Annotated in this window: 44 protein-coding genes, 1 tRNA gene, 5 pseudogenes and 1 riboswitch (1 of these 51 running past the window's edge); of the genes and pseudogenes, 27 read left to right on the forward strand and 23 right to left on the reverse strand. The window is 59.7% G+C overall.

Annotated features, from left to right (window positions below):
• The 7 genes and pseudogenes from RYB09_RS13745 to RYB09_RS13775 all read right to left on the reverse strand — a co-directional run.
• Nucleotides 1-413: pseudogene (locus tag RYB09_RS13745) on the reverse strand (filamentous hemagglutinin); the annotation flags it as partial.
• 39 nt (nt 414-452) lie between these two features.
• Nucleotides 453-2,162 (reverse strand): ShlB/FhaC/HecB family hemolysin secretion/activation protein, encoded by a 1,710-nt coding sequence (locus tag RYB09_RS13750; RefSeq protein WP_316888932.1) that lies wholly within the window; start codon nt 2,160-2,162, stop codon nt 453-455.
• A 698-nt stretch (nt 2,163-2,860) separates the two neighbouring features.
• On the reverse strand, nt 2,861-4,102 hold the full coding sequence (locus tag RYB09_RS13755; protein WP_058401868.1) for a M20/M25/M40 family metallo-hydrolase: 1,242 nt from the start codon (nt 4,100-4,102) through the stop codon (nt 2,861-2,863).
• A gap of 73 nt (nt 4,103-4,175) precedes the next feature.
• Nucleotides 4,176-7,229, reverse strand: a complete 3,054-nt coding sequence (locus RYB09_RS13760; RefSeq protein WP_316888935.1) for an efflux RND transporter permease subunit — start codon at nt 7,227-7,229, stop codon at nt 4,176-4,178.
• Nucleotides 7,226-8,293, reverse strand: coding sequence for an efflux RND transporter periplasmic adaptor subunit (locus tag RYB09_RS13765; protein WP_316888937.1), 1,068 nt, complete (start codon nt 8,291-8,293; stop codon nt 7,226-7,228). The genes RYB09_RS13760 and RYB09_RS13765 overlap by 4 nt, the downstream gene beginning before the upstream one ends.
• Before the next feature lie 82 nt (nt 8,294-8,375).
• Entirely contained in the window at nt 8,376-9,227 is an 852-nt protein-coding gene (locus RYB09_RS13770) for a MipA/OmpV family protein (protein ID WP_054098728.1), read from the reverse strand.
• Between the two features lie 19 nt (nt 9,228-9,246).
• Nucleotides 9,247-10,719 carry an efflux transporter outer membrane subunit gene (locus tag RYB09_RS13775; RefSeq protein ID WP_316888940.1) on the reverse strand — a complete coding sequence of 491 codons (1,473 nt, stop codon included), beginning with the start codon at nt 10,717-10,719 and terminating at the stop codon, nt 9,247-9,249.
• 98 nt (nt 10,720-10,817) lie between these two features.
• On the opposite strand from RYB09_RS13775, the gene RYB09_RS13780 reads away from it, so the two are divergent.
• Together RYB09_RS13780 and RYB09_RS13785 are read left to right on the forward strand one after the other, a co-directional pair.
• The gene (locus RYB09_RS13780; protein ID WP_004665612.1) at nt 10,818-11,507 is read left to right on the forward strand and encodes a response regulator; all 690 of its coding nucleotides are present in this window, start codon (nt 10,818-10,820) and stop codon (nt 11,505-11,507) included.
• A gap of 5 nt (nt 11,508-11,512) precedes the next feature.
• Entirely contained in the window at nt 11,513-12,688 is a 1,176-nt protein-coding gene (locus tag RYB09_RS13785; protein WP_316888942.1) for a sensor histidine kinase, read from the forward strand.
• 23 nt (nt 12,689-12,711) lie between these two features.
• Here RYB09_RS13785 and RYB09_RS13790 read toward each other — a convergent pair whose 3' ends face one another.
• Entirely contained in the window at nt 12,712-14,199 is a 1,488-nt protein-coding gene (locus tag RYB09_RS13790) for a SulP family inorganic anion transporter (protein WP_316888944.1), read from the reverse strand.
• Between the two features lie 390 nt (nt 14,200-14,589).
• On the opposite strand from RYB09_RS13790, the gene mapR reads away from it, so the two are divergent.
• From mapR to RYB09_RS13815, 6 genes and pseudogenes are all read left to right on the forward strand, one after another.
• Complete coding sequence (gene mapR / locus RYB09_RS13795; protein WP_316888946.1) at nt 14,590-15,999, forward strand: GntR family transcriptional regulator MpaR; 1,410 nt, start codon at nt 14,590-14,592, stop codon at nt 15,997-15,999.
• Between the two features lie 68 nt (nt 16,000-16,067).
• Nucleotides 16,068-16,253, forward strand: coding sequence for a hypothetical protein (locus RYB09_RS27220; protein WP_371217819.1), 186 nt, complete (start codon nt 16,068-16,070; stop codon nt 16,251-16,253).
• A 346-nt stretch (nt 16,254-16,599) separates the two neighbouring features.
• Nucleotides 16,600-17,535, forward strand: coding sequence for an aldo/keto reductase (locus RYB09_RS13800; protein ID WP_058401861.1), 936 nt, complete (start codon nt 16,600-16,602; stop codon nt 17,533-17,535).
• Between the two features lie 65 nt (nt 17,536-17,600).
• Nucleotides 17,601-18,080 (forward strand): cupin domain-containing protein, encoded by a 480-nt coding sequence (locus tag RYB09_RS13805; protein ID WP_058401860.1) that lies wholly within the window; start codon nt 17,601-17,603, stop codon nt 18,078-18,080.
• 125 nt (nt 18,081-18,205) lie between these two features.
• Nucleotides 18,206-18,868 carry a carboxymuconolactone decarboxylase family protein gene (locus tag RYB09_RS13810; RefSeq protein WP_122258102.1) on the forward strand — a complete coding sequence of 221 codons (663 nt, stop codon included), beginning with the start codon at nt 18,206-18,208 and terminating at the stop codon, nt 18,866-18,868.
• 2 nt (nt 18,869-18,870) lie between these two features.
• Nucleotides 18,871-19,557: pseudogene (locus RYB09_RS13815) on the forward strand (alpha/beta hydrolase); the annotation flags it as partial.
• A 137-nt stretch (nt 19,558-19,694) separates the two neighbouring features.
• On the opposite strand, the gene RYB09_RS13820 reads toward RYB09_RS13815, so the two are convergent.
• From RYB09_RS13820 to RYB09_RS13830, 3 genes are read right to left on the reverse strand one after another with little or no spacing between them, the layout of a single operon-like run.
• Nucleotides 19,695-20,012: a YciI family protein gene (locus RYB09_RS13820; RefSeq protein WP_003435885.1), complete on the reverse strand. Its 318-nt coding sequence runs from the start codon at nt 20,010-20,012 to the stop codon at nt 19,695-19,697.
• Nucleotides 20,013-20,038: 26 nt separating this feature from the next.
• A complete protein-coding gene (locus tag RYB09_RS13825) occupies nt 20,039-20,671 on the reverse strand; it encodes an FMN-dependent NADH-azoreductase (protein WP_003371994.1) in 633 nt (210 codons plus the stop codon).
• Nucleotides 20,672-20,726: 55 nt separating this feature from the next.
• Nucleotides 20,727-21,563, reverse strand: coding sequence for an alpha/beta hydrolase (locus tag RYB09_RS13830; protein WP_219169329.1), 837 nt, complete (start codon nt 21,561-21,563; stop codon nt 20,727-20,729).
• 122 nt (nt 21,564-21,685) lie between these two features.
• On the opposite strand from RYB09_RS13830, the gene RYB09_RS13835 reads away from it, so the two are divergent.
• Nucleotides 21,686-22,726, forward strand: a complete 1,041-nt coding sequence (locus tag RYB09_RS13835) for a GlxA family transcriptional regulator (RefSeq protein WP_003435886.1) — start codon at nt 21,686-21,688, stop codon at nt 22,724-22,726.
• Between the two features lie 167 nt (nt 22,727-22,893).
• Here RYB09_RS13835 and RYB09_RS13840 read toward each other — a convergent pair.
• A tRNA-Asn gene (locus RYB09_RS13840) sits at nt 22,894-22,969 on the reverse strand.
• Between the two features lie 512 nt (nt 22,970-23,481).
• Here RYB09_RS13840 and RYB09_RS27225 point away from each other — a divergent pair.
• Both RYB09_RS27225 and RYB09_RS27230 read left to right on the forward strand, forming a co-directional pair.
• Nucleotides 23,482-24,351, forward strand: a pseudogene (locus RYB09_RS27225) (cache and HAMP domain-containing protein); the annotation flags it as partial.
• A gap of 285 nt (nt 24,352-24,636) precedes the next feature.
• Nucleotides 24,637-25,212 (forward strand): annotated as a pseudogene (locus tag RYB09_RS27230) (methyl-accepting chemotaxis protein); the annotation flags it as partial.
• A gap of 41 nt (nt 25,213-25,253) precedes the next feature.
• On the opposite strand, the gene RYB09_RS13850 reads toward RYB09_RS27230, so the two are convergent.
• From RYB09_RS13850 to RYB09_RS13870, 5 genes are read right to left on the reverse strand one after another with little or no spacing between them, the layout of a single operon-like run.
• Nucleotides 25,254-26,102 (reverse strand): energy transducer TonB, encoded by an 849-nt coding sequence (locus RYB09_RS13850; protein ID WP_122258105.1) that lies wholly within the window; start codon nt 26,100-26,102, stop codon nt 25,254-25,256.
• Nucleotides 26,099-26,545, reverse strand: coding sequence for a protein TolR (gene tolR / locus RYB09_RS13855; RefSeq protein WP_057407804.1), 447 nt, complete (start codon nt 26,543-26,545; stop codon nt 26,099-26,101). Before tolR ends, RYB09_RS13850 begins: the two co-directional genes overlap by 4 nt.
• A gap of 9 nt (nt 26,546-26,554) precedes the next feature.
• Nucleotides 26,555-27,265: a protein TolQ gene (gene tolQ / locus RYB09_RS13860; protein ID WP_122258106.1), complete on the reverse strand. Its 711-nt coding sequence runs from the start codon at nt 27,263-27,265 to the stop codon at nt 26,555-26,557.
• 55 nt (nt 27,266-27,320) lie between these two features.
• Nucleotides 27,321-29,249, reverse strand: a complete 1,929-nt coding sequence (locus RYB09_RS13865; RefSeq protein ID WP_122258107.1) for a phytase — start codon at nt 29,247-29,249, stop codon at nt 27,321-27,323.
• A 37-nt stretch (nt 29,250-29,286) separates the two neighbouring features.
• Nucleotides 29,287-31,803, reverse strand: a complete 2,517-nt coding sequence (locus RYB09_RS13870; protein WP_316888953.1) for a TonB-dependent receptor — start codon at nt 31,801-31,803, stop codon at nt 29,287-29,289.
• A gap of 775 nt (nt 31,804-32,578) precedes the next feature.
• Here RYB09_RS13870 and RYB09_RS13875 point away from each other — a divergent pair.
• Nucleotides 32,579-33,493 carry a GGDEF domain-containing protein gene (locus RYB09_RS13875; protein WP_054072615.1) on the forward strand — a complete coding sequence of 305 codons (915 nt, stop codon included), beginning with the start codon at nt 32,579-32,581 and terminating at the stop codon, nt 33,491-33,493.
• Between the two features lie 9 nt (nt 33,494-33,502).
• Nucleotides 33,503-34,540, forward strand: coding sequence for an AraC family transcriptional regulator (locus tag RYB09_RS13880; RefSeq protein WP_316888956.1), 1,038 nt, complete (start codon nt 33,503-33,505; stop codon nt 34,538-34,540).
• Nucleotides 34,541-34,547: 7 nt separating this feature from the next.
• On the opposite strand, the gene RYB09_RS13885 is transcribed toward RYB09_RS13880, so the two are convergent.
• The 3 genes from RYB09_RS13885 to RYB09_RS13895 are packed head-to-tail and all read right to left on the reverse strand — an operon-like array spanning nt 34,548 to nt 36,806.
• Nucleotides 34,548-35,222: a response regulator transcription factor gene (locus RYB09_RS13885; protein ID WP_004665622.1), complete on the reverse strand. Its 675-nt coding sequence runs from the start codon at nt 35,220-35,222 to the stop codon at nt 34,548-34,550.
• 19 nt (nt 35,223-35,241) lie between these two features.
• Nucleotides 35,242-36,111 (reverse strand): phosphatase PAP2 family protein, encoded by an 870-nt coding sequence (locus tag RYB09_RS13890; RefSeq protein WP_316888958.1) that lies wholly within the window; start codon nt 36,109-36,111, stop codon nt 35,242-35,244.
• Nucleotides 36,111-36,806, reverse strand: coding sequence for a histidine phosphatase family protein (locus tag RYB09_RS13895; protein ID WP_058409258.1), 696 nt, complete (start codon nt 36,804-36,806; stop codon nt 36,111-36,113). Before RYB09_RS13895 ends, RYB09_RS13890 begins: the two co-directional genes overlap by 1 nt.
• Nucleotides 36,807-37,325: 519 nt before the next feature.
• Here RYB09_RS13895 and RYB09_RS13900 point away from each other — a divergent pair.
• From RYB09_RS13900 to RYB09_RS13930, 7 genes and pseudogenes are all read left to right on the forward strand, one after another.
• Complete coding sequence (locus RYB09_RS13900) at nt 37,326-38,480, forward strand: mandelate racemase family protein (RefSeq protein WP_316888960.1); 1,155 nt, start codon at nt 37,326-37,328, stop codon at nt 38,478-38,480.
• An 86-nt stretch (nt 38,481-38,566) separates the two neighbouring features.
• A pseudogene (locus tag RYB09_RS13905) lies at nt 38,567-40,188 on the forward strand (ABC transporter substrate-binding protein).
• Between the two features lie 40 nt (nt 40,189-40,228).
• Entirely contained in the window at nt 40,229-41,266 is a 1,038-nt protein-coding gene (locus RYB09_RS13910; RefSeq protein ID WP_316888962.1) for an ABC transporter permease, read from the forward strand.
• On the forward strand, nt 41,266-42,171 hold the full coding sequence (locus tag RYB09_RS13915; RefSeq protein WP_016981374.1) for an ABC transporter permease: 906 nt from the start codon (nt 41,266-41,268) through the stop codon (nt 42,169-42,171). Before RYB09_RS13910 ends, RYB09_RS13915 begins: the two co-directional genes overlap by 1 nt.
• Before the next feature lie 49 nt (nt 42,172-42,220).
• The gene (locus RYB09_RS13920; protein ID WP_029240939.1) at nt 42,221-43,060 is read left to right on the forward strand and encodes an ABC transporter ATP-binding protein; all 840 of its coding nucleotides are present in this window, start codon (nt 42,221-42,223) and stop codon (nt 43,058-43,060) included.
• Nucleotides 43,061-43,070: 10 nt separating this feature from the next.
• A complete protein-coding gene (locus tag RYB09_RS13925) occupies nt 43,071-43,835 on the forward strand; it encodes an ABC transporter ATP-binding protein (RefSeq protein ID WP_005731967.1) in 765 nt (254 codons plus the stop codon).
• A 135-nt stretch (nt 43,836-43,970) separates the two neighbouring features.
• The gene (locus RYB09_RS13930) at nt 43,971-44,693 is read left to right on the forward strand and encodes an oligogalacturonate-specific porin KdgM family protein (protein ID WP_057411655.1); all 723 of its coding nucleotides are present in this window, start codon (nt 43,971-43,973) and stop codon (nt 44,691-44,693) included.
• Nucleotides 44,694-45,867: 1,174 nt separating this feature from the next.
• Here RYB09_RS13930 and RYB09_RS13935 read toward each other — a convergent pair.
• Nucleotides 45,868-46,602: a FadR/GntR family transcriptional regulator gene (locus RYB09_RS13935; protein ID WP_005755744.1), complete on the reverse strand. Its 735-nt coding sequence runs from the start codon at nt 46,600-46,602 to the stop codon at nt 45,868-45,870.
• A 108-nt stretch (nt 46,603-46,710) separates the two neighbouring features.
• Here RYB09_RS13935 and RYB09_RS13940 point away from each other — a divergent pair, with 108 nt between their 5' ends.
• From RYB09_RS13940 to RYB09_RS13960, 5 genes are all read left to right on the forward strand, one after another.
• Nucleotides 46,711-47,427, forward strand: a complete 717-nt coding sequence (locus RYB09_RS13940; protein WP_005731963.1) for a FadR/GntR family transcriptional regulator — start codon at nt 46,711-46,713, stop codon at nt 47,425-47,427.
• A gap of 18 nt (nt 47,428-47,445) precedes the next feature.
• Nucleotides 47,446-47,646, forward strand: a riboswitch (cobalamin riboswitch).
• A 129-nt stretch (nt 47,647-47,775) separates the two neighbouring features.
• On the forward strand, nt 47,776-48,789 hold the full coding sequence (locus RYB09_RS13945; protein WP_005731962.1) for an ABC transporter substrate-binding protein: 1,014 nt from the start codon (nt 47,776-47,778) through the stop codon (nt 48,787-48,789).
• Nucleotides 48,786-49,808, forward strand: coding sequence for a FecCD family ABC transporter permease (locus RYB09_RS13950; RefSeq protein WP_016981376.1), 1,023 nt, complete (start codon nt 48,786-48,788; stop codon nt 49,806-49,808). The genes RYB09_RS13945 and RYB09_RS13950 overlap by 4 nt, the downstream gene beginning before the upstream one ends.
• The gene (locus RYB09_RS13955) at nt 49,805-50,596 is read left to right on the forward strand and encodes an ABC transporter ATP-binding protein (protein WP_122258117.1); all 792 of its coding nucleotides are present in this window, start codon (nt 49,805-49,807) and stop codon (nt 50,594-50,596) included. Before RYB09_RS13950 ends, RYB09_RS13955 begins: the two co-directional genes overlap by 4 nt.
• A gap of 106 nt (nt 50,597-50,702) precedes the next feature.
• On the forward strand, nt 50,703-52,709 hold the full coding sequence (locus RYB09_RS13960; RefSeq protein WP_316888966.1) for a U32 family peptidase: 2,007 nt from the start codon (nt 50,703-50,705) through the stop codon (nt 52,707-52,709).
• A 57-nt stretch (nt 52,710-52,766) separates the two neighbouring features.
• Here RYB09_RS13960 and RYB09_RS13965 read toward each other — a convergent pair whose 3' ends face one another.
• Nucleotides 52,767-53,261, reverse strand: a complete 495-nt coding sequence (locus RYB09_RS13965; RefSeq protein WP_316888967.1) for a GNAT family N-acetyltransferase — start codon at nt 53,259-53,261, stop codon at nt 52,767-52,769.
• A gap of 597 nt (nt 53,262-53,858) precedes the next feature.
• Here RYB09_RS13965 and nirB point away from each other — a divergent pair.
• Both nirB and nirD read left to right on the forward strand, forming a co-directional pair.
• A complete protein-coding gene (gene nirB / locus RYB09_RS13970) occupies nt 53,859-56,420 on the forward strand; it encodes a nitrite reductase large subunit NirB (protein ID WP_122258980.1) in 2,562 nt (853 codons plus the stop codon).
• A complete protein-coding gene (nirD, locus tag RYB09_RS13975; protein WP_002553915.1) occupies nt 56,420-56,806 on the forward strand; it encodes a nitrite reductase small subunit NirD in 387 nt (128 codons plus the stop codon). Before nirB ends, nirD begins: the two co-directional genes overlap by 1 nt.
• A gap of 68 nt (nt 56,807-56,874) precedes the next feature.
• On the opposite strand, the gene RYB09_RS13980 is transcribed toward nirD, so the two are convergent.
• Nucleotides 56,875-57,671, reverse strand: the 3' portion of a protein-coding gene (locus RYB09_RS13980) for an alpha/beta fold hydrolase (RefSeq protein WP_122281980.1). The gene runs 202 nt beyond the window's last position; only the last 797 of its 999 coding nucleotides appear in the window; the start codon falls outside the window, past its right edge; its stop codon occupies nt 56,875-56,877.

A 57,671-nucleotide genomic window follows, 5' to 3' on the forward strand; every position in this document is an offset into this window, starting at 1 on the left:
TGGCTGGCGTTGGCCCCGACTACTTCGTTAAGAATGGTGGTAGCGGCCGTGCCGCGCAGGTTGGAGTTGCCAACGATGATGCCGCCCAGTTGGGTGCTCTGGGTCTGGTTCGTGGAGTTGTTGAGGATGACGCCCTGACTGTCGACGTTGTACTGCTGGAACTGGTTGTGCGACAGGCCGCTGGCATTGGGCGTGGCAATGTTGACGATGGGCACGCCATTACCGGCTTGGCTCAGGCTGGTATTAGGCCCGCTGACCACGATGCCTTCGGCCTGAACCAGCAATGGCTGCCAGAACAGGGCATTGGCCAGAATCAGCGCGAGGCCGCGTTTGGGCATTCCCCAAAAGGACTGGCGCTCAATCAGCACAGCAGAAGGCTGACGAGCAAGCAGAGCCAGTTGGTGAACGTCCATGTAAATGACCTCGGAACAAGTAGGTTGAATACGGTGTGGTTAGAGGAAAAAGTCCATACGGAAATAGATCGGCGCTTCGCGCTCGATCACATCGGGACGTTCCAGGGAATGAGCGAACGTCACTGAGGCAGCAACGTGCTGACCTCGGGTAAACAGCTCGAACGAGTTGCTCGACAAGCGACCATGCTGGTCGCCGTTGTAACGGTCGTTGCGGATCACGCCCTGGTCGTAACCGGCAGCAGCGCCATATTCGGCGAACACCGGGCGCAGCCAGTCCAGCGTGACCGGGCGGGTCAGGCGTACTTCATTGCGCCAGTAGCCACCGCTGTCGCCAGACAGAAACTCATCCTTGTAACCGCGCACCGACGACGACCCGCCCAGGCTGGTACGTTGCGAGCTGAACAACACATCTTCGCTGCGCTGCCCGGTGGCCAGGCTGGTGAAGCTCAGGTTCTCGCCCCACAGCTGAAAAGGGTGCAGGTAGCTAAGGGTGCCGGTGTATTTGCGATAACGCGCATCGGCCTGGCCCGGGCCAGGATCATGGCTACCCTGCGCATCCAGCGCGCCGATGCCCTGCTGCATGCCCAGGTCGATGTTGATGAACGCCGAACCGACCCGTCGACCGTGGTTGATGCCGAACTGCGCCTCGGTGATGCGGTTGCTGCTGAGCGCCAGTTTGCTGTCTTCTACATAATTGTTGGTGCGCAGGTAGGACAAACCGGCATTGAGCGAGGTCTTGCTCAGCGCGTCGCGGTACACGACCCGCTCGGCCTTGAACTGGTGGTTCTGGCTGTCGCCGTCCTGCTTGAAGTTGATGTTCGAGGCCTGGGCCACCGAGCGGTATTCGCTGGTGTTGTACAGATAGCTGAATGTCCACCAGCCCAAGGGCAAACTGTAGGCAAGCGAGGCATTGCGCGAGGCTTTCTGCCGGTCGCTGATCGCGTCGTGGCCGCCGCGCAGGCTGAACTGATCGGCCAGCCCCAGCGGATTGTCCCATTCAAGCCCGGCGTTCCATTGTTGCTCACCGGTGCTGCGTTGCCCCTCGTTGGTACGCGACAGGTTGGCTCGCCACGGTTTTTGCGGAGTGTTCTTGACCACCACATCGCTGCCGCCGACGACCTGGCCGGGGGTCAGTTCCATCTGCGCCTGGTTGGACGGCAGACGGTTGAGCTGATCGACCATCTGCTCGATTTCGCGCAGGTTGACCATCTCGCCCTCCTTGCCGGGAAAGGTCATGGCCAGCTCACGCGCCGACAGACCGCTGGCAGCATCGCCACGCAGATGCTCCAGCTTGCCTTCAATGACCAGCACTTGCAGGTCGCCTGTAGACAGGTCCTGTTGCGGCAGATAGGCGCGAGTCGTCACCAGGCCTTTTTCAAGGTAATGATCGGTGATGACTTTCAGCAACTCGTTGAGCTGGGCGACGCCAAGGCAATTGCCTTGATACGGCGCGATCAGCTCATCACGCTCGGCGGGCGACAGTGAATCAGCGCCCTTGAGCTCTATACGCTGAATGGTGAAGCAGCGGGTGTCAGCAGGCGCGCCTGGTACCGCGGGTGCAGCTTGTTTGCCCGGCAGGTCCTTGAGGTCTTCAAGACGACGGCGTTGCTCTTCGAGCAAGCGGTCCTGACGATCACGAATGAGGTCTTGTTCGCCTGGCAAACTGGCGGGAGGGCTGGCTGCAAGCAAGGGGAACGGCGCAATGGCGAGCATGAGCAGCAGGGCCACTCTGGGAGCATGAGGGTACACGGTGCGTCCTTGCAGTAGCATATTGATATCAAAAGGTGGGCAATATTAGAACGCCATCATCATGACGTCAAATATTTGTATCGACCCTGTATCCGATTTGTTGAACTTTTTTTGAAATTGATTTTGACAGTACCGACCTCTAGCCCGCATCAAAGGATCGTGTGCTTAGTTTTGATAGGCGACAGCGTATCTTTTCGGCATAGCATTAAGGTCATAATTAAATATATGCAGAAATGCTAATCGGCTAGCACACGAAAACCGCCTCGCGCCAAGGCAGCGGACGCACTGATAAAATGGCCATGGTTTAAAGCAAATAGGTGAAAGCACGCTGATCCTCCAAGGCTCTGGAGCCGCAACGACGGTCTTTCTGTATCGCTAAGGTGTAAATAAAGAGGCTGCAGGTTATCGGTCAAACCCTGCAATGTGGCGCATGAGTAAACACGGGATGGGTCATAACAACTAGTTGTCGGCAAATACCCGACAATGAACCGCTATTCCAGCCGCCTCCCGTTGTATGCACTATCGGGGGCGCTGCAGTCTTGTATCTGTTTAAAAGCGCGTTATGGACTCTAAAGCCTCCCGTGCCTTGCGCTCCTCGTTATACACAATCTAACTGCTTATTGTTCCAATGCGGAGCGCGAGGAACGAGAAGCGTGCGGAAAACACTTCTCATTACCCTGCGCGAGAGGCTTTTCGAGTCACTGTTGCCCGGACAACTTCATGATCATCCGCGACAGCAGGTAGATCCGTGGCGCCACACTGCCCACCTCGGCGTACTCTTCAGGCGTATGGATGTTGCCACCGACGATGCCAAAACCATCCAGTGTTGGCGTTCCTACGCTGGCAGACAAACTTGAATCAGCCGCCCCGCCGCTGCTCTCGATGGTCAGGGTGCGCCCCAGCTCACCGTAGATGCCCTGTGCCATCGCGACCAAAGCATCGGACTGCGGCGTCTGCGGCATTGGCGGCAAGCCACGGACCAGACTGGTCTTGACCTCGGTGTCAGGCACCAGTTTGTTGGCCGACACCCTGGCCAGGTCCTGCTCGACGCGGTCGAACTCTTCCGGCACGGCGGCACGCACATCGGCCTTGGCGCTGGCCTGATCAGGAATCACGTTGGTGCGGTCACCCGCCTTGAGCACGGTAAAGTTGACGGTGGTCTTCTTCTCCTCATCGCCCAGTTTGCCGAGTTGCAGGATCTGATGCGCAACCTCGGTGGCAGCGTTACGCCCCAGTTCCGGCGCAACGCCCGCGTGCGAGGCTTTGCCCTTGACTTCGACCAGTGCCGTCGCAGACCCCTTGCGCCACACCACCAGACCATCGGCAGGACGACCCGGCTCCAGGTTGAGCGTCACGTCATGCTCCTTCGCGGTTTTCTTGATCAGCTCGGTAGCGACACCTGAACCGGTTTCTTCGCTGGCGTCGAGCAACACCGTGATCTGCGCGTAGTCAGTGAATTTCAGGTTGTGCAGAACCTTCAATGCGTAGATGGCCGCCACAATGCCGCCCTTGTCATCCATCACACCAGGGCCATAGGCACGACCATCCTTGATATGAAACGGACGCTCGGCCGCAGAGCCTTCCTTGAACACGGTGTCCATGTGTGCCATCAGCAGAATCTTCGCCTTGCCGGTGCCTTTCAGGGTAGCGACTACATGATTGCTGGCCTCGGGCGTATTCGGAACGAGCTCGATAGTGGCACCGAGCTTTTTCAGTTCCTCAATCGCGATATCACTGACTTTGGTCAGGCCCGGTACATACCCGGAGCCTGAATCGATGTTCACCAGACGCTCCAGCAGCTGCAAGGCTTCGTCCTTGTATTGCTCGGCATCGGCCTGAATCGCCTTGTGCGGTTCGGCCATGGCCGCTGGTGCCAGAGCTGTCAACGCAAGTGCCAGGGCGAGATGAGCGGCCAGTGGCGAGCGGGAGAATGAGCGCATGTTGTTCCGTCCTTGTGTTCATTTCGTCGAGGTTTTCAGGACCATACCTTACACAAGCACCGGCCGTCATGAGTCAACTCGCGGTACGCCAGCGTTCGAACGTGTCAAACAGCAGCCCATACAGAATCGGGATCAAGCCCAGCGTCACCAGTGTGCCCAACGCCAGCCCGCCCATGATAGTGATTGCCATACCCTCCCAGAGCGGGCCGGCAAAAAGCATCAGTGGGACCAAGCCGATGATGCAGGTCAGTTTGGTCATCACGATCGGCCGCAAACGCTTGATCGCTGCGTTGACCACCGCCTCACGAACAGACAGCCCGTGCCCGCGCTCAACCTCGATGCGTTCGAGCAATAGCACCGCGTTGTTGACAATAATCCCGGCCAGCGACAGCAGCCCGAACGTCGCCATGAAGCCGAACGGGTATCCGGTGAGCACCAGCGCCAACGACACGCCGATGAGCACAAAGGGCACACTGGAGATGACGATCAGCAGCTTGCGAAACGAATTGAACTGCCACACGAACAACAACAGCATCGCCACCAGCGCGTGCGGCATGTACTGCAGAAGCGCCTGGTTGGCTTCGGCCGAATCCTCTATTTCGCCACCCAGTTCGATGCGATACCCCGCTGGCATGTTTAGCGTCGCAATCTGTGGCGCCAGATGCTCAATGATCGAGGTGGCGGTCAACGACGGGTTGTGTCCGACCACAGTGATCGCACGCTCCAGATTGCGGCGCTGAATGGTCGATGCCTCGGCCTGGGGCTCGACCGTCGCGATGGCGGACAACATCAGCGGTGCCGCCCCGGAAGCCGGGTAAATCAACGTACTGTCCAGATCATTGGCAGGCGTAATCGGTGTGCCCTGCTCACGAGCCACAATCGCCACAGCCGTTTCACCATCCTGCAGCGATGACACAGACAGCCCGGTGTTCCTCAGTTGCAGGGCCTGAGCGATGTCCTGAGTGGAAACACCGGCATGCAGCGCCTTGTACTGATCGACGACTACGTCATAACGCAGCAGCCGGGTACGCCAGTCATCATGTACGTCCAGGGTTCCGGGCAACGCCGACAAGGCTTGCTCGATTTTGCGGGCAATATTTCGCAGCACTTTTTCGTCAGGGCCAATGACCCGGTAGACCGCAATCCCGGCTTCGGTGGTGCCCATGGAAAACCGCTTGGGCTGCGCTTCAACTTCAGGGTGCTGGGTCAGGATGAAGTGCCGGGTTCGCTCAATGACTGCATCGAGGTTGGCACCGTCGCGCACGCTGACCGTGAAGTAGGCAATATTCGGTGCGGGCAAAGGCGGATTGAGCCCCAGAACAATTCTCGGCCCGCCATTGGCGACATAGCCGATGCTGTGTTTGACGTCCTGATCGCTGCTCAGCCACTGACTGATATCGCGCACGGCCTGAGACGTGGCACGCGAGCTGCTGCCGGGCTCCAGCACCAGCGGAATCTGGAACTGCATGCGGTCGGACTTGGGCAGAAAGTCGTAGGGCACCTGGGTCAGCACAACGACCGCAACCGTCAGCAATCCCAGCATGCTGGTGATGAAGATCAAGGAGTGATTCAGCAGACTCTCGATGACTTTTCGATAGCCTCGATAGAACACCGATGCATACTCATCGGCGTTGTCAGTCGCACCTGAGACTGCCGGTGCCTTGGCGAAGTAAAAGCATAACAGGGGCGTCACGGTGATGCTGAGCAGCCACGAGCTGATCAGCGTGGTGGCGAGCACAATCGCCAGCGAACGCAGGTATTCGTTAGTGCTGGTCTGCCCCAGAAAGAACGGCGAAAACGCCAGCACAATGACCAGTGACGAAGTCAGCAAGGGGATCATCAACGTACGCCCGGCTTCCTCACAGGCCCGCCGTCGGTCCTCCCCGGCGTGCAGACGCCGCTCGATGTCCTCGGCGATGACAATGCCATTGTCCACCAGCAGCCCGAGGGCCAGGATGATCGCGGCAATCGACACCGTCTGCAGTTCTATCCCCAGCGAGCGCATGACCAGCAATGTACTCAGGATGGTCAGGGGCACAATCACCCCGACCACCAGGCCGGTACGCCAGCCCAGAAACAGCATGACCACACACATCACGATAACGACCGTTTCGGCCATGACGTGATACATCTTGTTCATTTCGTGCTGAACCACGCTGGACTGAAACGTCACGATGTGCAGGGTAAAACCCGCTGGAAGTTGTTGTTCCAGCTCACCGAGCTTTTTGCGCAGAGCGGCACCGAACGTCTGGACATTGAGCCCGGGCTGCATCGAAACGGCCAGCACCACAGCATCCTGCCCTTGATAGATCGCTTCGGTTTCCGGCGGGTCGACAGGGCTCACCGATATTCGGGTCAGGTCATGCAACGCTACCATCTGCCCGCCGGGCAACTGCACGGGAAACTGACGAAGCTGATCCAGCGACAGCACCTCGCCGCTGACCGAGAGCGTGGTGCTCTGTTGCCCGATGACCGGGTTGCCTCCCGGCGCGATCAGGTTGCGGTTTTGCAATTGCTGGAGCAACTGCTGCGGCGAAAGCCCGGCTGCCGCCAGTGTCTGGTGATCGAAGTCGAGGTAGATTCGCTCGTCCTGCAGGCCACACAGCTCGACCTGATCGACACCCTTGAGCTCATAAAGCTGATTGCGCAGGCGTTTTATCGGCGCACGCATCTCGCTCATGGTAAAACCCGGCGCCGTCAACGCAACGGAAGCCACTGCCACGCGACCGAAATCATCGTCCACAAAGGGCCCTTGGGTGCCGGCCGGGAAAACACCGTTCGTTTCGCTGACCTTCGCCCGGAGTCGTTGCCACAGCAGCCCCAGGTCCTTGATGGAGTCATACGCCGTGACTTGCACAATCACCCGGCCTGGCTGGACCGTGGTGACAATGTTCTTGATCTCGGCCAGTTCACGGATCCGCTCTTCGAGTGGCCTGGCAAGCAGCTCTTCCGTCCGCTCGGTGGAGAGTCCTGGCAGGGATACGCTGACCAGTGCGTCGCGAACCGTCACCGAAGGTTCTTCCTGCGACGGAAACCCCAAAAAGGTCGCGACACCGGCGAGCAAAATCAGGAAGGCCGCAAACAGGGTCAGGCGGCTCGCGCTCATTGCGCGGTAGGTAAGACTCATTGCGTGCCCCCGGTCAAACGTGTTCCAGGCTGAAACAGAGTGACGGTCTCGCCGTCCTGCAGGAAAGCAGCGCCGGCAGTGACCACTCGCTCCCCGACAGCCAGGCCGCTGGCGATCAACGCCCGGCCATCTTTAACCGTACCCAGCGAAACCGAGCGGATGGCGACTGTTCCGCCTGGCTGGTAAACAAAGACCTCGGCGGCGTTGCTGCCGGTGCCCATCCACAACGCCTGGACCGGGACCGACAAAGGCTGTGTGCCGGTATCGGGATGCATCTGCACCAGCAGCGTGACGCCGCTGGGCAATCTACTGGCAGGTCGCAGCACACGAAACACAGCCGTTCTGACCAGCCCGTCATCGGCACGGGGTGAGATGCCTTCAAGTGCCAGATCAAACCCTGAAGTGCCGTCTGCCGTGCTTGAGGCTCTGGCCAGGTCACCAGGTTTGAGCGTTTCGGCAAGCGCCAGCGGAACAGCAGCCACCACCTCCTGCCCGGCAGCGGATTCGATGTCCAGCACCACTTGCCCGACGGGCAACACGATGCGCGGCTGTGCATGCCGTGCGACTACTCGCCCGGCAAAGGGTGCGATCAAACGGGTGCGGTCCAGCTCGCGATGGGCCAGAGCCTGTTCGGCCTGGGCCCGGACCTGCTCGGCCTTGGCCTGTTCACTGGATGCCAGGGCTGACTCAACCACACTCTGGGCGACACTGCCTGCCGCGAGCAGACGCTTCTGACGCTGATAATTAAGCTCACGTTCAACCGCCTGCGCTCTGGCCAGGCGCAAGCTGGCCTGCGCCTCTTGCAGACGCAACTGCGCAGGCTGTCGGTCAATGCTGGCGAGCACCTGATCCTTTTCAACGGCATCGCCAATGTCGACCCGCAGTTCTGTCAGGGTGCCTGCCGATTCAAACGCCAGACTGGCGCGCTCCTGCTGCCGAACGGTGCCGATAAAGCGCACCGTGGTTCCCTCTCCTGCCCGTGCAGCTTCAACCTTGACGGCACGGATGGCCGAGACGCCGGCCGTATGCTTATCGCTGCACCCACTGACCATCAGGGCGATCATTACGATACTGCAAGCGTGTAAAACACATCGCTGTAGATCAGGAAACCCATCGGGATGTAATCGCATGGCAGGCTTCACCCCTTTAGAAGGCGTAGTTCAAGGCAATCAAACCGCTGCCTTCGGCATCGGTCTCGACCAGCGGGCTGCCGCGGGTCTGATCGGTGTAGTGAGTCACCCCGACGCTTGCAACGGTTGACCAGTGGGCATCAAAGGTGTGCTGCCAGGCGAGCGCAGCCGAGTACGCGTAAATCCCGCTGTCTGCCGTGAATCTGGAAAAGCCGGTGCGCTGGCTCTGGATCGGGCTTACACCGAAGTAGGTCTGGTTGTAACGGCCGTCACCGGCATGCGCATCGATATCCAGCGTCACCGTATCGGTCTGGCTGTGGTAGGCGATGCCCTCAAAACCCAAGCGGTAACGATTGCCACGCTTTTCACCGGCCACACGCAGTTCGGCCTCGGCACTGGCCGACAACCACGGTGTGAGCTGTTGAGAGATCATGAAGTCGCCAACCGTTGCACCCTTGACGGTGCCCATCCCTATGAGCTCATTGGAACCAGGGCGGTTTGTACTGTTTTTCTCGGTACGGCCGAAATCGTAGTTGAGCGCTGCGCTGGCCCCGAACCCGGAATCCGACTGCCATTGCAGCCCCACTCCCCGCGCGGTATCCGCAAAAAAGATGCCGCGCTGGACGGTGAGCATCGGCAACACCTGACTGCGGTATTCATCGGCCCCCATGTAGCGCGGCAGCACGGCCATACCGAGGCCGAAATTGACGTTGAACCTGTCGCCGAGAATGGACTGGCTTTGCGTGGACGCGCTGTCCTGAGCAAAGGCCTGACCGACCAGTGTCATGGCCACTGAGGCGATCAACACGCCTAGCGCAGGCTTGAGCAGTGCAGGACGAACATGAGGACGAACGATTTCAGGACTCATGGTAATACTCCGGTTTCATTCAGGATTGAGGTGGGGTTGTCGGTTCTGCGCCGCGAAGCACTCGAAACAGGTCGATTCGGTTTTGCTGCAGCTCATCGAGTGACTTGCGACCGGCTGCATCGGCTTCGGCGATACGGATGGTGGAGCCCAGCAATGCCGTGCGTTCGGCAGCACCGGCATTGAGCTCGAAAGACAGGCGGCGCACTTTTTCCTGCACCAGCGCGACGCGCTCGATCTCGTTGCGAACATGGCCCAGGGCCTGCTGACGACGGGTCAGCACACCGGCCATTTCACGGAAGGCGTTCTGAACGGCTTTTTCATACTCGGCGACCGCGATCTGCTGGCGCACATGCGCCAGATCCAGGTTGGCCTGATTACGCCCGCCGTCGAACAACGGCAGGTTCAGTTGCGGTGAGAACAGCCAGGTACCGCTGCCATTGCTGAACAGCGTGCGCAGACTGTCGCTTTGCAGGCCTACGCTGGTACTGAGTTTTATGGACGGAAAGAATGCAGCACGGGCGGCTCCGATATTGGCGTTGCTGGCCTTGAGTGCTTCTTCGCGCTGACGAATATCAAAACGCTCAAGCAGACGCTGAGACGGCAGATTCGACAGCCAGGCCGGTGTCTCGACCAGCGCGGCGGTCAGCGCTGGCGTTTCCGGCGTGGTGGCTGGCAATACTGCCGAGTAGCCGGTGAGCAGCAGCAAAGCCTGGGAAGCGTTCGCGTGATCGCTTAGCGCATCCTGTACCTGCTGCTGTGCAGTCAAGGTTTCAAGGCGCTGCGCCATCAGATCGTCGAGTGAAATGGCACCCTGGCGCTGCTGCTCTTCGGCCGCCTTTACCAGCATCAGCCGGGCGTCATGAACGGTCTGCGCATCCTGCTGCACGGCGGCGGCAAGACGCTCGGCCAGCCAGGCGCGAGCCACTTCGGCAACCAGCGCACTGCGCGCCGCCTGCTGGCCATACGTGCTGGCCAGATAATCATGCCGCGCGGCCTCGGACAGGCTGCGCACGCGCCCAAAAAAATCCAGCTCAAAGTCCGAGACGCCCACCGATGCTATGGAAATGTCCTGACCATAACGCTCATCGGCAGCCGCATTATCGAAGTGCTGGCGGTTACGCTGGACACCTGCGGCAATCGTCGGGAAACGATCGGCACGGGTTATGCCGCGCATCGCCCTGGCTTCATCCACTCTCAGCACCGCCACGCGGAAATCGCGGTTGAACGTCAGGGCTGATTGCAGCAGAACCCGCAGTTCACCCTTTGGCGACAGCTCGGCAGCCAGCGCCTCTTCGTCAGCGGTCAGCGCGATGGCAATGGACGCATCACCGGCCGGGACGACAGCAGACAACTGGTCTGCAGGAACCGGCAAGGCCGGGCGCTGATACTCGGGAATCAACGAGCAACCCGAAAAAATCAGGCTCAGCAGCATAGCCAGGCAACAGCATCCGAGGTTGCGGATACGCTTGGACAGCGGTGTACTCATCAGCATAGGATCTGTCCGCGACAGTGGGCTCTGGACGCAATCCTGAACGTCGACTTTCAATAAACCGTTCGTGAATTATCAAGATTTGATCAAGAGGCATTCTTGTGTCAGGAAAACGCATTCTGATCGTCGAAGACGATGCCGACAGCGCCAGCATTCTCGAGGCTTATCTACGTCGTGACGGGTTCAGCGTAGGGCTGGCCGAAAACGGGCAGCGCGGTATCGATATGCATCGCCAGTGGAAACCCGACCTGATTCTGCTGGACGTCATGCTGCCGCTGGTCAGTGGTACGGACGTGCTGTCGGCGGTACGCCGTTGCAGCGACACACCGGTAATCATGGTCACGGCCATGGGCGACGAACCGGAAAAGCTCGGCGCATTGCGCTACGGGGCTGACGATTACGTGGTCAAGCCCTACAACCCCAAGGAAGTGGTGGCCCGTGTGCACGCGGTGCTGCGCCGCTCCCAGCAGAACGCCAGTAATGACCGCCATTTGCGTTACCAGAACCTGCTGGTGGACCTGAATGCAGTCACCGCCATCATTGAAGGACACGACGGCACAGACACACTGCTCGACCTGACACCCACCGAGTTCAAGATCCTTTCGACCTTGCTGAAAACACCCTCCAAAGCCTTCACCCGCGAAGAATTGCTGGAAATCTGCCTGCCCGACAGCGAGGCGCTGGCCAGGGTTGTCGATGCGCACGTGCACAATCTGCGTCGCAAACTCGAAATTCACGGCGTGGATAATGTGCTGGTGACAGTCCGCTCTGTCGGCTATCGATTCAGGTGAGCCTCATGCGACGTTTTTTCAGACACCGGCAGAAACCTTTATGGCACTGGGTCGGCATGCGCATGAGCATGCTGGCAGTCGGTGCGGTCATCGTGATCGCGTTCTGCATGTGGCTGCACGTCACGGTGTCTGACTGGCTCACATTGCAGGCAATGCCAGCCGATGTGCGCACGGAGTTCGTGAGGTTGCAGGCCGAACCTGCCATGGGCATGGTCAAGCTTCGCGAGTTGTTCTTCGAGTATTACCCGATTGAAAACCTGCTGCCGGGCATCGCCAACAAGGAGTGGTGGGTATTGGCAGCGCTGGTGATGATGGCCATCCCGATCATCATCTTTTTCGGCTTTCTGTTCTCCCGCCCGCTTTCCAGCCAGTTCTCTTCGATTGCCAAGGGCGCGCGTCAGGTCGCCCAGGGTGACTTCAAGACGCGCCTGCCCATGAGCGACAAAGACCCGGACGAGCTACAGGCGCTGGTCAGCGACTTCAACACCATGACCACCCAGCTAGGCCGTTACGAACTGGAGGTCAGCGAGTCCAGCGCGATGATCGCCCATGAACTGCGCACGCCACTGAACGCGGCCATGGGGCGCATTCAGGGCATGATCGATGAAGTGTTCCCGCGCGATCTGGCACAACTGGAAATGGTCCACCGCCAGCTCAACCAGTTGAACAAACTGGTGAGCGATCTGCACCTTCTCTCACTGGCCAGCGCTGGCCAGCTGACCCTGGACAAGACGGTATTTTCCCTTGAGAAACTGGTGGCCGAACGCCTGAGCTGGTTTGCCGCACAGCTCGATGAAGCGGGCGTTGTCGTGACCATCGACATCCCCCAACGACTGACCGTCACCGCCGACCGTGACCGGATCGGCCAGGTGGTCAATATTCTCGTCGATAATGCGCTGCGCTATTCGGCGATGGGCGGAGAACTGCTGATTGTCGGCAGGGCCCGCGCACGGAGCATGGAACTGACCGTCTCCGACCGCGGGCCCGGCTTCGGCTCGGAAAACCTCGAGCAGGTGTTCGACCGTTTCTGGCGCGCCGAACGTTCGCGGGCACGCTATTCGGGAGGCAGCGGCCTTGGCCTGTCCATCGCCCGGGCTATTTGCCTCGAGCATGACGGCACTATCGGGGTGCGCAACAGGCCTGGCGGCGGGTCGGTGATCCGCCTGGAAATCCCGGCCTGACCCTGCTGACCCGAACCTGCGGATCAATGCCCCATCAACGAATCGATAGCGTCCGGTTTGTCGTGCACGCCAAAGCGGTCCACCAGCGTGGCCGTCGCCCGGTTCATACCGATAACGTCGACGCTGATGCCCGCCTTTCTCAGTTTCAAAACCACCTTGTCCAATGCGGCCACAGCGGTGATGTCCCAAAAATGCGCCTCGCGCAGATCGATGACCAGTGTCTCGAGGCTTTCGCGCAGGTCGAATGAGGCCATGAAACGGTCAGCGGAGGCGAAGAATACCTGGCCGGTCACGTAGTAGGTGCGATGGCTGTGGAAGGGATCACGATGCGACGTGACATCGAGGAAGTGAGCGATCTTGCTGGCAAAGAACATCGAGGCAAGCAGAGAACCGACCAGCACACCATAGGCAAGGTTATGGGTCGCCACGACCACCACCACGGTGACCACCATCACGATGTTGGTCGAGAGCGGGTATTCCTTGAGGTTGCGGATCGATCCCCAACTGAAGGTACTGATCGATACCATGATCATCACCGCCACCAGCGCCACCATCGGAATACGCGCCAGCCATTCGCCCAGAAACAGCATCATGATCAACAGCAGTAAACCTGCGCTGAGGGTTGAAAGACGTGTTCTGCCGCCAGACTTCACGTTGATCATCGACTGGCCGATCATGGCGCAGCCAGCCATGCCGCCGATCAGACCCGTGGCGATATTGGCAATGCCCTGCCCTTTGCACTCACGGTTTCGGTCACTGGTGGTATCAGTCAGGTCATCGACGATGGTCGCGGTCATCATCGACTCCAGCAGGCCCACCACGGCCAGCGCGGCGGAATACGGCAGAATGATCAGCAGTGTGTCGAGATTGAGCGCGACGTCCGGCCACATGAAGGTCGGCAGACTGTCGGGCATTGCGCCCATGTCACCCACGGTTCGTACATCAAGCCCCATGTAAATGGAAATTGCGGTGAGCACCAGAATGCACACCAGCGGCGAAGGCAGCAGCTTTCCCAGCAACGGCACGCGCGGGAACAGATAGATAATTGCCAGGCCCGCCGCCGTCATGGCATAGACCGGCCAGGTCGCATGGGTCAGTTCTGGCAGTTGGGCCATGAAAATCAGAATCGCCAGCGCGTTCACAAAGCCGGTCACCACCGATCGTGAAACAAAGCGCATCAGCTCTCCGAGGCGCAAGTACCCGGCGATAATCTGCAACACGCCGCACAACAAAGTGGCCGCCAGCAAATACTGAAGACCGTGCTCTTTCACCAGGTTCACCATCAGCAGTGCCATCGCACCTGTGGCGGCGGAAATCATCGCCGGGCGGCCGCCCACGAAAGCAATGACCACACAGATACAGAACGAGGCGTAAAGCCCGACTTTCGGGTCTACCCCCGTGATGATGGAGAACGCAATGGCCTCTGGAATCAGGGCCAGTGCGACGACAAGCCCGGCCAGAACATCGGCCCGGACGCTGGAAAACCACGTAGCTTTTATTTTTTCGAGCATGGAAATACCTGTGTCGAACACAGCGGGACGCGCGGCAGCGAATGCCGGACGTACGTGTGCATCGGTTTTCGAATGAGTAGTGATGGAGGTGGCGGCGACCGTCAAACGGACACAGCAACGGGTGACCGCAGTCAGTGGCAGTCAGGGTGTGGCGAGGGGGCGAAGCGCTAAGGCGGCGTAGGCAGCCAGCTGGAACGGGACAAGAGTGATTCCTTCGATGGATCGCAGGACGCAATTATCATAGCCCCATCCGTTTAAGGGTTTCAAGACGCAGAGGCTAGCCCGACAGCGACACCGCGCAGCTGATATGCTTTTTCCAGGATAACTTGCTCCTGTTTGCAAGGGCAGTTTTCACTCATGATGCAGGCATTATTTGCCCCGATGCCTTCTATGAAACGCTACGAAAAATTCGCCGCCGACATTTCGGAAATGATTCGCAGCGGCGTGTTGCCCGCCGGTGAGAAAGTGCCCTCCGTCAGGGTTGCCAGTCGCACCTATTCGGTGAGCCCCGCCACCGTCTTCAAAGCGTATTACCTGCTGGAAGACAAAGGCCTGATTCAGGCTCGCGCACGCTCCGGGTATTACGTGCGCGAGCATGCTGCCAATGCGCTGACCGAGCCTGAACTGGTCAGGCACACCAGCGAAGGCACCGAACTGGGCGTCAGCGACCTGATTTTTTCCGTGCTTGGCTCGCTCAAGAACCCGGACACCGTCCCTTTCGGCTCGGCATTTCCCAGCCCGCACCTTTACCCATTGCCGCGCCTGGCCAAGTCGATGTCTTCAGCGGTGCGGGCGATGACGCCAGCGGGCATTGTCAGCGACATGACCACCGGGAACTCCGAACTGCGCCGACAGATTGCTCTGCGCTACATGATCAGCGGCGTGCGCCTGCCCGCCGACGAACTGGTGATCACCAACGGCGCGATGGAAGCCCTGAATCTGTGCCTGCAGTGCGTCACCGAGCCCGGCGACCTGGTCGCCATCGAAGCTCCGGCGTTCTATGCCTGCCTTCAAGTGCTGGAGCGTCTGAAGCTGAAAGCCGTCGAAATCCCCGTGCATCCGCGTGACGGGGTGGACCTCGATTCGCTGCAGGAAAGCCTGACACGCCTGTCGATCAAGGCTTGCTGGTTCATGAGCAGCTTTCAGAACCCATTGGGCGCGAGCATGACTCAGGAAAACAGGATCAGGCTCTACGACCTGTTGGAACAGCATCAAATCCCGTTGATCGAGGACGATGTGTACGCCGAACTGTATTACGGCGCCAAGGCGCCTCACCCGGTCAAAAGCCTGGATCGCAGCGGACTGGTGATGCACTGCAGCTCGTTTTCCAAGACCCTCGCGCCTGGCTACCGTGTCGGCTGGGTGGCAGGCGGGCGTTATACCGAACAGATCAATCGGCTGAAACTGATGACCACCATTTCACCCTCTGTCCCCGCCCAGGCAGCGATTGCCGACTACCTCAAACATGGCGGCTACGACCGCCACCTGCGCAAATTGCGCGACACCCTCGAACTGCAACAAGGCGCGATGCTGGCCGCTGCCGCTCGTTATTTCCCGGCAGCGACACGCGTCACCCGCCCCGCTGGCGGGTACTTTCTGTGGTTCGAATTCCCCGAGCAAGTGGACTCGCTGCAGGTGTTCCAGATGGCCCTGGCCCAAGGCATCAGCCTGGCACCCGGCCCGATCTTCTCGGCCTCGCAGCGCTTCAAGAACTGCGCACGCCTGAACTACGGCACGCCCTGGGATGAACGTAGCGAGCAGGCCATGGCGATGCTTGGACGAATCATCGCGTCGTTCTGAAGTGTTTACGTTCGGCCCACGCACAACTGATCCGTATTTTTAAGCTGTTTCTGAATCTGTACCAGAATCTGCCTGCGCAGGATAATGGCCACGCATTAAAACGCGCAGGAAACCGTCAGAAGCCGGAACCTGCAACTCGTTACAGACAGATCGATCAGCAGGAGACGCTCATGGGCAAGCTCGGACTTTCATTGATAGGTTTTTTGTTGCTGGCGATAGCGGTGGGTTTGCTGGGGACTATTTCGCCGTATTGAGCATTGATTATCGCCGTGATACTCATCGCTCACGGTTATACACACGTCCTGTTGACTATCGCGCCCATGCTGCGCATTGGCGCGAAAATCTGCTCGAAACTCGTTCAGCAGCCGATTAATTAGTCTTCCTCATATACCCTTGCCGATTTACCCGTCTAGTACCTCAGCCTTCCCTCGCATAACTTCCTCTCGACCGATGTTGCTGCAGTGCAATCGTCACTGAGAACAGCCCATTCATGTTTTTTCGCCCGCGAGCTGTGCTGGTTCGCTCCACGGGAGGCACACGACGCAAAAACGCAATTTAGGCAACAGTTCTCTTCAGGTATCGGCGCTGGGCCTTGGCTGCATGAGCATGACCTCGGCCTACGGCCCGGCCGCCGACCGGCAGGCCATGATCAGCCTGATCCGCAGCGCGCACGAGCGTGGGGTCAACTTCTTCGATACCGCGGAAGCCTACGGCCCGTTCAGCAACGAAGAGCTACTGGGCGAAGCCTTGCAGCCGATTCGTGATCACGTGGTCGTCGCCACCAAATTCGGCTTCGACATCGACCTGATCAGCGGTGCCAGAGGCGCGGGCACGAACAGTCGCCCGGAGCATATTCGCGCCGTTGCCGAAGCGACGTTGAAGCGCCTGCGCACTGACCGCATTGATCTTTTCTACCAGCACCGCGTCGACCCCGCCGTCCCCATCGAAGATGTCGCAGGCACCGTCAAAGACCTGATTGCCGAGGGCAAGGTCAAGCACTTTGGCCTGTCCGAGGCGAGTATCGATACCGTTCGCCGCGCCCATGCGGTGCAGCCGGTGACAGCCGTGCAGAGCGAATACTCGCTGTTCTGGCGTGGTCCCGAGCAGGACCTTCTGCCTGGGCTTGAAGCACTCGGGATCGGCTTCGTGCCGTTCAGCCCACTGGGTGCGGGGTTCCTGACCGGAAAGATCGACGAGCACACGCAGTTCGATGCCTCGGACTTTCGCAGCGTCGTACCGCGCTTTTCCCAGGACGCACGCAAGGCCAACATGGCGCTGGTCGACGTCGTCAAGGCGGTTGCCCAGCGCAAGAACGCTACGCCTGCGCAAGTGGCGCTGGCCTGGCTGCTGGCCCAAAAGCCCTGGATCGTACCGATACCCGGCACCACGAAACAACACCGTCTTGATGAAAACCTCGGGGCCGTCGAGCTGGAACTGACTGCGGAGGACCTGCACATGATTCACGAGCAGACAGACCGCATCGCTCTGCTCGGTGATCGCCTGCCCGAAGCGGCGCTGAAGATGACCGGTCTGTGACCGCACATTGATCAAGGCTGCTGCCGATGCGCAGCAGCGTCCCTTCCCTGTCAGGAATTATTCCGATGAAAACCCTGATTGCTCTGCCTGTCGTCTTCTCGTTGGTCACTGGAGTGGCGCATGCCGAGCAGTCCGCGGACATCCGCATTACCCGTGCAGGCACGCAGCCTTCCATTCAAGGCAGCGCCGAAAACTTTACCGGCGCAGTGCGTGTTGACAGCCTGTTCAAGGCAGACAGTCCAGCCCGCATTGGCGGTGGCACCGTGACCTTCGAACTTGGCGCACACACTGCCTGGCACACCCATCCGCTCGGGCAAACGCTCATCGTGGTTGCCGGTGTCGGCTATGTGCAAAAAGAAAGTGGGCCTCGTCAGGAAATACGTCCCGGGGACATCGTCTGGATCCCACCGTCGGTACGCCACTGGCACGGAGCGACGGCCACCAACGGGATGACGCATATCGCGCTGGCAGAAGCTTTGGAAGGTAAAGCTGTTACATGGGCCGAAAAGGTCTCCGACGCAGAATACGAGGGCATGCGCCAATGACACCGTCGCTTTTCGGCTCAGTAGTTCATCGCAGATCCCGGCCTCTGGCTGCCTTGCTGGCAGCGTGCCTCGGGTTGGGCAATGTAACGGCCGCCGTCGCTCAGGAGCATGCGCCAGCGCCTGCCATGACAAACACGACGCCACCGGCTGGCACGCTGTCTGGCAAGCAGCAAGCCATTCCATTGATCGCCGCGTTCATGGCTACCAACGATATGCCAAAGCTTGACTCGGCGCTGAATCAGGGGCTCGACGCGGGCCTATCCATCAGTGAGGCCAAGGAGATTCTGGTTCAGCTCTACGCCTATGCCGGGTTTCCACGCAGCCTCAATGCGCTGGGCGAACTGATGCAAACGGTCGAGGCGCGCAAACAGCGCGGTATTCAGGACGCACCCGGAAACGAACCCGGCCGGGCGATCCCCACAGGCGAGGCGTTGCGTGAGGCAGGAGTAGCCAATCAGACATGCATTTCCGGCGGCACCGTCAAAGGGCCTTTATTCGACTTCGCCCCTGTCATCAATCAGTTCCTGCAAACCCATCTGTTCGGCGACATCTTCGAGCGCGACAACCTCGACTGGCAAAGCCGCGAGCTGACCACGGTCGGCGCCCTGGCAGCAACGCCGGGTGCCGAGCCGCAGTTGCGTTCCCATATGCTGGCGAGCATGAGGGTGGGTTTAAGCGCTGCACAGTTGCGCGAAGTGACCAACATACTTGCCGAACAGGCAGATGAAACCATTGCCAGACGCGCACGCGAGGCGCTGACACAAGCACTCGAAACGTCAAAGGAATGATCATGAACATGGCAAGAAACCTTCTGGCGCTTGCTATGGCGGGCATGCTGGCAGCCTGCGCGGTGAGTTCCAGCGAACCGGGCAACAACAGCGCGCCACTGGCGATCCAGAAACAAGGCAGCTTTACCGCCGGTGGCGAGATGATCACTGCACCGGGCACGTTCAACCCGCGCAAACCCATGCAGCCCGATGGCCAGACTTACCACGGGGATCATGCCTATGTGTTTTATCAAGTGCCGGTCAACGCACGAAAACTGCCAATCGTCATGTGGCACGGCGCAGGTCAGTTCTCCAGGACCTGGGAAACTACCGCTGATGGCCGTGAGGGTTTTCAGAATATATTTCTGCGGCGCCGGTTCGGCGTCTACCTGATCGATCAGCCGCGCCGCGGCGACGCCGGTCGCAGCATGGTCGAAGCGACACTAAAACCCACACCGGACGAGCAACTCTGGTTCAACCAGTTCCGCATCGGCCTGTGGCCCGAGTACTTCAATGGCGTGCAGGTTGCTCGTGATCCCGGCACACGCGAGCAGTTTTTCAGGGCCATGACGCCAAACACCGGGCCATTCGATATGAACGTCATCTCTGACGGGGTATCGGCAATATTCGACAAGATCGGCCCCGGCATTCTGTTCACTCACTCCCAGGCGGGCGGCCCGGGCTGGCTGACGGTCATCAAGAACGAAAAACCCGCCATAAAGGCGGGTTTTTTCTTGTTCAATGGCATTGCCTGGCAGCGTTGAAATACTGTCTGGCTCCACGAGCTGGACTTGAATAGAAGTATAGGCACCCAAAAATCACAAACGCTTATGCGAAAAACAACGCGCTAAACACGGTCTATGTACTTGGCTCCGCTGGCCCAATGGGCTGCGAAATCGGCAGAGCGCACTGCAGGATTACAACTCAGGATATCGAAAGTCGCCAACCGGTGAACATCGAACGGATCTTCGGCGACCATTCGTTGAATGTCCGCGATGTGTTCACCGTGCGCAAGGATGAAGCCCCCGTTCCCATCGGCGAGAGGGCCGGCAAACAGTACAGTTCCGGACTGTATATAGTTGACCAGCCACGCTTTGTGGGCGTCCAGATGAGCGTTGACTTCCTCAGCAGGACGAAGGTAAGTAAGTTTGATAGCAAATAGCATAAAATCAAGCCTCCAGACTGGGTGAGTTATTGAGCAGGGACTGACAACCCTGCAATGACAGCGGACATTGCAGCGGTTGCTTTTTCAACGCCCTGATCTCGTACTGGTTGGCCTCTGGAAACGCCCTCAGCGCGGATGAAGTGGACATCGCTAATTCCCAGAAAACCAAAAAATGCCCTGAGATAGCTTTCCTGGAAGTCCATTTTTTGCAGTGGTCCGTCCGCGTAGAATCCCCCACGAGCCGAGACCACGATGACGCGTTTGCCGCCGGACAAACCTACAGGGCCATGTTCTGTGTATTTAAAAGTTCGTCCGACCTGAGCGATCCTGTCCAGCCAGGCCTTTAGCTGGCTCGATACGCTGAAATTGTACATAGGAGCACCGATAACCAGCACATCGCTCGCCAGGAACTCCATAACCAGGATTTCTGACAGTTGATGCTCCTGCAGAATGGCCTCCGGAAAATCATTGATCCCGGTTTGCCGGAACCCTGCTGCAATAGGACCCGTGAGATGCTTCAACTCATCATCGACCAGGTCTCGGTACTTCACATGAGCCTCGCGGTGGCTGCCTTGAATGTGTGCAACAAGGGTCGAGGAAAGTGCACGGGTTATGGAGTTGCTGCCCATTATGCTTGAGTCAATATGCAGTATTTTCATGCTTGAGGCCCTTGAGATAAGTAATGGTTGTTGTCAAAAAAGCCGTGAACACTTTTCATCGTCCGGCTTCTCTGGCGGCGTGATCAATGAACTTGGCTACCGTATCGGGATGAGAAACTAGTGACAGATGGCTGGATCGAATTGATAAGGTCTGCGCTCCAATCTGTTTCGCGATAGCCCGCTGTACCGACGGTAAAAGCGCCTTGTCATCCGTTGTTTGCAAGTACCAGCTTGGCTTGTCGTGCCACGCCGCGTGCTGGATCTTCTCCGCGAAACAGGCTGCTGCGATAGGCTGTTGGACTGATGCAAGCAACTGCGCTTTTTTCATCGGCAAGTCCGCCGCCATGACGAGATGAAACTGCGCGGGATCGTCCAGCCAAAGCCAACCCTCCTCATCGGGTGTCAGGCCAGTCATAGGTGCATTCAGTCGCTGCAGGAGGCCCGCTGCTGATTCACCGCTGTCGGGCACCAGAGCGGAGAGATAGACCAGGCCCTTCACATTGGAGGCGTTACCGGCCTGTGTTATCACGGTGCCAGCCCATGAGTGCCCTACCAGGAGCACGTCGCCTTTTTGTCGGCGAAGCACGCGCTGCGTTGCCAAAACGTCATCTTGCAATGAGGTCATCGGGTTCTGCACTGCGGTGACGTAATAGCCCATGGCGGTCAGTTGCTTAATCACCGACGACCAGTTCGAGCCATCGGCAAATGCGCCATGTACCAGCACGATGTTGCGCACAGTGCCGTTAGGCAACGCAGCCATGGCCGGGCCACTGGAGAACAACAGCGATAAACCCAAGGCCAGGCCAAGCCGGCTCAGCCAGCTCAGCCAGCTCAGTTGACTGGGACGTTTCTCTTCTTGACGCATGGAGTTCGTGTGGAGCGGCAGTTTCATGTCGGAGCGCCGTTGCAAATGACTGTGCACAGCTTAAGCAGGCCCAACTGGAACTGTTAGATAACAAATAGGCCACACTTCATGCAAAACTCGCCAACTTGATTGCCAAAGCAGGATTTGCCATGCGCATTGCGATTGTTGCTGTGGAAGGTAGCTTGATGTCCGCCATCACTGGGCTGGCTGATTTGTTCTGGATGACCAATCAGGCGCTGAAATCACCACCGCCCGGGTTGGCTTCGGAAATGAGGGCCAAGATCGATGTTGAATTTGAGACGATCATCGTCAGTTCGGATGGCAAGGCGCTGCGCGATCCTCAGGGCAGACTGATTCCCGTTGATGCAGACTTTTACACCGCGGGGTCTTTTGATGCAGTCCTCGTTACCGGCATGGCCTTGGGCCCGGATAAATTGCCGCCCACGTCCGACTCCCTCAAACGCGCGGCGGATTGGCTCAAAGTGAACCACCAACAAGGCGTACTGGTCTGTGGGGCGTGCGCGGGTACGTTTGTTCTGGGAGAGGCTGGGCTGCTCGACAACAGACGTTGCACCACTACCTGGTGGCTGCATCACGCTTTCAAAAAACGATTTCCAAAGGCTCAGCCCGTGTGGGGCGCTGCGGTGGAGCAGCAAGACGGCATCATTACCACTGGAGGGCCGTTGTCCTGGATTGATCTAGCCCTCTACGTGATCAGGTGCCTGGCCGGTGCCGATGTCGCCAGGTTGACCGCAGATATTTCTGTGACCGACAGCTTGCCACTGCCTCAACTGGTTTATGCACCCCGCGGTTTTATAAATAGTGCTGATCCGCTGCTTCTGGAAACCGAGCAAATCATTCGCCATGCCAGACCCGGGCTGACGGCTGAAGAGCTCGCCAAAATGTTGAATCTGAGCGAGCGGACAATGCATCGACGATTCAAGAAACTAACCAATGAGTCGCCTAAAGAGCTCATTACCCGAGTGAGGATAGAAACGGCTTGCGTCCTCCTCCAGACACCGGGAGCCAGCATTAAACAAGTGGCACTCAAGTGCGGCTACAACGAGGATACCTCGTTCCGACGGGCTTTCATTCAACTTACCGGGATGACGCCTGCGGATTACAAGCGCAGGTCTAAAGCGCAGTCCTCCGATGCGAGCGGATCAACGACGCGTTCGGTGCAGACGTAAGATTCATTTCTGGTACTGGAGGCGATTTAAAAACTACTCAAGGTGTTTTCTCAGCCAAGTCCATGAATTGTCGCGTTGCCAGCGCTCGGCGCCAAAACGAAAAAACCCGCCAGAAGGCGGGTTTTCGGTGTTTCAAAGATTTTTAAAGTCTTCTCTGAAACCTTGTCTGGCTCCACGACCTGGACTCGAACCAGGGACCCAGTGATTAACAGTCACTTGCTCTACCAACTGAGCTATCGCGGAATGAGCGCTATGTTACTGATTAGGAAAAGGAAGTCAAGCGAGGGGCTGAAAAATTTTCTGCGTGCGGCTTACGCGATATCGGTTGTTCCTGATGCACCCACGGGAGAGTACCTCTAGTGCCTTACGCGACACGAGACACAGCTGATCGTACTGAAGTTGGCACTTCTGTCACATCAAGAAACATCTATCCCGGTCGACATCTGAGTCAGGTAATTCCTTTCCTACGGACCAGGTATAACAAAAAAATGGCCTCGCTCAAGACAGTACAAGCTCGCTACACCGCAACCTTCGTAGGATTCATGGCGCTGGTCATTGTTCTGACGGTGTATGGCATCGGTCAGTTCGTGTCCCCCAGGCTTACCGCCAACGATGAAAACATGCTGACCGCAAAGGCGGCAGACATCAGCAATGAGATCAAGACCGAGTTGGCCCGCGTACAGGCGCAGGCGCGGGTGATCACCGAGCTGGTGCCGCAGCTGTCCAGTGACGATATCGACCGCCTGCTGCCGTTCATGGTCAACCAGTACGGCGAAGCCAAGGTATTCGGCGGCGGGATCTGGCCTTTGCCGAACGTGCGCACGCCCGGTCGTGCCAAGCACAGCACCTTTTACCATCGCGATGCGTCGGGCAAGTTGATCGTCAACACCCATTGGAACTCGCCTGAGTCGCTCAACTATTTCGAACAGGGCTGGCACAAAGGCGGCTTGAACTCCCCTGCTGGCCAATGCGCCTGGGCGCCCGCCTATCAGGATGCCGCCAGCCCGGAACCGCGCACCAACTGCGCCATGGCCATTACCAAAGACGGACAGCCTTGGGGCGTGTCGACCATCGACGTGACGCTGGGCTTCTTCAACAAGCTGGTTGAAGCCAAAGAGCAGGAAGTCCATGGCCGGATCATGATCATCGAGGCCGATGGCAAGATTCTGTCCAACGTACCGGGCAGCAGCGACAAGATCGTGCTGCGCAATGTCTCCGAACTGGCGGCGCAATCACCGTTCATCAATGGCATCAAGTCGGCACTCGCCGCCAAAGGTACTGGCACCTCGCGTCTGACCTACCAGAACAGCGATGGCGAGGAGTCAACGCTGTTTCTGATCCCGGTCACGGGCACGCCCTGGTTGCTGGCCGTTTCGCAAAACACCGATCTGCTGAAAAGCCAGAGCGAAACCGTCCTAAAGACCCTGGCCTGGCTGCAGATCCCGATGGTTCTGGTGCTGCTGGTGCTGATGATTGTTGCGTTGCGCACGCTGATGAACCGCCTGGGCGTGCTCAAAACCAACATCGACACGCTGTCGGCCGGTGATGCCGATCTCACCCGGCGCATTGCTGTCAAAGGGCACGATGAAGTAGATCAGGTGGGTGAGTCGGTCAACAACTTCATTGCCTACCTGCAACGCATGATGCTCGACGTCAGCAGTTCCACCAGCGAGATTGCCAGCGGTATCGAACAACTTCGCAGTCAGGCGGGCGTTACCAATGCCATTCTGATCCGTCACGCCAACGAAACCGATCAGGCCGTTACTGCGATCACCGAGATGTCCTCCACCGCGGACGAAGTGGCCCGCAGCGCGGCGCAGACCGCAAGCTTCACGCAGTCGGCCAACGAGAACGCGCAGGTATCGAAAACCGTTGTTGCAGACGCTTCTGACAGCGTGAATGCACTGATCAGCGAGGTCGATTCGGCCACCAGCAAAGTGCAGTCAATGGAGCAGGACGCCAAGCGCATCAACGCGGTGCTGGCGGTGATTGGCGAAATCGCCGGGCAGACCAACCTGCTCGCGCTTAACGCGGCCATTGAAGCAGCGCGTGCCGGCGAACAGGGCCGTGGCTTCGCGGTCGTGGCCGACGAGGTGCGCGCCCTCGCCGCTCGTACCCAGGCCAGCACGTCGGAGATCAACGAAATGCTCGGCAGCCTGCAACAAGGCGTCAGCGCCGCAGTAGCCGCGATGGAAAAAACCCGCCAGAGTTGCCAGACCACGGCGGGCAAAACCACTGCCGTAACAAGCGGCCTGGACGACATGACTCGCTCGGTTCTGCAGATCAACGACCTGAGCACGCAAATCGCCACAGCGGCCGAGGAGCAAAGCGCGGTGTCCGAGGAAATCAGCCGTAACATCATTGCCGTTCGCCACATCGTCGAAGAACTGGTCGAAGGCGGCTCCAGCAACGAACGCAGCACCGCTGCCCTTTCCGAGTCCAACACTCGCCTGATTGCGCTGGTACGGCGCTTCAAGGTCAGTTAAAACATGTGCGGGCCTGTCGCGGCATGCGTCAGGCCCGCTGTCTATTTGATCCGGTAGTGGAAGGTATTCTTCACCCCGGACACGCTCACCGCCCTGCCCTCGACAACCCGTGGCTGATAACGAAAAGTTTGCGCTGCGGCCAGTGACGGACGGATAAACAGTGGATGGCACGCACCCTGCACTTGCGGGTTGACCACCGTGCCTTGCGGCGACACGTCGTAGACAACCGTGCAATCACCCTCGATGCCTTTGTCGAGAGCCCGTTCGGGATAGTCTGGAGCCTCCTTGCTGAGTGGCTGATACTGGCTGCTGTCAGCGGCGGCCTGCTGTTGTGCTGATTGCTGCGCCTGCGCCTGGCGGGCGCGCTCGGCAGACTGACGCGCCTGTTCGGCCTGACGTTGTTGCTCAACCTGCTGACGTTGCTGTTCGGCCAGCCGCTGCTGTTCCTGGCGCTTTTGCTGCTCGGCTTCGTGCAGGCGCTGAACGCTCTGTTGCTGTTCACGCTCGCGCTTTTGCTCGTCAACGCGCTTGCGTGCCAACGCCGCCTGTTCGACCTGGCGCTGCGGCTCTGCCTGCGGTTTTGCAGCTTCCACCGGCTGGGTGATCGGCAGCGAGACCGGTGCAGGCGGCGGCAGTTGAACAGGCTCGACAACCGGCGCAGCGGCGACTGGAACCGGCTCAGGCGCTGGCGGCAAAATCACTAATTGCGTGGTCAGGGTTCTGGTCTGTGCGGGCGGTGCTTCGTGCGGGCTCCAGCCGAACATAAGACCGCCCAGCAGCGCGCCATGCAATGCCAGCGCGATGGCAGCGGCCAGGCCATTGCTGCGCAGCCAGGGCCCATTCACCCATTCGCGGCGCGGCATGTGGTAATCGAGGGCCAGGGTGTTCATTGCGGGGCCTCGGTCACCAAGCCCAACTGCGTTACACCACTGCGTTGCAGCGCCGCCATGGCGGCGACTACCCGGCCATAATCAGCCTTGTCATCAGCACGGATGAACACTTGCGTGTCCTTGCGCTCGGCAACCAGTCGGGCAATGCGCTCCTGCATGTCTTCAAGGCTCGCGGCCTGATCGGTCTGCGCCTGAGTATCGACCGTGTCGCCCAGGTTCCAGTAGTAGCCGCCCTGCGCCTTGACGGACAGGGTCACGATACGTTGCCGGGTATCGCTGGCGAGTGCTTCGCTGGCGACTTTGGGTAACTCGATTTTCACGCCTTGGGTCAGCATCGGTGCCGTGACCATGAAAATTACCAGCAGCACCAGCATCACGTCGATATAGGGCACGACATTCATTTCGGCTTTCGGGCCATGTTTGCGTTGCGGTTTGACCAGCATGACAAGTCCTCAGGCCGCAGCGGCCATGTTGCGGGTCAGGCCTTGCAAGGTGCGGTTCAGGCGCACCTGCAGTTCATTGCCGAAGCTGTAGTAGCGGGCCGTGAGCGTCTGGCCACGCGCGGCAAAGCGGTTGTAGGCGATAACGGCAGGAATGGCGGCGAACAGGCCGATGGCCGTGGCAATCAAGGCTTCGGCAATACCCGGCGCGACCGTCGACAGTGTGGCCTGCTGCACTTGAGACAGGCCGATGAAGGAATTCATGATCCCCCAGACCGTGCCGAACAGGCCGATGTAGGGGCTGACCGAGCCGACCGTAGCGAGAAACTGCAGGCCTTTTTCCAGTTGCAGCTCCTGCTCGCTGATCGCGACCTGCAATGCGCGTTCGACGCCTGACAGCACCACGTCAGGCTCGATGCCGGGACGTGGCTTGAGTTGCACGTACTCGGCATAACCGGCGTTGAAGACGCGCTCGATACCGTCAGCGCCCTCTTGAGCCGAACGGCTCTCGGCGTACAGCGGTGACAGCTCTGCCTCACCGCGAAAGCGCTGCTGAAACGCATCCAGTGTCCGCTCGTAATGGCCCAGCGCAAGACTGCGCTGAATGATCAGGTACCAGCTGACCAGCGAAGCGAGCAACAAAATCAGCATCACGGCCTTGACCAGCAGGCTGGCATCGCTGATCAGGCCCAAGATGGTCATGTGTTCGAGGGTGGCGTGCATCGTGGTAGTCCTCTGTAATGGAACGAATGATTAGCACCGCTTGATGACAAACGACTTACGGCAGCTTCAAGGTTTTCATCACCTCGGCCCACGGCACGAACTTGAAGTTCTGCGCCTGCTCGGGCATGCGTTTGCGCCCGTCCTGAACCACCAGCATGCCTTTGCTCCAGGGTCCGCCGAGGTTCATGGAGGTCACTTCGATGCCGTCGGTTTCCGAGGTACCGTCAATCCCCGCGTTCGCGTTGAGACCGACCCGAAAAGCGCCGCGCAGTGCGTAAGGCGGCTCGGCATCGACCACCACGTAGCTGTCGTTGCCCTGACTGGAGATCACCAGATAGTCGTGCTTGTCACTCTGATACAGCGCCAGCCCCTCGACATCGGCATGCACCGCCTCGCCCACCTTGATCACACTGGAAAGCGTCGCAGGCTGATCCGCCCGCGCATCGACTTCCCAGACGCCAACGTCCTCTTCACCGAGAAACAAGCGCTGACGCTGGTCATCGGCCACGCAGCCTTCCGGCTGGGTGTCGACCTTGAAGCGGCGTACCAGCTCGCCTTTTGCCTTACCGTCGGACGCGCTGAGCCGATACTGGAGAAAGCTGCCGTCTTTACCGTTGGCGAAGGCGTACAGCTCGCCACTGGCAGGTTTGAACAGGCAGACGCCATAGATTTCCGCCAATGGCGTGGGGATCTCTCCCGCTTCACGAATGACGCCGCTGGCCCGGTCGATGCTGAACAGGCTCAGGCTGTTGTGATCCCGGTTACTGGCCACCGCCAGATCGACGCTTTTCTTGCCGAGCATGAAGCCTGGGCGTATGTCGACGTTGTTCAGGCGGCCTACCGGCAACTCCTGCAACTGCTTGCCACTCAGGTCATAAGCCAGCAGGCCCTGTTTTTTGTTGGTGCCCAGCACGCGGCTGAGCGCCGGATTTTTCGGGTGGACCCAAATGGCCGGGTCGTCGGCGGCGTCACCCTGACGCCCGACCGGCTGGCTCTGACTCGCCGCCATGACAGTCGGCAACGGCTTGGCGACAGTCACCGGTTTGGGCGACCAGTTCAGTTCACCCTGATACAGGCGCTCGCCGTCATTGTCGTTAAGCAACACCTGCAAGCTGTTCTTGCCCTCACGCACAGAAAGCCCTTCCGGCTTTTTCAAGCTCATCAGCGACAGATCGGCCACCGGCGTCCAGCTCTCCAGCGATTCCTGCTGCTGATAGAGATGCAATGCCTTGCCTTTCGGGTCCAGCGCCAGCAAGCCGCCCGGAACAATGGCCATTGCCCCCGCCGCCTGTTTCAACTCGCCAAACGGTTCGCGCAGGGCCACAGGCTGACGCGCGACATCGGCCTCGGGGTGCGCCGGGTAGGCCCACCAACCGATGTTTTGTTCATTGACGAACAACCTGTGCGCAGCGTCGTCAACCTGACAAAACTCGGCTTTGGGTGGTAGCGGCAGGTTACGCACCAGGCGTGGCGCGTCGTTCAGTTGGTTATCTGCGCCAATCAGCCATTGTTCGCCCTTGCCCTCCTCGCCCACCAGAAACACAAACAGGTTGCTGGCGTCATCGCGGTACAGGCACAGACCGGCCACTGAATAATCGCGTGCGGGCAGATAAACCGGCTTTGACCAGTGTGCTCCGGTCGGATCGAGCTGGGTCAGCATGGCCTGCTGGCGGGCATTATCCAGCGTTGCAATGAGCACACTTGAGCCTGTAGTACGGCTGTCGAGCCCTTGGAACGACCCCGGCATTTTCGCCAGCTCGCGGCCCTGCTCATCCAGCAGCAACAGACCGGCCTTGACGCTCGCGGCCAGGCGGCGGGTGCCGTCACTGCCCGGCAGAAAGCTCGCCGATTGAGCCTTGAACGAAGCATTTTCAGCCCAGCGTGTCAGGTTCAGGTCCATCGGCGGCGAAGCGTGCGCAGCCCCGGCCGCAAGACAAAGCAGTAGCGCCAGGCACGCTGGCTTGGGTGATAACGAAATGATCATGAACGGTTGAATCCTTTGAATGAGCGCGTCAGGTCGATCAGAAGTGAGTGAAGGTCAGGCCGACTTTGTAGGTCGGGCCGTATTCTTCGTACTGGCCGTTGTAGGCGCGATGACCGCTGTAGACGAAATACGGCTGATCGGTGAGGTTCTGCGCCTCGAAGCTGACCTTGAGGTTCTTGGTCAGTGAATAGCGGGCGCTGAAATCGACGAAAGTCTGCGCATCCACGTACTGGTCGTGGTCCTTGTCGCCGATCGACGCCAACTCGTAGAGATAGGCCGATTTGTAGTTGGCGGACAGACGCAGACTCAGCTTGTCGTTCTCCCAGCCGAGCATGACGTTGCCGACGGTTTTTGACTGACTGGGCAGGTCGATGTCGCGCTTGCGATTGGTGCCGGTGCTCTGGTCGAAACCGTTGATGCTGGCGTCGGAACGGCTCAGCGTGGCGTTGGCGCCCAGCAGCAGACCGTTCCATGGCGATGGCAGCCAGTCGAGCTTCTGCGAGTAGGCCAGTTCCAGGCCGTAGAGCTTGGCCTTGTCGCCGTTGGCGTAGGTGTTGGCTTCGGAGAAGTTCGCCCACTGCCCGGTGCCCGCCAGGTCGGTGTTGTAGACGAAATTCTGGATGTCCTTGTAGAACACGAACGCCGACACCGTCCCCGCTCGGCCCATGAAGTGTTCGATGCCCAGGTCAAGGTTGCTCGACTCCAGCGGCTTCAGATTCGGGTTACCGAAAGAGGCTTCGTCATCGTCGATCACAAAGCCCGGCGCCAGTTGCCCGAACGTCGGGCGCACCACGGTTTTGGTCCAGGCGGCGCGCAACTGGGTGCTCTTGTCGATCTGATAACGGGCATGCAAACCCGGTAACCAGTGGTGATAGCGGCGGTTGGTGGTACTGGACTCGAACGCGCCATCACGCACACCGGTGCCCTTGGCGTCCATTTCCGTGCCTTCGTAACGCAGGCCGGCGATGAAGCGCCACTTATCGACATCCAGGGTATTCATGAAATAACCGGCATTGATGTCTTCGTTGATCTTGAAGTCATTGGCGCGGCTTTCAGCCTCGTCGTAGGCATTATCAGCGTTCAGGCCGCCGATCAGGCCCTTGATCGCAGTGGGGCTGATGCCGCTGCCGAAATTGCCCAGTCGATAGTCGATGGTGCCTTTCTGAAACTGTGTCAGGTTGAGTTGTTGGTCGCTGATACCCTGGTCATCGAAATCTTCGTATTTCCAGACTTCCAGATCGTTGCTTTTGTCGCGTCGGCTGACCTTGCCGCCAAACTTGAACTGCGAGGCATAGCCTTTGAAGTCGTAATCGCGGGCGAGGTCGAGGCGCGCGTTCTTCTCGGTGTCTTTGGTGTACTGCTTTTCCCGGTCGACCTTGTCGAGGGTAAAGTTCGAATTGTCGTAGAACGAGGGATCGACGATGGGCCTTGGCTTGTCGCGGTCGTAGAAACCGGTGTCGGCAAAATCATCGTTACCCACGAATGTGGCCCCGGCGATATGGCTGGGGCTGTCTTCACTGGACTCGCTGTAACCGGCTTGGCCGCTGAGCGTCCACAGGCCGACCATACGCTCGCCACCGAACACGTAGGACTGGATTTCCTGGGTTTCGGTGCGCGCCTTGAGCTTGCGTGTGCCCTCGGCATCGCCGGTCTGCCCTGCACTCTGGGCATTGGCAAATTCGAAACCGTTGGTGGTGCGCACCTCATCATCCTTGAAACGGCTGTACAGGGTGCGCAGGTAGTATTTGCTGAGGTCATCGGGTTTGTAATCGAAGTTAAGACCACCCCCAGTGCGCTCGCGGCTGATGTCGTAATCGCGTTGTTCAAACGATTGCAGACGCGAGCCGTCCCAGTCTCCGCCGGTCTCGACGTTGTCGGAGCCGAAATCACGCTTCTGCCAGCTCAGTGCTGCCGCCACACCGAAGTTGTCGATGCCGTCGCCAAGGCTGAAACGATTGCTCGCCGCGCCGGAAACCTTGGGGCTGGTCTGGTGGGTGTTCTTGTCGTAGCTGGCTTCGCTGCTGCCGGTGTAGAACAGCCCTTTGTGGTCGAAGGCAGAGAGGCTTTCGACATCGACTGTACCGCCCAGCGAGTTGGCGTCCATGTCCGGGGTCAGGGTTTTGATCACTGACAGTGACTGCACAAGTTCGGCAGGCAGCACATCCAGCGCCACGGCGCGTCGGCCACTTTCCGGGGCAGGCACCAGCGTGCCGTTGATGGTCACGCTGTTGAGGTCAGGCGCCAGTCCCCTGACGGTGACAAAGCGCCCCTCGCCCTGATCGCGCTCGACGCTGACGCCCGGCATGCGTTGCACTGCTTCGGCGACGTTCTGGTCCGGTAACTGTGCAACGCCGTCGGCATGCACCACGCTCTTGATACTGTCGGAGCTGCGTTGCTCCTTGAGCGCGTTGTCGATACTCGCCGCCTGCCCGACCACTTGCACATGCTCGGTGGTATCGGCTTCGGCCGCCTGCAAACGTTCGCTGGCAATGGCAAATGCCAGCGCGCTGAGTGTGAAGCCGACCAGTTGAGCCCTGCTGCGACGCCTGTGCATGTTAAGTCCTCCCCCATAATCCCGACAGGCCAGGCAAATGACCCGGCAACTGGAGGCGCAAGCTAGAGTCGCGCAGTGACGGTTCTGTGACAGGTAACGGGCGCAGGGGCTGAAAACACGGGGTTTTAGGGGGACTGGGCAAGTAAATGAGCTGATTTGACTTTCAGGCGGGGCTGGGCGGAATCAAAAGCCGATGTGCATATGACTCTCGTTCCAACGCTCCGCGTTGGAATGCACTTCGTGACGCTCTGCGTCACACAGCGGTTCTGCGACATCAGGTGGATTGAGGTTCGACTCAGGTCACCTTTTCGCCCCTCGGCGAGTTACTTTGACGGGCCAAAGTAACCAAACCCCCTCGCTCCTGTTTCCGGCCCGACTTCGTCGGGTTCCTTCGCCCTGTCACTGATCCGGGGGTCGCCGCAACGTGCCATCCATGGCCCGGTGCGGCTAGCCTGGCGTCCTGCCAGGCTACCCCCGGATCAGCGCCAGGACTCAGCCGTCACTTACGTCGCAATCTGCGTCGCCAGTGCCACCGTGATCGACCTCCTGCAGACGCTGCATGCCATTGTGCTGCTCCGGAGACTTGTGACGCAAAGCGTCACGAACCGCATGCATTCGGCAGGCGAACCAGCCGGGGTGGCGGTCAGGCGCGTAGAAAAAACCTGCAACACACGTGAGCTGATTCGACCTTTCGCGGTCCGCGTTACCCGTCACCGAAGTGTCATGTACATCTGTTCTGCTGGCCGATAACCAGCAGCTCGGGAGCCGTCTTTTCATGTTCAGGATCATCCAACCCCATCGCTGGAAACTCGCTGCGCTGATGGTCGCCTCCAATCTGGGCCTGTTGGCCTTTCTGGCATTTGGCAACGTCAAGCAGGTCAGCGAATGGCAATGGCTCGACATCGTCGGCGAAGGCGGCTCTGCGCTGCTGTCGCTGGTCTGGCTGTTTCTGGTGTTCAAGAGCCGGCCGGCCGGTCGGGTCACCAATTACCTGTCGACGGGCCTGAGCTGTGTGTTCTTCTCGTGGTGGATCGACGCGCTGGACGAGTTCATTCGCCTGCCCAGCCAGATCCATTGGGGACACTGGCTGGAATCCGGACCGATGCCAATCGGCCTGATCCTGCTGACCCTCGGTATCTACCACTGGCATCGCGAGCAACTGGCGATCAGTGCGCAGATGGAAAAGCGCGAGCGTGGCTTTCGTGAGCATCGTCTGTACGACAAGCTCACCCCGCTGGGCAGTGCCGACTATTTGAAACGCCAACTGGTCGTCAGCCTGGAACAGAGCCTCTGCCAGCAGCAACCGTTGTCGCTGCTGGTAGTGGACGTGGATGACTTCAGCGCGATCAATAACGCATTCGGTCATGCCGAGGGCGATGAGGTTTTATCCGCGCTCAGCCATCTGCTGGTACTCAACCTGCGCCGCCAGGACCTGCTCTGCCGTCTGGCGGGCGACCGCTTTGTGGTGTTGTTGCCCAATACCGGAGAGAGTCAGGCGAAACTGCTGGCGCTGGAGCTGCAGCAGGCGGTTGCCAGCCTGGCGCACAAGACCCGGCAACAGGGTGAACGCATTCAACTGTCGGCCAGCGTGGCGGTGGTCATGGCCCTCAATGAAACGCCGGACAACCTGCTGCGTCGCCTCAACCTGTCGCTGGCCCGCGCCCGACGTCCCCTGACCCGTACTGCCTGAGCGACTGCCGTGACCCTCAAAAGTGACTGGTACGAAGCCGACAGCCGCTTCATCCCCGGCCATTACCAGCCGGCTACGCTGATTGATCTGGCCTTGTCGCGCGGGATCGACAGCCATCGCCTGCTCAAAGGAACCGGCCTGTTCTACGAAGACATCGTTGCGGGCAAGACGCGGCTCAGTGCGCAGCAATTCTTCGTTCTGATCAGTAACGCGCAACGCCAGATGGAAGCCGACGACACCAGTTTCCTGTTCGGCCAGCGACTGTTTCCCGGCCATTACGGCGCTGCAAGCCATGCGCTGCGTCATGCGCAAAACCTGCATCAGGCGCTGGAAATCCTCATCCACCAGCATGCGCTGCTCAGCCCGTTGCTGACGCCGCGTCTGGAGCTGGACGAGCATTTTGCTTACCTTTACTGGCTGGACAGTTGCGGCGCGGGCGAACAGCAACGCTTCCTGCTGGAGGCCGGTATGACTGCACTGGTGGCGATGAGTCAGCTGCTCAGCGGGGAACGCCTGCCGTGGGAGTGCAGTTTCTGTCACGAGGAACCGCGCTACATCGAACAATACTGGGTTCATCTGGGCGAGAACACGGCATTTGGTCGCCCGCTGGACATGATGCGCCTGCCCCGGCATTACCTCACCCGCGCGTGGCCGGGCGCATCGCCCATCGCCGTGCAGGTCGCACAACAGGAGGCCGCCGGACAACTCGCTGCGCTGGGTATGCCATTCAGCCTGCTGGACCGGTTACACCGGCACCTGCGTGACAACGTGCGCCAGGCTACCAGCCTGGAACAGGTGGCAAATGCCTTCGCCATGAGCCCGGCTACGCTGAAGCGCAAGTTACACAAACACGGCACCAGTTTTCAGGCCCAGCACGACCTGGCGCGCAAGCATGTCGCGCTGTACCTGTATCAGATCAAGGGGCTGAGCAACGAGGCTGTGGCGGACTACCTGAACTTCAACGATCCGGCCAACTTCCGCCGCTCGTTCAAGCGCTGGACCGGCAGCACACCGACCTTGATCCAGCGCCTGTTCAATTTCGACTGAACAGGCTTCAGCGCTGGACACACAACTTGTAACCCAGGCCATGAGCGGTATGCAGCAACGGCGTCTCGTGGTCGCCGTCCAGTACCCGCCTGAGGATATGAATGTTGCTGCGCAGGCTACTGCTGTTCGGGGCATCACGCCCCCAAAGCACTTCTTCCAGCTCGGATCGCTTCACGATATGGGGACTTTTGCGCATCAGCAATTCCAACAGTTTCATGTTGGTCGGGTTGAGCTTCAAAGGCACACCGTTGCGGGTTATCTCAAGGGTATCCAGATCGAAGTGCAGGTCAGCGACCACCATCACCCGGTTATCCTTGCGCTGGCGTCGGCCCACCACCGCTTCGACCCGGGCGAGCACCTCGGACATCGCGAACGGCTTGGTGATGTAATCATCGGCACCCACCTTGAAGCCGGTGAGACGGTCATCCAGCTCATCCCGCGCACTGAGCATTACAATGGCGACTTCCGACTTCGAATACTGGCGCAGACTGCGGCAGATCTGGTTGCCGTCGATGCCCGGCAACATGATGTCGAGAATGATCGCGTCGAAGCGCTTCGACGCCGCCAGATGCAGCCCGCTCAGGCCGTCCAGCGCACCTTCTACCGCGTGCCCCCTGAGTTCGAAGAATTCCAGCAGGTTATCGTGAATATCACGATGGTCTTCAATAACCAGAATGTTCATTGCAGCGCCTTCTTGTTTTCTACCCGGCCGAGCGGGACCCTGTTGCCATTGAATCGGCAGGTTGAGTAAAAAATTCATCACGCCGACCGGAAACCGCGGCGTTACGAATTGGCTGTTGCAACCTGGATCGTCCATAAAAGCACAGTGCGACCAGCAGCGTGCTCAGCCACACCACGATACCCGCCCAGAACGTGTGCGACATAAAGTGCCAGCCTTGCAGCACCCGCGTAGTGCCGTAGATCATGCCGAGCACGAGAATGCCCGCCAGCAGGATCCTGGAATGCTGCCAGCAGTAGCGCCGAGCCACGAAGTACAAGGCCAGCAGACTGAATGCGCTTGACGCATGACCGCCCGGCCAGCAACGCCCGGCACCGGCTTCATGCAGAAAATTGAAGTTTCGGAACCACTCGATGTGCGCCTCGCTACCACCGTACAAGGTGGTTTCAACGGGGCAGTACACACTGGTGTGGCTTTTCAGGTAATGGATCATGCCGGTGCTTAGCGCAAAGGCAACGATCACGAAAAAAAAGTCCAGCCGATGCCTGCGCGTAAAGCGCAGAAGCGCCTCTGTCCGGGAACCCGACAGGCGCCTCATGAAGCGCGAACCGGCCTTTTTTTCCAGTAAAGGCCAGATAAACGACAGAATCGCACCGATGATCGCCAACTCCCCGGTCCAGTCCGGGATGATTCGCGCCCACTTGTGCGTGATGGTCTCGAACAGGTGCATCTGCCCGATGGGAAATACACCGGCTGCCGAATCAAAAAACAGGTCACTCAACTGCCGGTCAATACTGGTCAGGTCGAATGTCACGAAGACCAGTAGAGCGAAAAACACGGGCACACCCAGATTGACGGCGTAAAACCGCAGCCTGGGGCTGGAAGATGTCATCAATTGAATTGCTCGCTGTTGAGGTTTGCCCATTGCCCGGAAGTCAGCGAGCCGAGAATTTTCGGCCGGTGGGTACCATCCATCTGCACGAAAAATGCCTGAGCGTACTCACTTGAACGCTCGCCGCCGATCACGCCGATTTTGCGTTCGAACTGGTCGATACAGCCGCTATGCGTCACCAGCACCAGATTTTCGCCACTGACCTTGTGGTCTTCCACGACCTTCATAAAACCGCCGTCGCAGTCGTTGATCCAGTCCTGAGCGGCCACGGAATGGCCTGCCAGAAGTTGTGCAGTCTGTTGAGTGCGGGTCTTGGGGCTGGCGATCATGCGCACATGGTCCATGCCCATTTTCTGCAAACCGGCGCCCACGGCCAGTGCCGCATCCCGCCCGTTGGAGGTAATGCCGTCAGCATCGCTCATGCAGGGGTTGCTAGAGCGGTCGCAGCGTTCGGCGTGCCGAACCATCACCACCACATCACCTTGCCGCCAATGCTCGCGAAGACCGGAAACCTTCAGGTTGCTGCCAATGCCCAGATCCACCACATGCACGCTTGAGAACGCCGTATAAAACCAGGCGCAGATCGCCAGCAATACGACAGTCACCGTTATCGAGACGATGTGCTGATGCACTTTGTGGCGCTGCTGAATGCCCGAATCGGCAAGCACATTCTTGTTTATTGTCGTGTCAGCCAAGTGACCACTCCTGCCATGAACCTATGTGTGGTGTTGACTCGGGAGGTACCCGATGTCTTCACCGCTCCCGTGCAGGCAAGATAGGTTCAGCATCGTGCTGACGCAGTGAAGAGGATGTGAAAAACATGTTGTGGCCCAGCGCCATGTTTTTTACGAAAGCCCTGAAAACGGGGCTTTGCGGCTTTTCTGACTTGAACATGAAGATAATTTAAGCGTTTTGCGGAAAATTCAGCGAGCCGCCCTGCCCTGCACGGGGCGTTCCTGGCGCGACGGCAGGTTGCGTGCAGCACTTAATCCTACTCAGAGGCCAAAGGTATAACGACTTAAACGCTGTCATCCCGCTCAAACGCCTCACGCCACTCATCGCGATTCGCTCATAACCGCCTATAACGCCCATCAATACAGGAAATAGTCGTCATACGACTATTGACATCGCCCTACAAGGCTGCAAATAATCGCCCCAATGTTGTATGACGACATACTAATAACCTGATAACAACAATATCCATGAAGGTCCTCATGAAAATCACCTCGGTCAGTGTCGACGTTTTTTCCTTCCCTTCACGCCGCGCTGTAGACAGCGCAGGTCATGCCCATCCAGGCGAAGAAAAACCGGTCAGAATGGCCATGCTGCGTATCGCCTGCGACGAGGGCAGCGAAGGATTTTCCTTTGGCCCGCCCGAACTGATCCGCCCGCACATCATCGAGTCGTTCGTGAAAAAGGTACTGATCGGCCAGAACCCGATGAATCGTGAAAAAATCTGGCAGGAACTGGCCCACTGGCAACGCGGCAGCGCCAGCCAGTTCACCGACCGCGCGCTGGCACTGGTAGAGCAGGCGCTGTGGGACCTTGCCGGACGCGCCTTGAAACTGCCCGTGCACAAACTGTTGGGCGGCTATCGTGACAAGGTACTGGCCTACGGCTCGACCATGTGCGGTGACGACTTGCCCGGCGGCCTGTCCACCCCGGACGAATACGGTCAGTTTGCCGAAAAGCTGGTAAAGCGCGGCTACAAAGGCGTCAAACTGCACACCTGGATGCCGCCGATCTCGTTCGCCCCCGACCCGCGCATGGATGTGCAAGCCTGCTCTGCGGTGCGGGAAGCGGTCGGCCCGGACATTGCCCTGATGCTCGACGGGTATCACTGGTACAGCCGCACCGACGCGCTATACATCGGGCGTGAACTGCAAAAGCTCGACTTCGCCTGGTTCGAAGAGCCGATGATGGAAGACTCTGCCGAATCCTATGCCTGGCTGGCGGCCAACCTGGACATTCCGGTGCTTGGCCCGGAAAGCATTGCCGGCAAGTACCACAGCCGCGCCAGCTGGGTGACCAACAAGGCCTGCGACATCCTCCGCGCTGGCGTGGCTGGCGTCGGCGGCATCGGGCCGTGCCTGAAAGTCGCGCATCTGGCCGAGTCGTTCGGCATGGACTGCGAAGTGCATGGCAACGGCGCTGCCAACCTCGCCGTGGTCGGCGCGATCAGCAACTGCCGCTGGTATGAACGCGGCCTGCTGCATCCGTTTCTTGAATACGACGATGTACCGGCCTACCTCAATACGCTGGTCGACCCAATGGACAGCGACGGTTTCGTGCACCTTTCCGGGCAGCCCGGACTGGGCGAAGACATCAACTTCAGCTATATCGAGACACACACCGAACAGCGTTACTGACTGGCAGCATTGCGAAGGGCACGCCGAGCGCCCTTCGCTCGACATCTCGACACAGCGTCTTATAAATATAAAAAAGGACTGCCCCCATGAAGCTCTGGCTCAAGCGCCTGCCCTGGCTGCTATGCCTCGCCCTGACGGCGACACTCGTGCACACCCCGCCCGCCCTGCGCGCGGTGAAACACCGGTCGATCAACTGGTGGTCGGCATGAGCATGATCAACCTGCTGTCCCTGGACCCGGCAGGTGCCACCGGCCTTGAGGTGTCCGAGGTCAACGCCAATGTCTATGACATGCTGCTGGAACAGGACGCTGCCCGCCCCGACCAGTTGATTCCGGCACTGGCCGAGCGCTGGGAAATCAGCCCCGACCGCATGCGCCTGACCTTCCATCTCCGCCCGGGTGTGACGTTTCACTCCGGCAACCCGCTTACTGCCCAGGACGTTGCCTGGTCGCTGCAACGTGTGGTCACACTCAACAAGGCCTTGGCTTCCACCTGGAAAGCCTACGGTTACACAGCTGACAACGTCAGCAAACTGATGCGCGCCGAAGGACCATCGACCTTCGTGCTTGACCTGCCCAAAGCCACCGACCCCATGCTGGTGCTCAACACGCTGGCAACCTCGCCCAGCGCCTTCGTCATCGATAGGCTGACCGCGTTGCAGCATGCCAGGGGTGATGATCTGGGCGCCGCATGGCTGACCACCAACACAGCGGGCTCCGGCGCATTCAAGCTGGACATCTGGCGTGCCAACGACGTGATTCTGATGAGCCGCTTCGAGCAATACTGGCGCGGCCCGGCCAGACTGCGCCGGGTGATCATGCGCAACATGACCGAATCCCAGGCGCTGCGCCTGATGGTGGAGCGCGGAGACCTGGACGTGGCGCGCGGTATGGCGGCCACCGATATAAAGGCACTGACCCGTTCGAAAGACGTCAATGTGCAGACCATCCCGCGCGGCACTCTGTACTACATCGCACTGAGCATGGAGCAGCCACTGTTTCAGGATATCCGGGTGCGCCAGGCGATTCGTGCGCTGATCGACTATCAAGGCATCAACTCCGTGGTCATGCCGCATTACGGGCTGATCAACCAGCGCCCGCTGCAACTGGGGCTGGCGGCCAGACTGGATGATCCGGGCTATGCACTCAACGTCGCCGAGGCCAAGCGCCTGCTCGCCGAAGCCGGGCACCCGAATGGCTTCAAGATCACCATTCGTTCGCTGACCGATTCGCCCTTCATCAACATCGCCACCAGCCTGCAATCGACCCTCGCCCAGGCAGGTATTCAGGCGTCGATCATTACCGGCACCGGTAACCAGATCTACGGCGCAATGCGCGACCGGCGCTTCGACATTCTGGTCGGGCGTGGCGGTGGCGGTGCCGAGCGCCATCCGCACTCCAGCCTGCGAGCGCTCATTTACAACCCGGACAACCGCGAAGAAGCCAGGTTGAGCAACTTTCAGGGCTGGCGCACCTCGTTCTACAACGCCGAGATCAACCAGTTGATCGAGCAGGCCGAACGCGAGCGTGACGCCAGCCGGCAACTGGCCGACTACCAGCGCATCCAGACCCTGTATGACCAGAAAGCCGGGCCGATCATGCCGATTTCGCAGATGACCGATGAAGTGGTCATTCACGCTGACGTCCGGGATTACCTGGGTCACAGCGCCGCGACCACGCGCCTGCGTGACGTCTACAAGCAACGCTGAACCCATGCGTTCAATCGCTCAAGCCAAGGCAGGAATAACCATGTCGAGTGCATCGATTTCAGTTTGGAGCAGTCGGGTTGCCCACGGCACCCGTCGCAGCGGATCAGTGGCGGCGACCCTGTTCGGCCTGCTGTTGCTCACTTTCTTCATTGGCCGGGTCATGCCGCTGGACCCAGTGCTAGCCATCGTCGGCCCCGACGCAGATGCGGCCGCCTACGCTCAGGCGTATCAGGAACTGGGCCTGGACAAACCGCTGACCACCCAGTTCGTCATGTACCTCAGTGACCTGTTACATGGTGATCTGGGCAAAGCCCTGCTGACCGGCCACCCGGTGATAGACGATATCGTGCGGGTTTTCCCGGCCACGCTGGAGCTGGCCACCCTGGCAATCCTGTTCGGCGTGTTGCTGGGTTTGCCATTGGGGGTGTATGCCGCTACCCATCAGGGCCGTAGCGGCGACCATATTGCCCGGGTCATCACCCTGTTTGGCTATTCCACGCCGATCTTCTGGCTGGGCATGATGGCTTTTCTGGTGTTCTACGCCTGGCTGGGCTGGGCCGGAGGGGTCGGACGCATTGGCCTGGCTTATGACGGCCTGATCGAAACCCGCACCGGCCTGTTGCTGATCGATACCGCACTGTCCGGCGACTGGGAAGCCTTTCGCAGCGCACTGCGCCACATTCTCCTGCCTGCGGTAATCCTCAGTTTCAATTCGGTGGCGTATATCAGCCGCATGACCCGCAGCTTCATGCTCGAACAGCTTTCGCAGGAATACATCATCACCGCCCGGGTCAAGGGCCTGTCGCAGCGACGCATCGTCTGGGGCCACGCGTTCCGCAACATTCGCGTGCAACTGCTGACTATCGTCGCCCTCGCCTACGGCGGCCTGCTGGAGGGCGCGGTGCTCATAGAAACCGTGTTCGCCTGGCCCGGTTTTGGCCAGTACCTGACCAGCAGCCTGCTGCTGGGCGACATGAATGCCGTGATGGCCTGCGTTCTGCTGATCGGGTTGATCTTCGTGATCCTCAATCAGATCAGTGACGCCCTTTATAAAGTCTTCGACCCGAGAACCCGCTGATGACGACTTCCATTGCAAGCAGCGCCACGCCCATGGTTCAGGCGCCAACCTCCAGCCTCGCGGCACTGGCCGCCAGCAGTGCGCGCCTGATGCGTTTTCTGTTGCGCAACCCGATGACGCTGGCAGGGCTGATCGTCATCGGCACGCTGATGATCGTCGCGCTGTTCGCGCCGTGGATCGCCACTCACGACCCGCTGGCTCAGGACCTGTCGGCCGCGCTGCGCATGCCCGGTGCACAGAACTGGTTCGGCACCGATGAATACGGCCGCGACGTGTTCAGCCGATTGGTCTACGGCTCGCGCATCACGCTGTACATCGTGATGCTGGTGACGGTGATCGTCGGCCCGATCGGCCTGCTGATCGGCACTGTGTCCGGCTATTTCGGCGGCTGGGTCGACAGCCTGTTCATGCGCATCACCGACATCTTCATCTCGTTCCCCAGTCTGGTGCTGGCACTGGCCTTCATCGCCGCCCTGGGCCCTGGCCTGGAACACGCAGTGATCGCCATCGCCCTGACTGCGTGGCCACCGATCGCCCGCCTGGCGCGGGCCGAAACCCTGTCGTTGCGCAACGCCGATTTCGTTGTCGCGGTGAAGCTGCAAGGTGCCTCGGCAGTGCGGGTGATCGGCCGTCACATCATTCCGATGTGCCTGTCTTCGGTGATCATCCGCCTGACCATGAACATGGCCAGCATCATTCTTACCGCCGCCGCACTGGGCTTTCTCGGCCTCGGCGCACAGGCGCCGCTGCCGGAATGGGGCGCGATGATCTCCAGCGGCCGTCGTTACATGCTGGAAAGCTGGTGGCTGGTGGCCGCACCCGGCGCCACCATCATGCTGGTCAGTCTGGCGTTCAACCTGTTGGGCGACGGATTACGCGATGTACTTGACCCACGCAGCGAATGACACGCATCGAACAATAATAAAAGGGGCTAACACCATGTCACACACAGCCATGCCACAGATAAAGCTTGCAGTAGAAGATTTACGCGTCGAGTTCAGTCATGCGGGCAAGGTCACGGCAGCCGTTCGCGACGTGTCATTCAGCCTTGGCCGGGAAAAGCTGGCGATTGTTGGCGAATCGGGATCGGGCAAATCCACGGTCGGTCGCAGCCTGCTGCGTCTGCATCCGGCAACGGCCAGGGTCACGGCGAAAACCCTGCGTTTCGGCGATATCGATTTACTTGAATGCAGCGAAAAACAGATGCAGAGCATTCGCGGGCGGCGCATGTCGATGATCATGCAGGACCCGAAATACTCGCTGAACCCGGTGATCAAGGTAGGCGAACAGATCGCCGAGGCCTATCTGGCGCATCACAGGGTTTCGAAAAAGGAAGCCCGCGAACGCACGCTGGACATGCTCGCCAAGGTGCACATCCGCGAACCGGCGCGAGTCTACGAACTGTATCCCCATGAAGTTTCGGGCGGTATGGGCCAGCGGATCATGATCGCGATGATGGTGATCACCGACCCGCAAGTGATCATCGCCGACGAGCCGACTTCCGCACTGGATGTGTCGGTGCGCCGTCAGGTGCTCAACGTGCTGGAAGAGCTGGTCAGCGAGCGCGATCTGGGCCTGATCTTCATCAGCCACGACCTGAATATGGTCCGTCACTTTTGCGACCGGGTGCTGGTGATGTACGCCGGGCGTGTCGTGGAATCGCTGAACGCCAGCGAACTGGATCAGGCGCGTCATCCCTACACGCAAGGCCTGTTGGCCGCCCTGCCCAGCCTGGATCACCCGCGTGCCAGCCTGCCGGTTCTGCAACGCGATCCCCTTTGGCTCACTCACTGAGAATGCTCCCATGGCAATGATCACAGTCGATTCACTGAACCTGAGCTTCGGCACTGGCCCAGCACTGAATCAGGTGCTGCGTGACGTCAACCTGCAGGTCGAGCAAGGCCAGTCGTTCGGCCTGGTCGGCGAGTCCGGCTCGGGCAAGACCACCGTGCTGCGCTGCCTGGCAGGACAATATCATCACTGGAGCGGCGCACTGAGCGTGGCCGGCCAGACCGTACAGCGCAAGCTCGATGCCAGTCACTACCGCACCGTGCAGATGGTCTTTCAGGACCCCTATGCCTCACTGCATCCGCGCCACACCATCGACGCGGCACTCAAGGAGCCATTGAGCATCCACCGGATCGGTGACCGCGACCGTCGCGTCTGTGAAGTGCTGAACAAGGTCGGTCTCAACGAAAGCTTTCGTTTCCGTTACCCGCATCAGCTGTCCGGCGGCCAGCGCCAGCGGGTCGCTATTGCAAGAGCGCTGATTCTCGAACCACGTGTGCTGCTGCTCGACGAACCCACCTCGGCACTGGATGTTTCGGTGCAGGCCGAAATTCTCAACCTGCTGGCCGACTTGCGTCATCAGCAAGGCCTGACCTACCTCATGGTGACCCACGACCTCGGTGTAGTGGCGCACTTGTGTGACCGGGTCGCGGTCATGCAGCAAGGCCAGGTGCTGGAAACCCTCGACAGCAGCCAGTTGATCAACAACCAGGCTCGGCACGAGTATTCGCGACTGCTGATTCAGGCCAGCCGCGACATGGACCTGCGCCCGACGGGATGAGCCGCCGCCGGGCTCACGACCGCTGAACCCGTAACCCTGCTGACACTGTGATTCCCGGCCCTCTCGGCCAAGGGATCCGGCTGCCTGCGATTTGCCTCAACACACCCAAAACAGCCATCAAACAAGAATAAAAAAATGAAAAAATCACTCGCACTGATCTCTCTGACTGCTCTGTTCCCCGGCGCCTGGGCGCATGCCGACAGCGCGTACATCAACTACCGTCACCAATATGCAGAAAGCACGCGCATGCATGCCGACCGGGTCAAATTCGGCAGCCGGCTGGACAGCGGCTGGGGCTTCGAAGGTGAACTCAAATACAAGACCGCAGGCGACCGCCAGGACGTAGCGTTCGACAACACCGTCGGCAACGGCCACGAATTGACGGTCAGCTATCAATACCGGCTCGACGACAAATGGCTGCTGACGCCTTCGTTTGCACTGGAAAGCATCGAGAAATCGACGGCCTATAAAATGGGCCTGAAGCTGGGTTACAAAGTAAACGATCAGTTGAGCGTGTCAGGCCGCTATCGCTACGACTCGATCAAGCTGGACAGGGACAAGGTCAACCACGAAATGCCTGACAACCAGATGGACGATCAGTCGATCAATCGTTACGACGTCTGGGTCAACTACGCCAGCAAAGGCCCGTGGGCGTACGAGTATCAGTTCACCTACTTCGATGCCGACTACATTCGCTATGACAACGGCAAGACCGACTACGAACAGAACGCGGCCTTCAAATACAAATGGGACAAGCACTGGGTGCCGTTCTTTGAAGTCGGCGACATCAAGGTCGATTCCGAAGATGACAAGCGCCAACTGAGATTGCGCGTGGGCGTGCAGTACAACTTCCTGTAGCGCATCCCAATGGAGCACACCATCGTGCGACGCTCCGCGTCGCATGCATTGTCTGGCTTCTGATTATCGTGCCGACGCTCCGCGTCGCATGCCGTTCTGGACGCTCTGCGTCCTCTTTAGAGCATGCGGTGCGGCGCAGATTTGTGACGCGGAGCGTCACCCAAGGCATTCCTACGCTGGAGCGTAAGGAACGAGAGGTGTCTGGCAGAAACTCCGCAGATTATCGTGCCGACGCTCCGCGTCGACATGCAGCTCTGGACGCTCTGCGTCCTCTTTCGAGCATGCGGTGCGGCGCAGATTTGTGCCGCGGAGCGTCACCCAAGGCATCCCCACGCTGGAGCGTAAGGAACGAGAGGTGTCTGGCAGAAACTCCGCAGATTATCGTGCCGACGCTCCGCACCGCATGCCGTTCTGGACGCTCTGCGTCCTCTTTCGAGCATGTGGCGCGGCGCAGATTTGTGACGCGGAGCGTCACCCAAGGCATTCCTACGCTGGAGCGTAAGGAACGAGAGGTGTCTGGCAGAAACTCCGCAGATTATCGTGCGACGCTCCGCGTCGCATGCCGTTCTGGACGCTCTGCGTCCTCTTTAGAGCATGCGGTGCGGCGCAGATTTGTGCCGCGCAGCGTCACCCAAGGCATCCCCACGCTGGAGCGTGAGGAACGATAGGTGTCTGGCAGAAACTCCGCGGATTATCGTGCGACGCTCCGCGTCGCATGCCGTTCTGGACGCTCTGCGTCCTCTTTCGAGCATGTGCCGCGGCGCAGATTTGTGACGCGGAGCGTCACCCAAGGCATTCCTTCACTGGAGCGTAAGGAACGAGAGGTGTCAGGCAGAAACTCCGCGGATTATCGTGCCGACGCTCCGCGTCGCATGCCGTTCTGGACGCTCTGCGTCCTCTTTCGAGCATGCGGTGCGACGCAGATTTGTGACGCGGAGCGTCACCCAAGGCATTCCTACGCTGGAGCGTAAGGAACGAGAGGTGTCTGGCAGAAACTCCGCAGATTATCGTGCGACGCTCCGCGTCGCATGCCGTTCTGGACGCTCTGCGTCCTCTTTAGAGCATGCGGTGCGGCGCAGATTTGTGCCGCAGAGCGTCACTCAAGGCATCACCACACTGGAGCATGAGGAACGATAGGTGTCTGGCAGAAACTCCGCGTCCGGTCCTGAATCGCTCAGTCGCTGTACAGCGCCTGAGTGCGACGCAGGCGCATGCGGCTGCCGTTGAGGTGCAGGTACATCGCCGAGCGCGCTGCGTCGACGTTGCCTTCGGCGATGGCGTTGTAGATTTGCCGGTGTTCGGTGTTGATTCCGGCCAGGTAGGCGTTGCGATCGCTCTGCCCTGTGTAGGCCGAGTTCATCCGCGTGCGGGGAATCAGCTTGGTGCCCAGATGTTTCATGATATCGATCAGGTACGCATTGCCTGACGCCTTGGCGATCTTGAGGTGAAATTGAAAATCGGCATTGATGGTGGTTCCGGATTTCTGCGGACCTTCGAGCAGCGCATCGAACGCCCGCTTGAGCTCAAGCAACGCCTCAGGGCTGCGTCGTTGCGCAGCCAGCCCTGCTGCCTCGACTTCCAGGCTCAAGCGAAACTCCAGCAGGTTCAGCACATCGGACAAGGTGGCGATGGTCGCAGGCCCTACCGAAAAACCTTCAGGCGGAGGCATGTCGAGAACAAAGGTACCGACGCCATGCCGGGTTTCCACCAGCCCCGCGGCCTGCATCCGCGACAGCGCATCGCGCACCACCGTGCGGCTGACACCCTCGGCTTCCATGATGTGGATCTCGGAAGGCAGTTTCTCGCCGCGCACCAGCACACCGTCACGCATGCGCTGGGCGAAGCGGTCGACCAGGGTTTCTGCCAGGCGTCGATGGTTCTTTTGCGAGGAAAGCGCGTTGTCCGACATTGCAGCCTCAGTTCTGTCCGATACGCGAGTATAGGCTGCGATCCCCACACAAAACACGCCTTGAGTACGGTTATACTCAGCCACCCGACACGGACCCGATCACCCGCCATGGAACAACCTTCCACATCAAAAGGCCGTCGCTCCAGCCTGACTCAGCAACTGGTCGCCGAGTTTTCGCGCAGAATTCGCGAAGGCGAGATCCAGAGCGGTGAAAAGCTTCCTACCGAACAGGTGATCATCCGTGAAACGGGGGTCAGCCGCACCGTGGTTCGTGAAGCGATGTCGCGTCTGCAAGCCGAAGGTCTGGTCGAAACCCGGCATGGCATCGGCACCTTCGTGGTCGATGCCGCGCAGCCAGGGAATTTCCAGCAGGTTGAACCGCCAATCGGTACACCCGGAGACGCGGTATCCATCATCGAGCTGCGCCTGAGCATCGAGCCGGAATCTGCCGCGCTGGCGGCTCAACGCCGCACGCCCGAGCAACTGGATGCCATCCGTCAGGCACTCGATGAACTGCATCGCTGCGCGCGCCTGGGACACGACACCATGAAGGCCGACTTCGAGTTTCACCGGCAGATATCACTGTGCACCGCCAACAGCTTCTTTACCGACGTGATGAGCCAGCTCGGCAGCAGCATCCTGCCCCGCACCCGCAGCGGCTTCGGCAATATCACGTCGTTGCACGCAGAGGACGACCCAGGCATCCAGCAACGCGAACAGGAGACCATCTTCGACGCCATTGTCCATCAGGATCGGGATGCCGCCCGAGCCGCGATGCGCCTGCATCTGATCAACAGTCTGCTGCGCCTGCGCGCAAAGGATTAGCCACTAAAACGCTTATCGTTTACCATGCCGCCCGTCGGTTTCCGAGAGGAACTAACAGGGAATTCGCACGCTTTGTCTGCACAAGGCCAAAACGAAACTGCCCCCGCAACTGTAGGCATCGAGCCTGCTCCATGACTGCCACTGGATTCAGCTCCGGGAAGGCCGGAGCCCGGCGATGACATGCCAGTCAGGAGACCTGCCGACCTGCTTCAACCCACTAACCGGCGGGGTGTCCGGGAAGGACATCCGCACGCGGCGGCATTTTCCGTCGTGCCCGGTCATTTGCCGGGGATGTGTTTCCTGATGTGCATTGCGCCTTGGCACCTGCTCCAACGGAGACCGCATTTCATGTCGCTGCCCCGCCTTGCCGTACTTGCCGCCAGCCTGACGCTGTCCACCCTGACCCTCGCCGCCCCCACTCAGTATCCGCTGACGCTTGAAAACTGTGGTTCGACCCTGACGTTCGCGCATGCACCGACCAAGGCAGTGACCATTGGTCAGGCCGGCACTGAAATGCTCTACGAACTGGGCCTGGGCGACCGGCTGGTGGGCACGTCGCTGTGGTTCAACAACGTTTTGCCACGCTTCAAGGCGCAGAACGATAAGGTAGAACGTCTGGCCGACAACGACCCAAGCTTTGAAGCGGTGATTGGCAAACGTCCGGAACTGGTGGCGGTGCAGCTGGAGTGGATGGTCGGCAAACAGGGCGTGGTCGGCACACGCGAGCAGTTCCATGACCTGAAAATACCCACTTACATTCTGCCGTCCGATTGCGAAGGCAAAGATAATCTGGTCGGTGCCGACGGCACACGCCTGGAGCCGTTCCGCATCGAGACCATCTACAAGAGCATCGAGCAACTGGCGCAGATTTTCGATGTACAGGACCGCGGTGACACGCTGGTTGCCGACCTCAAGGCCCGCTTGAGCGCCGCGATTGCCAACGTCAAACAGAACAAGGCGAACGACGTCTCGGCGCTGTTCTGGTTTTCCAGTTCCGATCTCGCCAGCGACCCGTTCGTGGCAGGCCGCAAAGGCATCCCGGACTTCATGCTCAACAGCCTGGGCATGCGCAATATCGTCAAGTCCGACGAAGAATGGCCGACAGTGGGCTGGGAGACCATTGCCAAGGCCAATCCAAGCATTCTGGTGATTGCACGCATGGATCGCCGCCGCTTCCCGGCCGACGACTACCTGAAAAAGATCGAATTCCTCAAGAGCGACCCGGTGACGCGCAACATGGACGCAGTCAAGCATGACCGAATCGTGATCATCGACGCCGAAGGCATGCAGGCTGGTCTGCGCCTGTTTACCGGGTTCGAGGAACTGGCTGACGCCGCCAACCGTTTCAACGCTGCACAATGAGATTACAGGTAGCGCTGGGCCATGTGCTCTGGGTCTCGGCAGTGCTGGTGCTGGCGATCATGGTCGGCGCAGCAATTGGCGAAACCTCGATCAGCCTGAAGGTGGTTTTTCAGGTGCTGGCCAACAAACTCTGGGCTGCCGGCTATGTGCTCGACCCTATCGACGAAGGCATTGTCTGGAACTACCGGCTGACCCGCGCGATTGTCGCGGCAGCCTGCGGGGCCGGGCTGGCGATCTGTGGCGTGGTGTTGCAATCCTTGTTGCGCAACCCGCTGGCAGACCCGTATCTGCTGGGAATTTCCGCCGGGGCCTCGACCGGCGCGGTGCTGGTCGCCATTCTGGGCTTTGGTGCGGGGGCTATTTCGATGTCGGCAGGCGCTTTTGCCGGGGCCGTGGCGGCGTTTTCGCTGGTCGCCCTGCTGGCGCATTCGTCGCGAGGCACCACAGCAGCCGGACAGATAATTCTGGCCGGGATCGCCGGTTCACAGCTGTTCAATGCCCTGACCTCGTTTCTGATCACCAAATCCGCCAGCTCCGAACAGGCACGCGGCATCATGTTCTGGCTGCTGGGCAACCTCAGCGGCGTACGCTGGCACTCGGTATGGCTGGCAGTGCCGACGGTGCTGGTCGGTCTGCTGGTGTGCCTCTGGCACCGGCGAGCGCTGGACGCGTTCACCTTCGGCAGCGACTCGGCGGCGTCACTGGGGATTGCCGTGCGGCGCGTGCAGATCATCCTGATCGCGACCGCAGCCCTGGTCACCGCAGTGATGGTGTCAATCGTCGGCTCCATCGGTTTTGTCGGGCTGGTGATCCCGCACGCGGTGCGTATGCTGGTCGGTGTGCGCCATGCACGGCTGGTGCCGTTGAGTGCATTGAGCGGCGCACTGTTCCTGATCGCTGCCGACATCCTCTCGCGCACACTGATCAAGGGTCAGGCGCTGCCGATTGGCGTCATTACCGCGCTGATCGGCGCACCGGTCTTCGCTTTGATTCTTATCCGGGGCAATAGCACGCGATGAACGCCTTTCCTCATCTGGCCAACGCACCGGTGCTGGGCTGCACGGGGCTGGGTTATTCGGTGCGTGGCACTGCGCTGCTGCGCGACGTCGACTTGAGCATCGCAGCCGGCGAGACACTGGCCGTGGTCGGCCCTAACGGTTCAGGAAAATCCACCCTGCTGAAACTATTGGCCGGTATTCAGAAACCGGTCTGCGGTACGGTCAGACTGGGCGGGCAACCACTTGAGACAATGAGCCGCAGAGACGTAGCGCGCCTGCTGGCGGTGGTCGAACAACAAGCGGAAACCAGCGATGCCGTGACGGTTCTGGATGCCGTCGAGCTGGGCCGCACGCCCTGGCTGTCGGCACTCGAGCCGTGGAGTACCAACGATGACGCAATCGTTCGCCAGGCGTTGCAGGATGTGGACATGCTGCATATGCAGAAACGTGCCTGGCACACCCTGTCCGGTGGCGAGCGGCAGCGCGTGCACATCGCCAGGGCGCTGGCGCAACGACCCAGGATCCTTCTGCTGGACGAACCGACCAATCACCTGGATATCCAGCACCAACTGACCATTCTCGGTCTGGTCAGGGCTTTGCCGGTAACCACTGTGATAGCCCTGCACGATCTGAATCAGGCGCTGGATTGCGACCGCGTGGCGGTCATGGAGAAAGGCCGGCTGGTCGCACTGGGTGCGCCGGTCGAGGTGCTGACCCCGGAACGCCTGCTGAGCACCTTCGGCGTCGTGGCGCACTGGCTGACCGACCCTTTCGACGGCGCGAAAATCCTGCGTTTGCGCTCACACTGAAGAATCGCCGATGGTCAGCCGGTCGCCTGACGCACGCTTCAACAGGTGCGCCGCGCGGCCTGTAGCACTACAATGCGCGCTTTGCCCGCCGCAGGATCCCGTTGCCATGTCGTTACCCAAGCACCACCTGGAATTGCTCAGCCCTGCACGGGATGTAACCATTGCCCGTGAAGCCATCCTGCATGGCGCCGATGCGGTGTACATCGGCGGGCCGAGCTTTGGTGCGCGACACAACGCCTGCAACGAGGTCAGCGACATTGCCGAGCTGGTCAAATTCGCCCATCGCTATCACGCGCGGATCTTCACCACGATCAACACCATCCTGCATGACGACGAACTGGAACCAGCCCGCAAGCTGATTCACCAGCTCTACGACGCAGGCGTAGACGCCTTGATCGTGCAGGACCTCGGGGTGATGGAGATGGACATTCCGCCCATCGAGCTGCATGCCAGCACCCAGACCGACATCCGCACCCTGGGCCGGGCGAAGTTTCTCGATCAGGCCGGTTTCTCGCAACTGGTGCTGGCCCGCGAGCTGAACCTGCAGGAAATTCGTGACATCGCCCGTGAAACCGATGCTGCTATCGAGTTTTTCATTCATGGCGCGCTGTGCGTGGCGTTCTCCGGGCAGTGCAATATTTCCCATGCGCAAAACGGCCGCAGCGCCAACCGCGGCGATTGCTCGCAGGCTTGCCGTCTGCCCTACACGCTCAAGGATGATCAGGGCCGCGTCGTCGCCTTCGAAAAGCATCTGTTGTCGATGAAAGACAACAACCAGAGCGCCAACCTGCGCGATCTGGTGGACGCAGGCGTGCGCTCGTTCAAGATCGAAGGTCGCTACAAGGACGCAGGCTACGTCAAAAATATCACCGCTTATTACCGCCAGCGTCTGGACGAGATTCTCGAAGAGCGTCCGGACCTCGCACGCGCTTCCAGCGGCCGTACCGCGCACTTCTTCGTGCCAGACCCGGAAAAGACCTTTCATCGCGGCAGCACCGATTATTTCGTCAGTGACCGCAAGATCGACATCGGTGCGTTCGATACGCCGACGTTTACCGGTCTGGCAGTCGGCACCGTCGAAAAACTCGGCAAGCGTGACCTGATCGCCGTGACCCATGAGCCGCTGTCCAACGGTGACGGTCTCAACGTGCAGATCAAGCGTGAAGTGGTGGGCTTCCGTGCCAATATCGCCGAGTTCAAAGGCGAGTTCGAAGAAGACGGCCAGAAGCGCTGGCGCTACCGTGTAGAACCCAACGAGATGCCTGCGGCCCTTTCCCGTGTGCGCCCAAACCATCCGTTGAATCGCAACCTGGACCACAACTGGCAGCAGGCGCTGCTCAAGACCTCGGCCGAGCGCCGCATCGGCATTCAGTGGCAGGTTACCCTTCGTGAAGACCAACTGCGCCTGGAAGCCATCAGTGAAGAAGGTGTGAGCGTCGCGGTAAACCTTGACGGTCCGTTCGGCGCAGCCAACAAGCCCGAGCAGGCACTGGATCAGCTGCGCGATCTACTGACCCAGCTGGGCACCACGATCTACCATGCGCAGGACGTCAGGCTCGACGCGCCACAGGCATTCTTCGTGCCCAACTCGCAGCTCAAGACCCTGCGCCGCGATGCCATCGAGGCGCTGACCGAAGCGCGCATCAAGGTGCATCCGCGCGGTGGCCGCAAGGCCGAAACCACCCCGCCGCCGGTGTACCCGGAGTCGCATTTGTCGTTTCTGGCCAACGTCTACAACCAGAAGGCCCGCGATTTCTACCATCGCCACGGCGTACAGTTGATCGACGCGGCCTACGAGGCCCACGAAGAAACCGGTGAAGTGCCAGTGATGATCACCAAACACTGCCTGCGTTTCTCGTTCAACCTGTGCCCGAAACAGGCCAAAGGCGTGACGGGCGTGCGCACCAAGGTCGCGCCCATGCAACTGGTGCAGGGTGATGAAGTGCTGACCCTGAAATTCGATTGCAAACCTTGCGAAATGCACGTGATCGGCAAAATGAAAGGTCACATTCTCGACCTGCCGTTGCCCGGCAGCGCTGCGGCTAAATCGGTGGTCGGCCACATCACCCCGGAAGACCTGCTCAAGACTGCGCGTCAGCGTTCTCCGCACTGATCGATACAAGGGGGTTGGCGCCCTGCCAGCCCCCTTCCGTCTTCTGACAAAGCCCTCTTAAAGAACGCGCTCCATATGGGTCGTATTCCACACCGGGTCGTTTTCCACATCGGTCACAGCAAAACCCTGTTTCTCCCAGAAACGGATCGCGCCGGGCAGAAACGGATGAGTATGCAGGTACAAAACCTCTATGCCACCTGCCTCGGCATGGGCCCAGAGCGCCTGACATAAACGGCTGGCAAGCCCGTCGCCGCGAAACTCCGGCATTACGAACAGGCGCACGATCTCAACGGTTCTGCGCCCGCGATAATCGAGCTGCGGGAAACGATGATCGAACGGCAGGTAGCCCACAGCCGCAATGATCTGCCCTTCACTGCGGGCGATCAGAAACTTGCCGTCCTCCCCGTCCAGATACACCTGCTCGAAACCGGCCAGATCGGGCGGAACGGTGACGGTGTCGAGCAAGGGAAAGATTTCGGCACGCGCACGCATGACGAAATCGACGGTGTGCGGGATCTCGGAGGGGTGTACCTCAGTAATAGTGATGTTCATGAGCACGGACTTATTGGGGGAATTGCAGGGTGATACAAATGTTACGCCAGACTTGGGCTTTTGAACGCACGGCTTAACTATAGAGCAGGCGGCGCGGCGCAGAATTGTGACGCGGAGCGTCACGACAGGCATTCCCACAGAGCGTGAGGAAAGATATGTGCCTGGAGCGACTGGGGCGCCCAGAGGCAAAAACGCCGATTATCGTGAGCGGGCAATGCGGCGCACAGCTTTACAGCGCAACCCTTCGATGCGCACCAATGCAAGGCAGGAAAAATCATGCGCCAGACACCTCGTAAACGCTGCACAGCCTTGCGGGCATTGCCAATGCGCGTCTGAACCGCTGCAACCGCAAGCTGGCACAGCCCCTGCATAATGTTGGATAACCCCACCATGAATGTGGTCGGGCCGCCCCGGTTGATCGACGTTGATCGCCAGTCTCGCAGAGACCAGAGGGCCACATGGGTGCATCCGGCAACGTGGCTTGATGGCATCCCCGAACACCCAATAAGAGAACAGGCAAAGGCGCCTGGAACCGAAAGGTTCCGGGCGCTTTTTTTTTGCTTCAAAAAACCTGATTGGCCTCGGCCGGGACTTGCTATGAACACCACAGTCTTCCCCATGAACGATGTAAAAACCCTGATCGTCGTCGGTAATGGCATGGTCGGGCACCATTGCGTCGAGCAGTTGATCGCAGGCGGCGCACTGGAGCGTTATCGCATCCATGTATTTGGCGAAGAAGCACAGCGTGCCTACGACCGCGTGCATTTGTCCGAATACTTTACCGGCCGCGATGCCGAGTCGCTGGCCATGAGTGAAATGTCTGTCTACGAACAACCTGGCCTGACGCTGCACCTGGGCGTACCGGTGCTGGAGATTGATCGTGATCGTCATGAAATCATCACCGCCGAAGGCTGCTTCAGCTACGACAAGCTGATCCTGGCTACCGGCTCCTTCCCGTTCGTACCGCCGATCGAGGGCGCACAGGGCAACTCGCGGCTGGTCTATCGCACGCTTGAGGATCTGGACACCATTCGCTACGCCGCGTCGAAAGCTCGCCGTGGCGTGGTAGTCGGCGGTGGTCTGCTCGGGCTTGAAGCGGCCAATGCACTGAAATCGCTTGGTCTGGAAGCCCATGTTGTCGAGTTCGCCCCGCGCTTGATGCCGGTGCAACTGGACGAGCACGGCGGGGCTGCCTTGAAAGCGCGTATCGAAGCGCTGGGCGTTGGCGTACACCTGTCGCGCGCTACGCAATCGATCAGCGACGGCAAGCAATACCGCTATCGCATGAACTTCGCCAACGACGAATTTCTGGAAACCGATCTGATCGTGTTCTCTGCCGGTATCCGCCCGCAGGACGCGCTGGCTCGCCAGTGTGAACTGGAACTCGGCCCGCGTGGCGGTATTGCAATCGACGAGCACTGTCGCACCAGTGACGCCGATATCTATGCAATCGGCGAGTGCGCGGCCTGGAACGGCAGTGTATTTGGCCTGGTGGCACCCGGTTACCAAATGGCCCGTGGCGTCGCCGCACAGTTGTGCGAAAAGGACACTGAGCCGTTCTTCGGGGCCGACATGTCCACCAAGCTCAAGCTGTTGGGCGTGGATGTCGGCTCCATTGGTGATGCGCACGGTGCACTGGCCGGGGCCGTCAGTTATCGCTTCATTGACGAAGCCACCGCCAGCTATCGCCGGCTGGTGGTGTCGGCAGATGGCAAGCAAGTGCTCGGCGCGGTGCTGGTCGGCGACAACAGTTATTACGACACCCTGCTGCAATACGCCCAGAACGGCATCACCCTGCCCGCCGACCCGTCCAGCCTGATCCTGCCGCGTGGGGAAGGCGCGCCGACGCTGGGTGCCGATGCCCTGCCCGCCACCGCGACCATCTGTTCCTGCCATAACGTCAGCAAGGGCTCTATCTGTTCGGCAATCGACAATGGCTGCACCGACCTCGCCGGGGTCAAGGCCTGCACCAAAGCAGCCACCGGTTGTGGTGGCTGCACTGCGCTGCTCAAGCAGGTGTTCGAACATGAGTTGATGGCGCGCGGCGTGGCGGTCGACAAAAGCCTCTGCGAACACTTCGCCTATACCCGCCAGGAGTTGTACTCGATGGTTCGCGTCGAAGGCATCGAGACCTTTGACGAACTGCTGACTCGCCATGGCAAAGGCGCGCATGGCTGCGACATCTGCAAGCCTGCGGTCGGCTCGATTCTCGCTTCGTGCTGGAACCGCCCGATCACCGAACCTTCGCTGGTGCCACTGCAGGACACCAACGACACCTTCATGGCCAACATGCAGAAAAACGGCACCTACTCGGTGGTACCGCGTATTCCCGGTGGCGAAATCACCCCTGACGGCCTGATCGCGATTGGTGCCGTGGCCAAGAAGTACGACTTGTACACCAAGATCACCGGCGGCCAGCGCATCGACCTGTTCGGCGCGCAACTGCATGAACTGCCGGACATCTGGAGTGAGTTGATTGAGGCGGGGTTCGAGACCGGGCATGCCTACGGCAAATCGACCCGGACGGTGAAGTCCTGCGTCGGCAGTACCTGGTGCCGCTATGGCGTGCAGGACAGCGTCGCGATGGCACTGCGCATTGAGGACCGTTACAAGGGGCTGCGCTCACCGCACAAACTCAAGTTCGCCGTATCCGGCTGCACCCGCGAATGCGCCGAAGCGCAGAGCAAGGATGTGGGGGTGATTGCCACCGAGAACGGCTGGAACCTGTACCTGTGCGGCAACGGCGGCATGCGTCCGCGCCACGCCGAGCTGTTCGCCACCGACCTGGATGACGAAACCCTGATTCGCTACATCGACCGTTTCCTGATGCTCTACATCCGCACTGCCGACAAGCTGCAACGTACCTCGGTCTGGAGGGAATCACTCGAAGGCGGCCTCGACTACCTCAAGGCGGTGATTGTCGATGACAGCCTGGGGCTGGCCGCAGAGCTGGAGTCGCAGATGCAACTGGTGGTCGACCGCTATGAATGCGAATGGGCCAATGCCCTCAAGGACCCGGAGAAGCTCAAGCGCTTCCGCACCTTCGTCAACGACGGACGTGGCGACCCGGACGTGCATTTCGTCAAGGAGCGCGCCCAGCGTCGTCCGGCAAAACCCGAAGAGCTGGCCCTTATCCCGTTGTTCAAGGAGGTGGTGTAATGAATTCGTCCAACACCGTATTGGCGGGCGAAAACGCCCATTCTGCACTGCAACTGCACTGGCATGCCCTGTGCGGACGCAAGGACCTGGTGGCCAACTCCGGCGTGGTAGCGTGGCTGGACGGCGCGCAGGTAGCGCTGTTCTACCTGCCTGAAACCCCTGAGGGCGAACAGCTTTTTGCCATCGACAACCGCGACCCCAAGTCCGGTGCCAATGTGATCGGTCGCGGATTGATTGGCCATATTGCTGGCGAGCTGGTGATTGCCTCGCCGTTGTACAAGCAGCATTTTCGCCTGCACGACGGTAGTTGCATCGAGTACCCGGAGCAACGCCTGGAGGTCTGGCCGGTACGGCTTAACGGAGATCAGGTAGAGATTGCCGTCTAGCTGATAACAATAGGGCCAGACAACCTGGTCGCTGGCCGACCAGGCTGTTGCGTGGGATGAATGACGGACTATTGCAGCTCGGACACCAGCGCTTTATTGAAGCCCTGCGGATCTTCCATCTGCGGGGCATGCCCCTTGCCTTTGAACTCCACCAGTCTGGCACCAGGGATCATCTGCGCCACCTGCTTGCCCAATACCTTGTAATTGCCGATCTTCGCCTTGACCTCAGGCGGTGCAATGTCGCTGCCGATGGCGGTGGTATCGGCATCGCCGATCATCAACACGGTCGGCACCTGCAGCCTGGGAAACTCGTAGAACACCGGCTGGGTGAAAATCATGTCGTAGATCAGCGCCGAGTTCCAGGCAACAATCTTATGACCCGGCCCCTTGTTCAGGCCCGCCAGCATGTCGACCCACTTGTCGTACTCAGGCTTCCAGCGCCCGTCGTAGTAAGTCTTCTGCTCGTAGGCGCGAATGCCTTCGGCGGTGGTCTTCAGTTCGCGCTCATACCACTGATCGACGCTGCGGTAAGGCACGCCAAGAGCCTTCCAGTCTTCCAGACCGATCGGGTTGACCATCACCAGCTTCTCGGTCTGTTTCGGGTACATGAGCGCGTAACGCGTGGCCAGCATGCCGCCGGTGGAATGGCCGACCACCGACACCTTGTCGATACCCAGCTTTTCAAGCAGCGCATGGGTGTTCATCGACAACTGCTGGAAGCTGTATTGATAGTGCGCAGGTTTGGTCGAGGTGCAAAAACCGATCTGATCAGGCGCAACAACGCGATAGCCCGCAGCGCTCAGCCCCTTGATGGTGTCTTCCCAGGTCGCGGCGCAGAAGTTCTTGCCATGCATCAGCACCGCGG

It is taken from the genome of Pseudomonas syringae group sp. J254-4 (assembly GCF_032586855.1).
Taxonomy (GTDB): Bacteria; Pseudomonadota; Gammaproteobacteria; order Pseudomonadales; family Pseudomonadaceae; genus Aquipseudomonas; species Aquipseudomonas amygdali.

Bases quoted from the DNA above. Each gene is read 5' to 3' on its own strand.
- RYB09_RS13755 (WP_058401868.1), bottom strand. From the start codon at position 4,102: ATGCGCTCATTCTCCCGCTCGCCACTGGCCGCTCATCTCGCCCTGGCA.
- RYB09_RS13760 (WP_316888935.1), bottom strand. From the start codon at position 7,229: ATGAGTCTTACCTACCGCGCAATGAGCGCGAGCCGCCTGACCCTGTTT.
- RYB09_RS13765 (WP_316888937.1), bottom strand. From the start codon at position 8,293: ATGATCGCCCTGATGGTCAGTGGGTGCAGCGATAAGCATACGGCCGGC.
- RYB09_RS13770 (WP_054098728.1), bottom strand. From the start codon at position 9,227: ATGAGTCCTGAAATCGTTCGTCCTCATGTTCGTCCTGCACTGCTCAAG.
- RYB09_RS13775 (WP_316888940.1), bottom strand. From the start codon at position 10,719: ATGCTGATGAGTACACCGCTGTCCAAGCGTATCCGCAACCTCGGATGC.
- RYB09_RS13785 (WP_316888942.1), top strand. From the start codon at position 11,513: ATGCGACGTTTTTTCAGACACCGGCAGAAACCTTTATGGCACTGGGTC.
- RYB09_RS13790 (WP_316888944.1), bottom strand. From the start codon at position 14,199: ATGCTCGAAAAAATAAAAGCTACGTGGTTTTCCAGCGTCCGGGCCGAT.
- mapR (WP_316888946.1), top strand. From the start codon at position 14,590: ATGAAACGCTACGAAAAATTCGCCGCCGACATTTCGGAAATGATTCGC.
- RYB09_RS13800 (WP_058401861.1), top strand. From the start codon at position 16,600: ATGAGCATGACCTCGGCCTACGGCCCGGCCGCCGACCGGCAGGCCATG.
- RYB09_RS13805 (WP_058401860.1), top strand. From the start codon at position 17,601: ATGAAAACCCTGATTGCTCTGCCTGTCGTCTTCTCGTTGGTCACTGGA.
- RYB09_RS13810 (WP_122258102.1), top strand. From the start codon at position 18,206: ATGACAAACACGACGCCACCGGCTGGCACGCTGTCTGGCAAGCAGCAA.
- RYB09_RS13820 (WP_003435885.1), bottom strand. From the start codon at position 20,012: ATGCTATTTGCTATCAAACTTACTTACCTTCGTCCTGCTGAGGAAGTC.
- RYB09_RS13825 (WP_003371994.1), bottom strand. From the start codon at position 20,671: ATGAAAATACTGCATATTGACTCAAGCATAATGGGCAGCAACTCCATA.
- RYB09_RS13830 (WP_219169329.1), bottom strand. From the start codon at position 21,563: ATGAAACTGCCGCTCCACACGAACTCCATGCGTCAAGAAGAGAAACGT.
- RYB09_RS13835 (WP_003435886.1), top strand. From the start codon at position 21,686: ATGCGCATTGCGATTGTTGCTGTGGAAGGTAGCTTGATGTCCGCCATC.
- RYB09_RS13850 (WP_122258105.1), bottom strand. From the start codon at position 26,102: ATGAACACCCTGGCCCTCGATTACCACATGCCGCGCCGCGAATGGGTG.
- tolR (WP_057407804.1), bottom strand. From the start codon at position 26,545: ATGCTGGTCAAACCGCAACGCAAACATGGCCCGAAAGCCGAAATGAAT.
- tolQ (WP_122258106.1), bottom strand. From the start codon at position 27,265: ATGCACGCCACCCTCGAACACATGACCATCTTGGGCCTGATCAGCGAT.
- RYB09_RS13865 (WP_122258107.1), bottom strand. From the start codon at position 29,249: ATGATCATTTCGTTATCACCCAAGCCAGCGTGCCTGGCGCTACTGCTT.
- RYB09_RS13870 (WP_316888953.1), bottom strand. From the start codon at position 31,803: ATGCACAGGCGTCGCAGCAGGGCTCAACTGGTCGGCTTCACACTCAGC.
- RYB09_RS13875 (WP_054072615.1), top strand. From the start codon at position 32,579: ATGTTCAGGATCATCCAACCCCATCGCTGGAAACTCGCTGCGCTGATG.
- RYB09_RS13885 (WP_004665622.1), bottom strand. From the start codon at position 35,222: ATGAACATTCTGGTTATTGAAGACCATCGTGATATTCACGATAACCTG.
- RYB09_RS13890 (WP_316888958.1), bottom strand. From the start codon at position 36,111: ATGACATCTTCCAGCCCCAGGCTGCGGTTTTACGCCGTCAATCTGGGT.
- RYB09_RS13900 (WP_316888960.1), top strand. From the start codon at position 37,326: ATGAAAATCACCTCGGTCAGTGTCGACGTTTTTTCCTTCCCTTCACGC.
- RYB09_RS13910 (WP_316888962.1), top strand. From the start codon at position 40,229: ATGTCGAGTGCATCGATTTCAGTTTGGAGCAGTCGGGTTGCCCACGGC.
- RYB09_RS13915 (WP_016981374.1), top strand. From the start codon at position 41,266: ATGACGACTTCCATTGCAAGCAGCGCCACGCCCATGGTTCAGGCGCCA.
- RYB09_RS13920 (WP_029240939.1), top strand. From the start codon at position 42,221: ATGCCACAGATAAAGCTTGCAGTAGAAGATTTACGCGTCGAGTTCAGT.
- RYB09_RS13925 (WP_005731967.1), top strand. From the start codon at position 43,071: ATGGCAATGATCACAGTCGATTCACTGAACCTGAGCTTCGGCACTGGC.
- RYB09_RS13930 (WP_057411655.1), top strand. From the start codon at position 43,971: ATGAAAAAATCACTCGCACTGATCTCTCTGACTGCTCTGTTCCCCGGC.
- RYB09_RS13935 (WP_005755744.1), bottom strand. From the start codon at position 46,602: ATGTCGGACAACGCGCTTTCCTCGCAAAAGAACCATCGACGCCTGGCA.
- RYB09_RS13940 (WP_005731963.1), top strand. From the start codon at position 46,711: ATGGAACAACCTTCCACATCAAAAGGCCGTCGCTCCAGCCTGACTCAG.
- RYB09_RS13945 (WP_005731962.1), top strand. From the start codon at position 47,776: ATGTCGCTGCCCCGCCTTGCCGTACTTGCCGCCAGCCTGACGCTGTCC.
- RYB09_RS13950 (WP_016981376.1), top strand. From the start codon at position 48,786: ATGAGATTACAGGTAGCGCTGGGCCATGTGCTCTGGGTCTCGGCAGTG.
- RYB09_RS13955 (WP_122258117.1), top strand. From the start codon at position 49,805: ATGAACGCCTTTCCTCATCTGGCCAACGCACCGGTGCTGGGCTGCACG.
- RYB09_RS13960 (WP_316888966.1), top strand. From the start codon at position 50,703: ATGTCGTTACCCAAGCACCACCTGGAATTGCTCAGCCCTGCACGGGAT.
- RYB09_RS13965 (WP_316888967.1), bottom strand. From the start codon at position 53,261: ATGAACATCACTATTACTGAGGTACACCCCTCCGAGATCCCGCACACC.
- nirB (WP_122258980.1), top strand. From the start codon at position 53,859: ATGAACACCACAGTCTTCCCCATGAACGATGTAAAAACCCTGATCGTC.
- nirD (WP_002553915.1), top strand. From the start codon at position 56,420: ATGAATTCGTCCAACACCGTATTGGCGGGCGAAAACGCCCATTCTGCA.